39 protein-coding genes, 1 pseudogene and 1 other annotated feature (1 of these 41 running past the window's edge) are annotated in these 57,671 nt (G+C 31.5%); of the genes and pseudogenes, 6 read left to right on the top strand and 34 right to left on the bottom strand.

All coding sequences use genetic code 11. The features are described 5' to 3' along the window. The 15 genes from ACREVX_RS13560 to ACREVX_RS13490 form a co-directional block, all read right to left on the bottom strand. Window positions 1-815, bottom strand: partial view of an NAD-dependent epimerase/dehydratase family protein gene (locus ACREVX_RS13560; RefSeq protein ID WP_431544718.1) — the 5' portion only. It extends 172 nt beyond the left edge of the window; 815 of the gene's 987 nt are visible here — the first part of the coding sequence; its start codon is at window positions 813-815; its stop codon lies off the left edge, out of view. A 242-nt stretch (window positions 816-1,057) separates the two neighbouring features. Continuing rightward, entirely contained in the window at window positions 1,058-2,437 is a 1,380-nt protein-coding gene (locus ACREVX_RS13555; protein WP_431544717.1) for an MATE family efflux transporter, read from the bottom strand. A gap of 37 nt (window positions 2,438-2,474) precedes the next feature. After that, window positions 2,475-3,524, bottom strand: coding sequence for an alcohol dehydrogenase catalytic domain-containing protein (locus ACREVX_RS13550; RefSeq protein ID WP_431544716.1), 1,050 nt, complete (start codon window positions 3,522-3,524; stop codon window positions 2,475-2,477). Then, window positions 3,524-4,237, bottom strand: a complete 714-nt coding sequence (ispD, locus tag ACREVX_RS13545; RefSeq protein WP_431544715.1) for a 2-C-methyl-D-erythritol 4-phosphate cytidylyltransferase — start codon at window positions 4,235-4,237, stop codon at window positions 3,524-3,526. Before ispD ends, ACREVX_RS13550 begins: the two co-directional genes overlap by 1 nt. Window positions 4,238-4,250: 13 nt before the next feature. Further along, window positions 4,251-5,330: a CDP-glycerol glycerophosphotransferase family protein gene (locus ACREVX_RS13540; RefSeq protein ID WP_431544714.1), complete on the bottom strand. Its 1,080-nt coding sequence runs from the start codon at window positions 5,328-5,330 to the stop codon at window positions 4,251-4,253. Window positions 5,331-5,348: 18 nt separating this feature from the next. After that, entirely contained in the window at window positions 5,349-6,698 is a 1,350-nt protein-coding gene (locus ACREVX_RS13535; RefSeq protein ID WP_431544713.1) for an O-antigen ligase family protein, read from the bottom strand. A 121-nt stretch (window positions 6,699-6,819) separates the two neighbouring features. Then, on the bottom strand, window positions 6,820-7,419 hold the full coding sequence (locus ACREVX_RS13530; RefSeq protein WP_431544712.1) for a DapH/DapD/GlmU-related protein: 600 nt from the start codon (window positions 7,417-7,419) through the stop codon (window positions 6,820-6,822). A 93-nt stretch (window positions 7,420-7,512) separates the two neighbouring features. Continuing rightward, a complete protein-coding gene (locus ACREVX_RS13525; RefSeq protein ID WP_431544711.1) occupies window positions 7,513-8,568 on the bottom strand; it encodes a mannose-1-phosphate guanylyltransferase in 1,056 nt (351 codons plus the stop codon). A gap of 35 nt (window positions 8,569-8,603) precedes the next feature. Further along, on the bottom strand, window positions 8,604-9,758 hold the full coding sequence (locus ACREVX_RS13520; protein ID WP_431544710.1) for a glycosyltransferase family 4 protein: 1,155 nt from the start codon (window positions 9,756-9,758) through the stop codon (window positions 8,604-8,606). 49 nt (window positions 9,759-9,807) lie between these two features. Continuing rightward, entirely contained in the window at window positions 9,808-10,857 is a 1,050-nt protein-coding gene (locus tag ACREVX_RS13515; RefSeq protein WP_431544709.1) for a WaaS/CpsH family glycosyltransferase, read from the bottom strand. 15 nt (window positions 10,858-10,872) lie between these two features. Then, window positions 10,873-12,033 carry an NAD-dependent epimerase/dehydratase family protein gene (locus tag ACREVX_RS13510; RefSeq protein ID WP_431544708.1) on the bottom strand — a complete coding sequence of 387 codons (1,161 nt, stop codon included), beginning with the start codon at window positions 12,031-12,033 and terminating at the stop codon, window positions 10,873-10,875. Window positions 12,034-12,075: 42 nt separating this feature from the next. Next, window positions 12,076-12,918 (bottom strand): NAD-dependent epimerase/dehydratase family protein, encoded by an 843-nt coding sequence (locus ACREVX_RS13505; protein WP_431544707.1) that lies wholly within the window; start codon window positions 12,916-12,918, stop codon window positions 12,076-12,078. A gap of 74 nt (window positions 12,919-12,992) precedes the next feature. After that, on the bottom strand, window positions 12,993-13,592 hold the full coding sequence (locus tag ACREVX_RS13500) for a sugar transferase (protein WP_431544706.1): 600 nt from the start codon (window positions 13,590-13,592) through the stop codon (window positions 12,993-12,995). A 22-nt stretch (window positions 13,593-13,614) separates the two neighbouring features. Then, a complete protein-coding gene (locus ACREVX_RS13495) occupies window positions 13,615-15,486 on the bottom strand; it encodes a polysaccharide biosynthesis protein (protein ID WP_431544705.1) in 1,872 nt (623 codons plus the stop codon). A 567-nt stretch (window positions 15,487-16,053) separates the two neighbouring features. Beyond that, window positions 16,054-16,890, bottom strand: coding sequence for a YihY/virulence factor BrkB family protein (locus tag ACREVX_RS13490; protein ID WP_431544704.1), 837 nt, complete (start codon window positions 16,888-16,890; stop codon window positions 16,054-16,056). A gap of 259 nt (window positions 16,891-17,149) precedes the next feature. Between ACREVX_RS13490 and ACREVX_RS13485 the strand changes: the two genes are divergently transcribed. Continuing rightward, window positions 17,150-18,007 (top strand): nitrilase-related carbon-nitrogen hydrolase, encoded by an 858-nt coding sequence (locus ACREVX_RS13485; protein ID WP_431544703.1) that lies wholly within the window; start codon window positions 17,150-17,152, stop codon window positions 18,005-18,007. Window positions 18,008-18,236: 229 nt separating this feature from the next. Here ACREVX_RS13485 and ACREVX_RS13480 read toward each other — a convergent pair whose 3' ends face one another. Together ACREVX_RS13480 and ACREVX_RS13475 are read right to left on the bottom strand one after the other, a co-directional pair. Continuing rightward, the gene (locus ACREVX_RS13480) at window positions 18,237-18,617 is read right to left on the bottom strand and encodes a hypothetical protein (protein ID WP_431544702.1); all 381 of its coding nucleotides are present in this window, start codon (window positions 18,615-18,617) and stop codon (window positions 18,237-18,239) included. A gap of 88 nt (window positions 18,618-18,705) precedes the next feature. Next, window positions 18,706-18,975, bottom strand: coding sequence for a DUF1294 domain-containing protein (locus ACREVX_RS13475; RefSeq protein ID WP_431544701.1), 270 nt, complete (start codon window positions 18,973-18,975; stop codon window positions 18,706-18,708). 273 nt (window positions 18,976-19,248) lie between these two features. On the opposite strand from ACREVX_RS13475, the gene ACREVX_RS13470 reads away from it, so the two are divergent. Beyond that, the gene (locus tag ACREVX_RS13470; RefSeq protein ID WP_431544700.1) at window positions 19,249-20,337 is read left to right on the top strand and encodes a diguanylate cyclase; all 1,089 of its coding nucleotides are present in this window, start codon (window positions 19,249-19,251) and stop codon (window positions 20,335-20,337) included. A gap of 104 nt (window positions 20,338-20,441) precedes the next feature. On the opposite strand, the gene srtD is transcribed toward ACREVX_RS13470, so the two are convergent. From srtD to ACREVX_RS13430, 8 genes are all read right to left on the bottom strand, one after another. Beyond that, entirely contained in the window at window positions 20,442-21,101 is a 660-nt protein-coding gene (gene srtD / locus ACREVX_RS13465) for a class D sortase, LPxTATN-specific (protein WP_431544699.1), read from the bottom strand. After that, window positions 21,094-22,455 (bottom strand): hypothetical protein, encoded by a 1,362-nt coding sequence (locus tag ACREVX_RS13460; RefSeq protein ID WP_431544698.1) that lies wholly within the window; start codon window positions 22,453-22,455, stop codon window positions 21,094-21,096. Before ACREVX_RS13460 ends, srtD begins: the two co-directional genes overlap by 8 nt. 193 nt (window positions 22,456-22,648) lie before the next feature. Next, the gene (locus ACREVX_RS13455) at window positions 22,649-24,349 is read right to left on the bottom strand and encodes an ATP-binding protein (protein ID WP_431544697.1); all 1,701 of its coding nucleotides are present in this window, start codon (window positions 24,347-24,349) and stop codon (window positions 22,649-22,651) included. Window positions 24,350-24,721: 372 nt separating this feature from the next. Then, window positions 24,722-28,321 (bottom strand): AAA family ATPase, encoded by a 3,600-nt coding sequence (locus ACREVX_RS13450; RefSeq protein WP_431544696.1) that lies wholly within the window; start codon window positions 28,319-28,321, stop codon window positions 24,722-24,724. Continuing rightward, window positions 28,302-29,561 (bottom strand): metallophosphoesterase family protein, encoded by a 1,260-nt coding sequence (locus ACREVX_RS13445; protein WP_431544695.1) that lies wholly within the window; start codon window positions 29,559-29,561, stop codon window positions 28,302-28,304. The genes ACREVX_RS13450 and ACREVX_RS13445 overlap by 20 nt, the downstream gene beginning before the upstream one ends. Before the next feature lie 387 nt (window positions 29,562-29,948). After that, window positions 29,949-34,283 carry a UvrD-helicase domain-containing protein gene (locus ACREVX_RS13440; protein WP_431544760.1) on the bottom strand — a complete coding sequence of 1,445 codons (4,335 nt, stop codon included), beginning with the start codon at window positions 34,281-34,283 and terminating at the stop codon, window positions 29,949-29,951. 10 nt (window positions 34,284-34,293) lie between these two features. Continuing rightward, the gene (locus tag ACREVX_RS13435; RefSeq protein WP_431544694.1) at window positions 34,294-38,109 is read right to left on the bottom strand and encodes a helicase-exonuclease subunit AddB family protein; all 3,816 of its coding nucleotides are present in this window, start codon (window positions 38,107-38,109) and stop codon (window positions 34,294-34,296) included. 62 nt (window positions 38,110-38,171) lie between these two features. Beyond that, a complete protein-coding gene (locus tag ACREVX_RS13430) occupies window positions 38,172-39,305 on the bottom strand; it encodes a GNAT family N-acetyltransferase (RefSeq protein ID WP_431544693.1) in 1,134 nt (377 codons plus the stop codon). A 288-nt stretch (window positions 39,306-39,593) separates the two neighbouring features. Between ACREVX_RS13430 and ACREVX_RS13425 the strand changes: the two genes are divergently transcribed. Then, window positions 39,594-39,863, top strand: coding sequence for a late competence development ComFB family protein (locus tag ACREVX_RS13425; protein ID WP_431544692.1), 270 nt, complete (start codon window positions 39,594-39,596; stop codon window positions 39,861-39,863). 116 nt (window positions 39,864-39,979) lie between these two features. Here the strand turns inward: ACREVX_RS13425 and ACREVX_RS13420 are convergent, their stop codons facing one another. Beyond that, window positions 39,980-41,707, bottom strand: coding sequence for a phospho-sugar mutase (locus tag ACREVX_RS13420; protein WP_431544691.1), 1,728 nt, complete (start codon window positions 41,705-41,707; stop codon window positions 39,980-39,982). Window positions 41,708-42,387: 680 nt separating this feature from the next. Then, on the bottom strand, window positions 42,388-43,335 hold the full coding sequence (locus ACREVX_RS13415) for a serine hydrolase (protein WP_431544690.1): 948 nt from the start codon (window positions 43,333-43,335) through the stop codon (window positions 42,388-42,390). 601 nt (window positions 43,336-43,936) lie between these two features. On the opposite strand from ACREVX_RS13415, the gene ACREVX_RS13410 reads away from it, so the two are divergent. Next, window positions 43,937-44,848, top strand: a complete 912-nt coding sequence (locus ACREVX_RS13410) for a transposase (RefSeq protein WP_431544689.1) — start codon at window positions 43,937-43,939, stop codon at window positions 44,846-44,848. Window positions 44,849-45,330: 482 nt separating this feature from the next. Here ACREVX_RS13410 and ACREVX_RS13405 read toward each other — a convergent pair whose 3' ends face one another. From ACREVX_RS13405 to ACREVX_RS13395, 3 genes are all read right to left on the bottom strand, one after another. Then, window positions 45,331-46,707 carry a sensor histidine kinase gene (locus ACREVX_RS13405; protein WP_431544688.1) on the bottom strand — a complete coding sequence of 459 codons (1,377 nt, stop codon included), beginning with the start codon at window positions 46,705-46,707 and terminating at the stop codon, window positions 45,331-45,333. A gap of 3 nt (window positions 46,708-46,710) precedes the next feature. Then, window positions 46,711-47,391 carry a response regulator transcription factor gene (locus tag ACREVX_RS13400; RefSeq protein WP_431544687.1) on the bottom strand — a complete coding sequence of 227 codons (681 nt, stop codon included), beginning with the start codon at window positions 47,389-47,391 and terminating at the stop codon, window positions 46,711-46,713. Window positions 47,392-48,072: 681 nt separating this feature from the next. Further along, window positions 48,073-50,175 carry a sensor domain-containing protein gene (locus ACREVX_RS13395; RefSeq protein WP_431544686.1) on the bottom strand — a complete coding sequence of 701 codons (2,103 nt, stop codon included), beginning with the start codon at window positions 50,173-50,175 and terminating at the stop codon, window positions 48,073-48,075. Between the two features lie 225 nt (window positions 50,176-50,400). Next, window positions 50,401-50,604: a binding site (T-box leader), on the top strand. A gap of 177 nt (window positions 50,605-50,781) precedes the next feature. Here ACREVX_RS13395 and thrS point away from each other — a divergent pair. Further along, window positions 50,782-52,719, top strand: coding sequence for a threonine--tRNA ligase (thrS, locus tag ACREVX_RS13390; protein ID WP_431544685.1), 1,938 nt, complete (start codon window positions 50,782-50,784; stop codon window positions 52,717-52,719). Window positions 52,720-52,771: 52 nt separating this feature from the next. On the opposite strand, the gene ACREVX_RS13385 is transcribed toward thrS, so the two are convergent. The 4 genes and pseudogenes from ACREVX_RS13385 to ACREVX_RS13370 all read right to left on the bottom strand — a co-directional run. After that, on the bottom strand, window positions 52,772-53,341 hold the full coding sequence (locus ACREVX_RS13385; protein ID WP_431544684.1) for a hypothetical protein: 570 nt from the start codon (window positions 53,339-53,341) through the stop codon (window positions 52,772-52,774). 403 nt (window positions 53,342-53,744) lie between these two features. Further along, entirely contained in the window at window positions 53,745-55,403 is a 1,659-nt protein-coding gene (locus tag ACREVX_RS13380; RefSeq protein WP_431544683.1) for a glutamine--tRNA ligase/YqeY domain fusion protein, read from the bottom strand. A 213-nt stretch (window positions 55,404-55,616) separates the two neighbouring features. Continuing rightward, window positions 55,617-56,669, bottom strand: coding sequence for a Gfo/Idh/MocA family protein (locus tag ACREVX_RS13375; protein WP_431544682.1), 1,053 nt, complete (start codon window positions 56,667-56,669; stop codon window positions 55,617-55,619). A 58-nt stretch (window positions 56,670-56,727) separates the two neighbouring features. Beyond that, window positions 56,728-56,916 (bottom strand): annotated as a pseudogene (locus ACREVX_RS13370) (HAD hydrolase family protein); the annotation flags it as partial. A 315-nt stretch (window positions 56,917-57,231) separates the two neighbouring features. Here ACREVX_RS13370 and ACREVX_RS13365 point away from each other — a divergent pair. Then, window positions 57,232-57,495 (top strand): HPr family phosphocarrier protein, encoded by a 264-nt coding sequence (locus ACREVX_RS13365; protein ID WP_431544681.1) that lies wholly within the window; start codon window positions 57,232-57,234, stop codon window positions 57,493-57,495. The last annotated feature ends 176 nt before the right edge of the window (window positions 57,496-57,671 follow it).

Genomic DNA, 57,671 nt, shown 5'->3' with positions numbered 1-57,671 from the left:
TTTTCTTTATAACTAGACATGTTCTGATCATAAACAAAATCTCCAAATACCTTCTTAACTGTGCCTGCCTTTAAGCCAATAAGCCGTAATATAGGATTAAACGCCTTAGTTAGTAAAATTTTCTTTCCATGAACCTTTGCAATTAGCCTCACCATCTCTGAAGTCTTAACATACTCACCATTTTGTGGGAAAAACAATCCAGTCTCTTCGTTTTTTATCATTAATCTTATAAATTCACATAGATTATCTATATTAAGCATGCTTCGCTTGTTTTCAAAGTTAGGAAATACAGGCAATTTACATGCGATTTTTGCAAGTCTTGGATAGTTTCCTTTAGATCCCTTTCCGTAAATCATAGGAGGTCTAAGAATTACTATTTTAAAATCATCAGATTCTAAGGCTTTTATCCCCTCTTCTGCTTGAAGTTTACTGTTACCATAAAAATTACTTGGTTTTGGGCTAGTATTTTTATCTATACCTTTTTTAACATTTGCATTGCCGCTATCACCATAAACAATAATGCTACTCATGAAAATAAACTGCTTAACACCCTCCTCTTTTGCTTTCTTTGCAGCTTCTATTGTTAAATCACGATTAACTTTATAATATAACTCTTCCATATTAGGATCTGACGATACATGTGCAATACCCGCAACATGAAAAACCACATCATACTTTGTAAAATCTTTTGCCTTCCATAAGTCATCCCGCATGCTGAATTCATCTATCGAATATTCCTCTGAGTATTTATGTAGCCAATTTAAAAGCGAACCTCCTATATAGCTATTAACTCCCGTTATAAGTATATTTTTCATTTTAATTTCATCCCCTTTTTACCTTAATTTATTTACATTAATTTATTTATCTTAAAGTTTTTCATTATCCTTATATTTTCATTATTGACAGTATAAACAATAATATACGTTTATACTGTTTTTTCATGATCATCATGTTATATTAAATCTATGTACAAATAACCTATAACGCAAAAAAGACTAGCTAAATGCATTTGCGCATTTAGCTAGTCTTCTTATTTTTATTACTTTTTTAATCTCTTCTATTCTTTACTTTGATTTTTTCGATTCTTAACCATTTGGATAATCTCTTTGAAATCAGAATTAAACAATATATATTCTGATAATACCATGCAAATTAAAAACACAAGTGCTTTAATTAGTGATGGCAAAGGAATTATTTTAACTAATTGATAAGACACAAGGTACACTATAAAATGAATTATCTCATTTGTATGTATTTCAAGACCCTTAAAGTCAAATGAAGAATACACATACCATACAACTAATGTAATAAGTGTTGCATATGCAACCATTACAGAATCGTTTAATACAAAAGCTGCAAATACATTTAATATAAATGCTAGTACAACCATTTTAGCAGCTACAATTAAATACTCTTTGCCTCTTTTCCCAACCTTATAAAGATTTGCATATAGAACATTTGTTAAACAAATAAATGGTATTCCAATTATTAATATTCCTAGCACTTCTAAAGATGGTATATATTTGTCAAGAATATTGTTTACTATAAACTCAAGCACAAAATAACCTGCAGGTGCAAAGCTGCATATTAGTATTATATATTTCTTAACTTTTGATACAACCTTTTCATCTCCCTTATTTTTTGCTAAATAAGGATAAAACAAAACTGTTACTGAATTAACTAAGACTAGAAATAAGCTTAACATTGATGTGGCAAAAGAATAAAATGCAAAATCATTAACCGTAAATTTAAACTTAACAAACCACCTATCCATAGTAACAAATAGAAGGCTTACAGTGTTTGCTATCATTATAGTAAAACCCATACTTGTTATGGATTTTATTTCCGGATATTTTATTTTTTCTGCTTTTTTAGCCGCATTCATAATTAACAGTGTACTAATTATCGCCATAACTACATTCCCAACAACATGAATCTGCATATATAAAATTGGTGACCTTACAATAAATATAACTGCAAGAACAGATGATAGCATCACTATATTTTGTGCCACTCTTATTACTACATACTTATTAAATTCACCTGTAGCTCTATATAATAAAGAAATAAATAGAACAACCTGAAAAGGTAATATATAAAGTACAAAATATCTAAATGCCATATCTTTCATAAAAAATATTGATACAAATAGTAGCACAACTACAAGGCTTACTACTATCTTAAGCATCACATAAAAATAGCCTTTTATTTTCTCTTTTTTTATGTCTTCTATATCTTTACCACCTAATATTAAATACATTCCATCTGAAAATCCAAAATGCATCATTCCTGCAAATGATACATATAGTGTAAATGTCTTTAAATAACCATATGCTCCCACTTCAAAAACCTTTGGCACAACAAGTGCACTCAATATACCAATTAATATTCCTAAAAATTCTACAAATATTACTCTAAGTGATTTATTTATATTCATTTAATTTCCTCTAATTTCATTTAATTTTATCTATTGCCTAAAATTTGAAAGTCATAATATGTTTTCCAAGCGCTCTGCTTTCTGCTTCTGCCTCAAACACCTTGTAATAATCTTTGATCCCATAGATAGATGTTTCATCTATTATTAATTTTGAGATATCATGGTTAAAATCTAGTCTTTTAAGTAACTCTGCGCTGGCTTTAAAATCATCTACATTACTTCTCGTAACCCCATAAATTTCAAGACCTTTTTCCAGTATTTTGCGAGTATTAATTTTTATAGGGTTTTCAGCTACTCCTGAAAATACTATTTTAGACCCAGTGAGACAAACGTTCATAATTTCATCAATTCCACCCTCAGATGCAACTCCACCAATACATTCAAATGCAACGTTAATATTTTCATTTTTAATTTCTGGATCATTTGAAAGATGTTTTTGTACTCCTTCAAACATATCTAATTTTTCTGTGCTATGTCCTACAATTACAATTGGTCCTTTATGAACTTGTTTAAGCACGCAGCATAATATATACCCAAGTATACCATCACCCCAAATGCCTATAACATCATCATCCTTTAATATTATTCTACGAATTGCTGCATTTGCCACAGAAATGAGTTCTGAAAACACAGCAATGTTCGAATCTATATTATCATCAATCTTTACAAGGTTAGTTGCAGGATATGCTATATAATCCTTAGAAAATCCATTATAACTACTTGATGCAAATAATGCTTTAGCAGAATAATTTTCTCCTAGTCTAGGGTCATTAGATAAAGCAATATCGAAATCATCTTGTTTATCTTTTGGAATCATTAAATTTGGAACTAGTGCAACCTTATCTCCCTTTTCAAAGGAATTTGTAGGATCTTTAACTACAGTTCCTATAGCCTCATGAACAAGGTTTATTGGATATTTAAGATTTAATGTACGTGCATCACGGCTTCCAAGGTAATATCTTAAATCAGCTTTGCAAATAGCTGCTGTTTCAATTTTTACAACGGCGCTTCCTTGTAGCACTTCTAACTCTTCTATATATACTTCAAATCTTTTAGACTGAACTATTTTGAACCCTCTAATTAACATTATATAGTCTCCAATTTGCTCATTTTGATTACAGATTTTAGAAGTAGCAAATCTTCCATTGTAGTAATTTTAAAATTTAGTTTGTCTCCCTCTACTAAATGAACTTTTTTACCATAATCCAGGACCAACCTACAATCATCAGTTGAATTTTGTACTTCCTGCGATGCAGCTGCTTTCTTATGAGCGTCGTAGATAGTTGAATATACAAAACTTTGAGGAGTCTGGCCTATGTATAGTTCTTTTCTCACTGGAATAGATGATATAGTGTCGTCGTCTAAACTTTTAATTATAGTATCTGATGCTGTAATAACAGTATCTACTGCTCCAAACTCTTTGGCTCCTTCAATATTATTAACTATAATTCTATGGGAAATTAGAGGCCTTGCAGCATCATGAATAACTATAATATCATCACAACTTGCGTCAGCTTCAATAGCTTTTAGACCATTGAATACGGATTCCTGCCTTGTTTCTCCACCGTCAACTATCCATTTTATTTTGTTGAGTTCATATTTTCTAGTCCATATCTTTATATCCTCATGCCATTCTTTTAGGCAAACCACTGCTATTGCATCTATTTGTTCATGTATATCAAATGCCTCTATTGTGTGTACAACTATTGGTTTACCATATATATCAATAAATTGCTTAGGTTGATCAACAATACCCATTCTTGTACCTTTTCCACCGGCAAGTATAATAGCAATATTCATTAATATGTACCTCCTATTTTTTATCTACAAGATTTAATATTAAACCCCACACTCTTTGAGAGCTGTTTCCGTCCAAGTAATTATAGAAATTCTTTTGAGCTGCTTCTCTAATAGCTACATATTGGTCGTTATCGGATGAATCTTTCATATAATTCATTAAATCATTTATATTTTCAAGTTTAGGACCTGGTGTATCCTCCTCCTTAGTAAAATCTATAGCAAGACCTCTTCTTTCATTATACTGCACTTTATCATATGGCAGGAAGCAAATTGGTCTATTAAGTACTAAGTAATCCACATAAATAGAACTATAATCAGTAAGTAACATGTCAGATATTGCAAGTATGCTTTGAGTTGACATCTCTTCATCAAAATCCATTGTCAAAATATTTTTCATATTATCAAATATTTTGTCATCAACCAGTCTCTCTAAGTAGTGAGGACGGTAAATCATTTTCCAGTCATTCTCACCCATAAACTTATCAAACTTTATCCAGTCTTCTTGGTTAATTGGGAAAGCTTTTTCTATTTCATAACCTCTCCACGTTGGACAAAATACTAAAATCTTTTTACCTTTAGTATCATGTTTTAGGTCAAATTTCTCTCTACCCATGCGAATATACTCTTTGTCAAATAACATATCATTCCTTGGTAATCCAAGTGGCATATAATTTGGCAGTGCTACCTTGTCAAGCTGCTCTGATCTTAAAAAGTATGTGCTATCTCTATCCGAAAGCGTTACAACATTTTTTATTCTAGTTCTAATACCCTTATAGATATCCATCATTTTCTCATTATCAAGTTCATTATTTCCTGGACTCTTTTTAGTTCCATAACCATGACTCATAAAAACACCATTTTGAGCTTTCCAGAAAACACTAGTTGTATAATCTGAAACAACAGCAGAATAATTTTTCATCATTTGACTTGCTCTTATAATGTAATGCATTAATTTAAAATTTTTATATTTATAGAAACTCGCATATTCAACTACAATATCTGGTCTATTTTCTTTTATATTTTTTATATAGTAATTATGTAAGGCTTTTATATTATCTTCGGTTTCAGATGTTAATAATATTCTCTTTTTCAAAATACTCTCTCCTTATTATCACTTTTGTGATGCATTTACCACTTTTTCTTTATCGTAGTAGTGATCAACCATTGCTGCAAACCCAAGTGTAAACCACATTAAGTATGTTGCATAGAAACTTAAAAGTATAAATGATTGCAACAAACTTATTAACGCTGCTGCAACAATAGGCATAATACAGCAAAATCTAAGCCTAATTGGTATATTTACTAATCTCTTTAATACATAATAACAAGTTGAACATAACCCTGCTACGTATAGTATTAATCCTACTAGTCCCCATCCCATCCAAGTCTCAAGTATGAAGTTATGTGCAGGCCGTTGCATTTTCGCTATCTCTTCAGCTTCCGCAACCGTGATAAGATCCGATGGAATTGCTTGCTTATATGCTACAGCAAATGTACCTGCTCCTATTACTGGATTCTTTTTAATTAAACTCCATGCCTCTGTCCAAAATATTTGTCGTATTTTATCACTAGCATCAGTAGTTGAGACAGGCTGCTCTTCACCCTCAGGTGCTGGCTCCTGTACTAGCCCTGGGATTCTCGTAACAATAGCTGAAAATGATCTGTATAAACTAGGACGTGCCTGCATAAAGTTTACAGATGCAGCTAGTATTATAACTAAACTACATGCCATTATAAACGTAAGGATTCTCTTCCAAGAATTCCATTTAACACCGAATATTAGTATAAATACTGATACAATTACAGCTCCCATAACCACCCAGCCTAATCGTCCTCCGGAAAGGAATGCAAAAACCAAACTCATGCCCACATTAGCATACGCAATAGGTGTTATCCATGAAGGCAATCTTTTTTCATTACTTTCTTTTATAGCCCATATCGCAAAAGTGATAAGCATGGTACTAACATATAAATATATATTAATATTACCTAAAAATAACAAATCTCGAATAGTATTGGATGTTAAACAATCAATTAATTCTCGTATATTTAACGCTGTAAAAATAAACATAGCTCCACATAATAGCTGGTTTACTTTTGGTTTAAATCTATCTATTATAAAGAAAATAGATGATCCAAGTACTAACCCTCTTATAGGCCAAATCGAATCCATGAAGGATAAATGCATCATCATACGTACTGCAAAAAGCGCAATGAAGTAAATTCCAAATGCAAACAATATCCAAAATACTCTTTTAGATAAGGGTGAAAATTTATAATCACGCTTATATATCCCATGGTAGATAAACATATTAAGAAATACTCCTATAGCAATTATTTCCGAAAATGCCAAAAACAAACCTACTGCCTTTATATTGAATACCATAGTAGTGCTAATTAATATCACGCAGATAAGCTCAATAACCCAAAAGCGTTTATGAAATGATAGAGTAGAATCCATTCTATAATTCTCCTTTATTTGCTATTTATTTCGTTTAAAATACTGGTTATGAATATAATTTAGTATAACATAATATATTAAAAAAGTTTTATTAATTTGTTTTATTTACAAAAAACTAATATTACATTTTCACCCATTGATCTAACTCAGAATCATATTTTTTAATAATCTTTGCTGGCATGCCCACAGCTATACAATTACTGGGAATATCTCTATTAACCACCGAATTTGCTCCAATAATACAGCCATCTCCAATGTTAACTCCTAATAATATACAAACATTTTCTCCTATCCACACATTATTACCTATGGATACAGCTTTAGTGTGAAGTGGCCTGCTATCTGGAGCAGTATCTGGTGATGAAATATCGGTGCCTACGGAATAATTTCCATGACTACTATCACTAATAAATATCTTAGATGCCATTAGGCAGTTGTCCCCTATAGTTACACTTTCACCTGCTGAGATGTGAACGTAATCGCCGATCTTGCAATTTTTGCCTATTACAATCTTCTTTTCCTGGCATTCCAACGCATCAAACATTTCCAAGCGGCAACTATATCCTGTAGTAAACCCTTCACCATAACCCAAAAACTTTTTACCTCTAACGTATATAGGTATACGTATTAAACGTGCTCCCTTATAAAATATTTTAGTGTAAATAAGCGAAATACCATTCTTAAATATCTCCCCAAACCCATATCCATTTTTCATAATCATTTACAGCCCCTTAATTCTTCTTAACCCTATATTATTAACAAAAAGATACTCAAATACATAGCTATGCATTTGAGTATTTCCTTTCTAATGTGGTTAAATGCCTACTTTATCCCGTAATTCTTTTATATTATCTAACTCACTTTTTTTACAGAGCATTATAAAATCATCTGTTTCAACTACAAACATATCATCAAGTCCTACAGCTATAATAGGTTTATCCTTTGCTACTATAAGATTATTATTTGCATTTATATTTTTTACATTTCCTAAAAATACATTATTATGATCATCTTTTTTTCTATATCTCTCTATGGCATTCCAACTGCCAATATCATCCCATCCAAAATCACAAGGAATCACATATATTTCTTTAGCATTCTCCATAATGGCATAATCTACTGATACCGCTGGAATCTTACAATAATTAGTGGCTAATTTACATTCATACTCTTCACTTTTAGATATTGCTATTTCCTCTAATATTTCATAAGTATCTTTTAAGTATTTTTTTGTTAACTTAAGAATTGTTTTATCTTTCCAAATGAACATACCACCATTCCAAAGATAATTTCCTTCTTCTAAATAACCTATAGCCTTATCTAAATTAGGTTTTTCTACGAATCCATCAACTTTACAAATCCCTTGACTGGTAATTTTAAATTTTTTATCTTCAATTGCCTTTATGTATCCATATCCTGTTTCTGCCCTTGTCGGTTTCATTCCAAGGGTTACTATACCTTCTTCATTATCTTGTATAAAGTCATAAGCACTTTTTATAGTTGCCCTGAACTTTTTTTCATCTGTAATAAGATGATCTGAAGGTAATACCACCATTGTAGAATCCTTGTAGAATTTTTCTATGTGAAAAGCTGAAAGTGCTATACATGGCGCAGTATTTTTACCTACTGGCTCAACTATAATATTTCTTACAGGCAATCCTGGTAACTGCTCCTTTACTAAATCAACGTAATCTAAAGCGGTTACTACAAAAATTCTTTCTTCTGGAATAAGATCCTTTATTCTATTAATAGTCATCTGTATCATTGTTTCTTCACCTAAAAGTTTTACAAACTGTTTAGGTTTCTCATCAGTTGAAAGAGGCCAAAATCTTGTACCCTTACCTCCTGCCATAATTAGTGCACACAGCATATAACGCCCCTCCTTTACTCATAAATCTTATTATTTTATTTACCTAACGCAGTTTCTTCGAATAATTTCTTATACCTGGTTGCAGCATTCTCTACAGAGTATTTTTCAACCAATACTTCATTAATATCGTCTCTATAGATAAAACCCTTGTCTAAAGTTTCTTCAATCACTTTAGCTAATTCATCTGCATCAGTAGGGTTATTATAATAAATAACCTCACCCATAGTTACCTCTGGAAGAGATGTGCATTTTGTAGTTATAACTGGTATATTCCTATACATCGCTTCAACAGGTGGCATACCAAAACCTTCAAACAGAGATGGGCTCACAAATACACAAGCATTATTATATAACAAACTAAGTTCATCATCCGATACAAAACCTGGAATAACTACGCTATCCTCTATTTTATTCGTAGCTATTAATTTCACTAAATCATTAGTTGCTTTGTCTCTCATCCCCACAAGCACTAATTTAGTATTAGTATTACCACTTCTTTTTTTATAAATACTAAATGCATTTATTAATGTTGGAATATTTTTATGTGGTAATAAAGATGCAACTGAAAGCACATAATTATTAGTTTCAAGTCCAAGTTTTTCTGCAAAGCCATGAAAAGCAATGTTATCATTTTTTTCAAATTTTTTAAAATCTATAGGATTGTATATAACCTTTAAATCTTTAGGATTAATATTCTTAAAATTTTCTATTATATCTTGTTTCACAAAGTTTGATATACAAATATTTTTATCACTTTTCTTAAAACTTAGGGGATAGGTAAATGAAAATAATACCCTTTTAGAAAAAGAAAAATTTTCTTTAAAGTGTTTATATTGGATATCATGCACATTAGATATTGTTTTTATTTCCTTAAGATTTTGTATACATCTTACATAAGTTGGGAAGAACATTACATCTAGTTTATTATCTTTAATGATATTTGGTAATTTAGTACTTGTATATAACACCCTATTAAATCTTATTGTATTATCTAAATCACATATAACAATTTTAAAATTCTTATTATTAATATTAAAGCTTTCACAATTAGACTTAGTTGCAAATATGAAATACTCATTTTCATTATCCACAGATTGCAGCCCTTTTATTAAATTCATAAGGTAACTCCCGGTTCCTGCTATTTCTCCTGGGATAATATATAGCCCATCTATTCCTATTCTAATTCCCAACCTTATCACATCCTATTTATATATTTATAATATAATAATCCTATTTAAATTAATCTTCGTTAAAATAATTATTGCTTTCTTCATTTATAATTGTTTTTACCCATGAAAACACACTATATTTTTTATAAATATCCTCATTAATAGGTACATATTTATTATTAATAAAATCTCCAATATCATCTAAATTACTATCATCCATTACAAATATATTATTTTCATCATAAAAATCATATTTCTTAATATTTGTATTTGTAGTTACCATCTTTCTTCTAGCGCCTAATGTCTCAATAGTTCTCATTGTTAGTCCACTTTGCTTATTATGTTGCATATCAAACACAGTGTCTGATTTTCTAAGAATTTCTGAATTTTCCTTTTCAGATAGAGATTTAAATTTAAACTCCCTACGCATTGCACCTTTGAATTCAGGTACATAAATCCTATTGTACCAGTACTGTAATTTATTCAAAAACATAAAAGAAAATATTCGAATACCCTTTGACTCAAGTTTTGGAAAGAGTTCATGCATTGTTTTGTAACGATTAGGATGCGCTGTACAAACACTCATGATATCATATTCTCTTTTTGGAGATTTATTGGGAGTACTATCCTCACCTATTTCTTCATATGTTTTACTATAAAAAAGTGGAAGAAACTCTAGCTTATCCATTTTTTCACAATCATCTGTATCAAAAGAATACGCCTTATCGAACTGGGCTATTAATCCCTTTGCATTAGGATAAAGAGATAATGTGTCCCATGTATAGTATAAAAATCTTGCTTTACTTTGAGTATCCCTCAAACTTCTAATCATTTCATCCGTAAAGGCTTTACCATTTATAATAAAAACCACATCATACTGTTTATCTTTTGTCTCATTTAAAATGTTTTTAAAGTACCTTTTAATTAAGAGGTCCACTAAATTTCTTTTAATCTTTATAATTCCCTTTAGAAAACTATTTTCACTTGGCCTATCATTATAATAATCAACTACATAACCTAATGATTCAAGCTCACTAATAATATGTTTATAAAAGCCAAAAGTAGGAGAACAAATAAATAATATACGTTTTTCTGATTTGTTATTTATATCTAAGTCCATAATGCCATCAATCCTTTACTTTTGAATTAACATACCATTTGCTTTCATTTCTTCTAGTGAGTGTTCGAATTTACCATCCTCTAGCAGCAATTTGTTCCCACTGTTTTCTTTTAATACCCAGCTTGCAAATTCTTTCATACCTGTCTCAAAAGTATATACAGGATTAAATCCACATAACTTTTTAGCCTTACTTACATCCGCTATGTTATGTCTTATATCACCTTTTCTGAAATCACCAGAAATACTTATCTCTGATTTTGATGAATACAATTTCTTCAATGTTTCTGCTACTTGCACAACAGAAATGTTTTCTCCACTACCTACATTTATATGTTGATAGTTAGTAGACTCATTTTCAAGTGCGGTGCAAGTGGCCGCTGCTATATCACTTACATGAACAAAGTCTCTACTTTCTTTGCCATCCTCAAAAATATTAATGTTTTGGTTTTTGAGTAACAATTTAGAGAATATTGAAAGAATACCTGTATAAGGATTATTTAGAGATTGACCTGCACCATATACATTTTGATATCTATAAATGGTATATGGGATGTCCATTGTAGGACACATTACCTCTAGCATTTTTTCTTGTGCAAGTTTTGTATATGCATAAAAAGAGATAGGCGTTAATGGAGTCTCTTCTGTTGTATCCCGAAGTTCAACTTGTCCACCACATAAAGGACATTTAACTTCAAAATCTCCTGACTTCATATCATCGATTTCTCTTGACCTGGGAACAACTATTCCATGTTCTTTGCAAAAATACATACCTTCTCCATAAACAGAACGTGATGATGATAGTATTATTTTCTTTATATTAAATTTATTGTTTAATATAACTTGAAGTAAATTTGATGTGCCTTTGATATTGACATCAGTATATCTATTAATTTCATACATAGACTGACCTGTGCCTGTTTCAGCAGCAAGATGTATTATATAATCTACGCCGTCAAGCGCCTTCTCTAAATCTTCACTATTTCTAACATCACCTTTTATAATTTGAGCTTTATCTTTGATGTTTTTATAAAGATATGAATCTTCATAATTACTTCCATGAATTTGCTCAGAAAAATTATCAAGAACAACTATCTCATATTTTCCTTTTCTATATAAGTTATCGACTACAGAATTCCCTATAAATCCTGCCCCTCCGGTTATTAACACTTTACTCATCTTTTTTCTCCTCTCTACTAATAATGCAATACTTAATAACCACTATTTTTCAGGGGTTACTCCAAGTATGCTTTGTATCTTACTATTGTCTCCCCAAACTGCTGGCGAATCATATTTTCTATCAGGAAATGCACCATATTTTAATTTTATGTTAAAATTCTTTTCTTTAATAAATCCTTCAACCTTATCCGCAAGTGAAATTGGCTTTCCACAGCAACAATTAATTATACCTTTAATTTCTGTCTGCGTAGATGCAGCAACTATTTGTCTTGATAACTCTTCAACACTTATAAAATCATATTTATTTTTTCCGGTAGTAAATGGAAATTCTTCTTTACCTTCCATCTCCATTTTAGTTATTTTAGAAAATATAGAATTACTTCTTAAATCATCACCAATTATATAGTAACCTCTTAACCATTGAAGCACTACGCTATCATCCTTTGTCAACAGTTCAAGCGCTTGCCTTAAACTATTCTTAGCTATGCCATATAATGAAGAAGGATTAGTTGGTGAATTTTCATCTATTGCTCCTTGCCAATATCCAACCTCATGCATTGATCCCATAACAGATAAATGCTTAAGTCCTCCACTAATCATATTACCCAAAAATGTATAATGATTATATAAATCTTCAATATGAGTTTCGCTGTTGTGAACAAATCCGTTTCTCCACGCCATATGTATACATATATCTGGGTTTCCTAGTTTATCATATATATCATTTTCTCCATTAAATATTGGTGTATATATTTTATTAGCTCTTTCATCTATTCCGTCAAATCTAAAATCACAAGCATCTACATTATACCCACAATCTAGTAACGTTTTTACAATATGGTGTCCTATATATCCATTGGCACCTGTAACTAATACCTTTTTCATATATCATTACTCCCTCTATTTTATTTTAAATAACATATAAGTTCAGCTCCTTTTAGGAGCTGAAAGCTTGTACTTTATACTAGGGAATCATTAGATCTATTTTTTTTTTGTCCATCATCATTAACTCCCTCTGCTCTTAAAACCTTAAATACAGTACTAAATAATATTTTTACATCAAATATAAATGATTTATTTTTTAAATAATATAAGTCATGTTCTGTTTTCATGCGATCATCATTGTCATCACGTCCATTAATTTGAGCCCAACCAGTAACCCCTGGAAGTAATTTATGAACTCCTACCTTTGTTCTCATATCCTTAAGTGTCTTTTGATTATATAAAGCAGGTCTTGGTCCCACAAACGTCATATCTCCTTTAAGAGTATTAAGTAGTTGTGGAAGTTCGTCAATGCTAGTTTTTCTTAGTACTTTGCCAATGCTAGTTATATAACTCTTAGTATTATCTAGTTTATCAGTTGATACATTGGGAGTTCCAACTCGCATTGTCCTAAATTTGTAGAACTTAAAAAGTTCATTACCTTTACCTATTCTCATCTGAGTAAAAAGTACTGGACCTTTTGAGTTTAACTTTATTAATACTCCTACAATTAAAAGTATAGGTGATAACAAAACTAATATAACTAAACTAATTATAACATCTAAAAATCTTTGCATAATATCCTCCTACATTTATTAATTACTCAGTCGCTGCAGCCTCTTCAATATCTGCTACACTTCGGTTGTATGTTGGAACAATCTCTTCTATTTTTGTATACAATGATTCTAGATCGTCTTTTTTTATAATGCCTGCAAGTTCCTTCATTCGTTCTTTCATTACGCTTAAATCACTAAATGTTGGTTTGCCAATAAAAATCTTTTCATGTTTAGTATTTGTAAGCCCTTCTTCACTCATTAGAAGCTCCTCATAAAGTTTTTCACCTGGTCTTAATCCAGTGATTTCTATTTTTATTTCCTCATTTGGTTCAAACCCTGAAAGTCTAATTAAATCCCAAGCTAAATCATATATTTTAACAGGTTTTCCCATATCAAGCACAAAGATTTCTCCACCCTGTGCATATGCCCCTGCCTGCATAACTAATTGTGCGGCCTCAGGTATTGTCATAAAGAACCTAGTTATATATTTATTAGTAAGTGTAACTGGACCACCATGAGCTATTTGATTTTTAAATAGTGGTATAACGGACCCATTACTTCCTAATACATTCCCAAATCTAACTGCTACAAATCGAGTTTCACTTATCTTATCCATAGATTGTATAATCATTTCACACATTCTCTTAGTAGCGCCCATAACATTAGTTGGGTTAACTGCTTTATCTGTAGAAATCATTACGAATCTCTCTGCTTTATATTTATGGGCACAACTTGCAACATTAAAAGTTCCAAACACATTGTTTTTTATAGCTTCCATTGGACTCACTTCCATGAGCGGTACATGTTTGTGTGCAGCCGCATGGAAAATAATATCCGGTGAATATGTCTCAAAAACATCTTCAAGTCTTAGTATATCTCTAACAGACCCTATCAATACCTTTAAATCCAATTCTGGATACTTATATTGAATTTCCATTTGTAAATCATAAGCATTATTTTCGTATATATCAAAAACAATTAGTTGTTTTGGTCCAAATTTAATAATTTGACGACACAATTCAGAACCAATAGAACCACCACCACCTGTTACTAGTACGGTTTTATCATGAATATAACTTGCGATACCCTCGGTATCAAGCACTACCGCTTTACGCCCTAATAAGTCCTCAATATTAACTTCTCTAATTTGACTTAAAGGTGATTTTCCATTAATTATTTCATACATACCTGGAACAATCTCTATTTTGCAGTTTGTTTTTTTACATATTTCCAAAATCTGTGTTTTATTTTCATCGTCTATTGTGGGAATAGCTAAAAGTATAGTCCCTATATCCTTTTCTTTTGCTATGGCTGGTATATCTTTCCTACTTCCAAGAACCTTTACCCCCATAATATTATTTCCTTTTTTATAATCTTCATCATCAATTACAGCTACAGGTCTATATTTACTCTGATAACTACCCTTCATCTCTTTTATAACCATCGCTGCAGCCTCTCCAGCTCCAATAATCATTACTCTTTTTCTGTCATTTTTACTAGCATTCCAATTTATAATACTCTCAAATCTAGCAAAGATTCTAAATGACATTCTAAGTCCAAGTATAAAAATAATAATAAAAGCACAAGCTATTATACTTACCCCATATGCAAATCTATGTCCAATAATCCTAACAAAAATGATGGTTACAACATTCGAAGTAAGGCACGCTCCAATAACAAGCATAAATTCATCTATACTCGCATAACTCCAAAGTCTATCATACAACTTAAAGATAAAAAAACAAGATACGTATATAACCGTTACAATTAACGCCACCGTTTTATAATCATTTGCATAAAACATAAAATTTCTAAAATTATATCTATAAAAGAAACCCAGTATATATGCCACATTTATCACTGCTGCATCACTAATAATTAGTAACGGTTTTTTCCATTTTCCTAAATTCTTCATATTTATCCACCTTTTTTTAAATCTTTTTAAATTTTTTTCTGTATCTTTCAAACATATCTATATCTCTAAAAATATCAATTGCCATTTAATTTATTAAAATTCGTTTTCACTACGAATTAGTATACCATAATACCCTTAGATAAGTGTAAATCTTTTGTGAAACTTATATTGCTGGTCATATTTATTTTTTAACTTTTACATATTTGTTTCATTATAACTAAATATATCCTATTTTATTGTATTTTGTCTAGATGAAATTTTTACCATTACAGAAAATACTATTATATGTGATTTTCCCACGCAAAAAATCCAGAAGAACAACCTTCTGAATAGTCTTGCGCAATTAAAATTTCTTAACGTGCGCTCTCTAGCTCTTCCCGCAAGCCTGACAGGTTGCATAACAATTGATAATTGTTATGTCCCCCAGAGAGCGACCCAGAGGTCCAGGCTAGTGAACTGAGCCAGGACGGCGAATGTGAGCGCTAGAGATTTTTACATAAGCAAAAGTTAGAATTCTTTAATAGAATTTCCCGTTTCAATCCCGTTTGCAAGTCACGCAGGAAACTCTTAATACTTCTTCGACTTTGGTTTTGTTTTTCCTTGTTTTTCAAATGCCACTAATGCGTTAACCTCTCCACCAAACAAAATTATAACAGAGATTATATAAAGCCATAGCATTAACACTATTACTGCCCCTATTCCTCCATATATGCTAGAATACCTACCAAAACTATTAACATAATATGCAAAACCTAAAGAAGCAAGCAACCAACCTAAAGTACTAATTATAGCTCCAGGCAATACCTCTTTCCATGTAAGTCTTCTACAAGGAGTAAAATGATATAATGCCGCAAAAGTAAATGCCATTCCACCTACCGATACTAAATATCTTATAATATCCCAATTTACTATAAAATTGCTAGATAACCCTAGACGGCTACCAATAATCCTTCCTATCATTTGCCCAAATACCACAAGGGTTACTCCCATGATAATTGCAATTACAAGTCCTACCATGAACAATATTGATATAGTTATTATTTTCCAGAAAGGTCTTGTTTCCTCTTCATCATAAGCTTTGTTCAGCCCCTTAATTATAGCTCTGAACCCACTTGACCCTGACCAAAGCGCACCTATTATACTTAATGATAATAAATTTCCACTTGTTGAATCCACCACATTTACAACTGTAGTAGCAATTAAATCAAAAATAGTTTTAGGCATTATTTGCTGTAGATATACCAATACATCTGCACTTTCTAAGTTGCTATAACCTAACATGCTAATTAAAAGTAATAAAAAAGGAAAAAATGATAACAATAAATCATAGGCAAGCTGAGCTGCCAAAGCAGTAATATCATCATCCATAATTCTGCACAGAAGTTCCTTTGAAATTTTTAACATGTAGTCACCACCTTCTTTATTATACGCTTTACCTCTATAAATTTCTTTAATAGTGCACTTCAATTATCTCATTATATACCATCCATCTAAATCCTACATACTTTTCGGTTTATTCATTTTTCCATACACTTATATAATATGTATTATATGGCGATATTATTTATGAACAATTAGAATTGATGGTAATTATGATATAATATAGCTACAGATATCGGTGATAATTCTTGTGAAATTAATTAATAATAAGGAGGCCTTCATTATGAAATTAGCATTAGCTCAAATAGATATTACCTTTGAAGATAAATCTAAGACTAAAGAAACGGTTATGCAATTTATAGAGCAAGCCGCAACTCAAAATATAGATATTATTCTTTTCCCTGAAATGACTTTAACAGGTTTTTCTATGAACACTTCTCTTATAGGAGAAGATAATAATGAAACTATAGAATTTTTCAAGGAAAAGAGTTCGCAGTTCAACATTACTATAGGATTTGGATATGTAGAAGGCACATCGCACTCAAAAAATAGTTATTCTGTAGTGTCACCTCTCGAAATAACTCGAGGTGTGCCTCGAGAAGTGATTCGAGGTGTGCCTCTCGAAATAACTCGAGGTGTGCCCCAAGGTGTAGAACTTGTAAACTACAGTAAAATTCATCCCTTTTCCTTTGGATCAGAAAGCGAATTTTATGAAAGTGGGAATGAAATAAAACTGTTTGATGCCTTTGGTTTTACCATTGCCCCTTTTATCTGCTACGATTTACGTTTCCCAGAAATATTTCAAATAGCATCGAAAAATGCCACATTAATTACAGTTGCATCCAACTGGCCAATGAAACGACGCGAGCACTGGATCTGTCTTTTAAAAGCAAGAGCCATAGAAAACCAATGTTACATTGCTGGTATAAACAGGTGCGGAGAAGAAAACGGATTAATTTACAGCGGCGACTCAATGATTATAGACCCACTAGGTAATATAATAAGCAGTCTTTATATGGAGGAAGGACTAGTTATAGCTGACATCAATCAAGATGACGTAATCGCTATTAGAGAGAGGTTTAGACTTAAAGATGACAGGAAAGAAAGTCTTTATTATGAATTATATCTAAAGAATGAATGAAGGTTATTTTCATATTATTATAACTTTATCCACAAAATAAAGAAAGTTATCCACTAATTGAGGATAACTTTCATTTGTTGCACATTAATAAAACCATATTATGCTAACAATACAATATTTATACATGAATGTTTAATTTTATTATAAAGTTATCCACAAGTTGTTGATAACTTTTAAATTTATTGTATTAATTTTAACTTTTATATATAACTTCAATTATAATTTTCTACTATTTCAGCATCCTTAGACCGCTTTTCATTTCCTTAACATCCTTGGAAGTATCTTTTGTAGAAAGTTCTAATACACTAATCTTTTCGCCTATTCTTTCTACTATATAATCATGTGCCTTTTCATTCTGATTCATATATGATTTTTGCACTTCTGCAGTAGTTTCAACTTTACTTGTCAAATTTTCTAATAAAATAGTATTTTTATCAACTTTAACACCTAATGCTTTAACATCTTCTTTAACACTAATTAAATCTTCTTTAACACTAGTTAAATCTTCTTTAACACTAGTTAAATCCTGTTTCATTTCTTTAATGTCAGTTTTAAACGAAGAAAACTCAATGTACATTTTTTCCATTAATTTAAACATTTTATCGTCCACTTCATTACCACCTTTAGAATACTTTAGTACTATGCTGTCCCTTATTATAACCTCAAATAACTAAAATTTCAAGAGAAAATCTTTAAAATTATATCACCTTATAAATGTATTTTAAAAATATAAGTATTTGAACTATAAGGATGGCTGGTATGCCTATTACAAACTTGTTATGTTTAGTTTTATGCCTAAATAAACGCATGCCCATAAATATTCCTAGTGCACCATAAACAATTGCAATAGTAAATAAAGTGTTTTCTGGTGTCCTCCATTTTCCCTTTCGTGATTTCTTTTTATCTGAATACATCACAAAAATACCATATAAATTTATAATCAAAAAGTAATACAAAAATAATTTCATTTTCTTCCTCCAATCAATTCATGTGTGTTAATTATATAATAAATATAAGGTGAAAATCAACTAATAACGAAATCACACAAAGATTACATAAAAATTTGATATTTCTTATTTTTGCAATGTAAAAATATAACTAATAGTAATTCATTTTTGAATTAATGAATATACATTACTGCTTGTATATTCACATAAAAAAAGTGTAATATAATAATAGAATAAAATAAAAGTTAATGTGGATTATTTAACTAAACATTAAAACAACTAGGGGGACTATTTTTGCTGAGGGATTTATTCATAAACATGTTGATTGAAATCAGTTTTATAAGTTTAGCAAGTCAATTAATTAAAAAATATGAGATTGGTAGTTCGTCTTCTGCCAAAATAAAAGTAATTATTGGTGTTGTAACTGGCATATTAGGAATAACTATAATGATGTTTGGTGTACATGTTGGTGAAAATACTTTACTGGATTTTAGAAATGTCGTTATAGCTCTTTCAGCTATATATGGTGGAACAATATCCGTAATTATTTGTGGATTACTAATTATATTGTTTCGAGTAGCTTATTTCGGTATTAATTCTGCCTCCATCACAGCAGTTATTATGGCTATAATTGTGGTTATTGGTTGTGCATCCATAACGAATCTAAAAATTAAAACTTCTCAAAAATGGATTTATTCAACGTTATATAACTTAGTTTTTTCAAGTGTTGCTTTTATAATATTATTAAAAGACAAAATGAATCTTGCAAACTTTTTGTTAATCTATTGGAGCACAACTTGTTTAGTCTCATTAGTTATAGCCCACTATTCCAACTATTGCCTTGCAACAAACGCATTATTTAGAAAGTTAAAAGTGGAATCTACAAAAGATTTTCTAACAGGTCTGAACAATGTTAGAAATTTTGATAGTCTATATAACTATGCAATTAAAAATGCAATGGATAAAAAAGAAAGTCTGTCGCTATTAATGATTGATATTGATTTTTTTAAAAAAGTTAATGATACATATGGGCATGCAGAGGGAGATATAGTTTTATATGAACTAGGAAAAATTTTAACTCATAACAGTAGGAGTTTTGATATAGTATCTAGGAATGGTGGAGAAGAATTTACCGTATTATTATTAGATTGTGCCAATGCACATGCAATTCGAATTGCTGAGCGTATTCGCAGTGGTGTTGAAACTCATACGTTTATTTTATCTACTGGAACCCAAATAAATATTACTGTGTCAATAGGAGTTGCTAGTTATCCAGAAAATATAAAGGAAATAGAAAAACTCTTAGAGATATCAGATATAGCATTATACGATGCAAAACATTCAGGTAGAAACAAGGTGTGTACGGGTGATGTGGCTTTATAATGTTCCTGCAGGTCCAATTACTATTAGTGAATGAATGCATTAATAAAGCTACATTCCTTTAAAATATTATATTTAAAGAAATGTAGCTTTATTATTTAAATAGTTTATTTACTTTTAATTAAATCTGCAAAGATGATATATCGGTCTGGAGCATTACCAATATAATCGAAGGGGTAACAGGTTGTTATCGTTAGAACTGCATGGTCTGTAGGTACGATAACTGTTTTATCGTCTGCATGGACGATTCGAGTTCCACTCACCTCGTAGGTGAATGTTCCAGCGGATGTTTGCACAATCAGTTGGTCCTTTATATTCAAATTTCCTATTTGCCTAAATACCGTATCACGATGTCCAGATAAAACACAATTATCTTTTTCCCCTGGAAGAACACTTTGGTTGAAGTGACCTACCCCTTTTTTTAACTCCCTTGAGCCCGTCCCCTGTAAAATAGGCAATTTGCGTTTTAAAGCCGGAATCGTCAAACTTCCAATATTGTCACCTTCCGATGGATATACCGCATAAATAGCTTTATGAGATGTGGCAACAGCAAGCGAAGTATCCAATTTCGCTTTTGGGGTGTTTTCTGCATCTAACTTACTTACCTTTGCAGCAATAGGTTTAGGAGTGATATTCTCGGCATAATTAGATTGTTTCCATATATTAACCCCCGCCCAAGAAATACAGCCTATACCCAAGACTATAATTCCCAGGGATAAATCCCTAATGATGGACCCCTTGCCCCTTGATAGTTTTATTTTATTCATATCGTTTTCTGCTTGTCCAGCCCCAGCCTATTGCCCCAACCAGTGATAAAACAACTCCGATAAGAAGTATGTCATATAAATGTGTGGACGTATTGGGTAGCTTCCCACCTTTAACAGTATGTGCTACAATTTGCGCTTTTGGTATATCATTTAATTCCTTGATATCTGTTATAATTTCAGGTAGTGGTTCGTCATTTAAATCCTGAATATTAAACGAATTTTCAGAAGTAATTGTTGGCATATCAATGTTTACTTTTCCATTAATATTGCTGTTATTTACCTCAAAATGCATACCAACTGTATATATACCTTTTGGAATACTCTCACTTGCTGTTGCGGCTGCACTTTCACCAAATGCTTTATCCAGCATTGCCATATCTGCAACAAATTCCATATCTCCTTTTGTACTTATAACATATCCATTTTCATCTAATGTATAAGTAATATCAATTCCATTATCTCCAAGTATCTTTACATCTTGAAGCTTGTCCATCATTTGATTAAACTTGTCTAAAAATTCTTGTGATTCAAGTGTAGTAAACATCTGATTCATATCAACTTTTGTACTATTAATTTCTTCAGTCGATGCACCACTATTTTTCATCTCTGTAATGATTAAATCTAATATAAGATTTTGATTTTCTTTATTTTTTGCAGTTAAGTTAACTACTTTTCTAATAATATCTTTAAATTGCGCATCATCAATTTTAACTTTATATACATTTCCATTATTAGATACCAAACTATAATCTAACCCTAGTTGTGATGAATATTTTTCAAAAATAGTTAAAATCAACTGTTGTAGTTCCTTGTTTTCACTCATCATTTTGCCAAAATCCATACTACCTAATTCAGTTTGCATTTCCGGCATTTTCTTTATCTGCTCAAAATCAAGAAGCATATATTTATTCATATATTCAGGTGGCAACATCATTTCAAATATCTGTGGCGATTTTACAATTCCTTTAACTATAGGGGTTTTACCTGTAAGGTTTATATCACTCCATAATTCTCCGCTATAAGGACTCCCAGCTACATTTATTGACATTTTAGCATATTGCCTTGAAATCGTTCCTTCATTATTTCCAGACAATTTCGTATTAAAATCTACTTGTAAGTTGTCTAACATTTCACCTATAAAAGCAAATTGTTCTTGATCTTGTTCTGAAAGTCCTTTAGCTTTAAAAGCCAGGCTAAACTTTCCATTACTTTCCACAGATGTTGCCTTACTTGTCTTTAATATTGCCGCTGTGAGTGTTTTCGTTTGTGCATTAACTAAAGAAATCGGTATTATAACCCCCACCATAACTACAGCAACTATAAAAGAGCAAAACCTTGAGTTGAATCTTGACATGTCATCTACCCCCATATGATATTTTTTTACATTTTATTAAACTATATCATAATGTTAATAAACTGTAAATAAGTTATATATGGTATTTTTATTATTTTTATCCATGTATCTTGGGAAGGGGTTAGCTTCCCGTTCCCTACTGGTTTAAGATATATTATTGTGAGAGTAATTGTGGTTTAGATCATTAATAAAATTACTTATAAACATCCGAAAGTTCGACTCGTATACTTTGATTTATACTTGGCACTTTGCTACTATATATCATATTTTCTTTAAGTACCTTTCTAGAAGGAATCTTAACTGTAAACTTGCTTCCTTTCCCAAATTTACTTTCAACAGATATGCTACCACCATGTAATTCTACAATGGATTTAACAAAACTCAAGCCGATACCTGTACCTTCTGTATTTCTTGATAACGATTTTTCTACTTGCTTAAATCTATCAAATATCATATCCAAGTCCTTTTCTTCAATACCAATGCCATTATCTTTCACTGATATTTCAACAAATTCATTTTTATCTTTAACAGCTACAAATATTTCATCGCCGGCATCTGAAAATTTTATAGCATTTGATATAAGGTTTAATACTATTCTCTCTGTTTTTTCTGTATCGCAAGCAATAATTTTTTCTTCTACATCCGTATCAAAAATAATATTTAATCCTTTACTGTCAGTAAAAGTTGTCACAGACGTCACTATTTCTTCTACAACTTCGACTATATTGTTATTTGATAAATTCAGTTTAAAAAATCCTGCTTCAATTTTAGATAAATCAACTATGTTATTAATAATTTTAGATAATCTATATGAATTTTGATTAATTGATTCTATATATTTAATAATTGTATCCTTCTTCTCATCGAGTGATCCACTAGTGCAATACATATTAAATAACTGAGCTGTTGCACATATAACATTTAGTGGTGTTTTAAGTTCATGGGATATGTTAACAATGAATTCTCCCTGTAATTTTAATGCTTTTTCCATGCCTATAGTAGACTTTATTTCAGGAGTAACATCTATTATTAAAATTAATATTTCCTGTACTTCTCCATCGCCTTCAAACAATGGTTCAAAAATAATATTACAATATACCTCTTCTTCATTTACCCAATGCTTTTTTTTATTCAAACGCTTAGTTTTCTTTTCTTTTAACACCTCTCTAATACACTGGTAATAATCACTTGTTTTGAATGCTTTAAATATATCTTCAATTTTTTTATCTTTAATGTGCTCGATTGATTTAAAATTACCACTCAATAATTTAATGATATCAAATGCCTTTTTATTAATATCCTTTATCTTTAAGTCTGGACATGATAATGTAGCAACAGGTAAACTAAACGTATCTATGACTCTGTTCAACATTTCATATCGTCTTCTTATAGCTTCTTCTTGTTTTAGGTATTTCGTCATAGCCCTATTACAAATTTCTTCAGTCTTTCTAGATTGCTTTATTGTTTCCGTAACATCATGAAAATACGATACTACCATAGTTAAATCTCCACTTGCATTATAAATCGGGATTGAACTAGCTTCCAGAAAACACTCTTTATTAGGATGTCTTATGGAAATCTTAGCGTTTTTTACTCTTTCACCTCTTAGCGCTCTAATTTGAGAAAAGTTTTCATATGGTATCTCATTGCCTCTCAAGTCAAATGCCCTACTTTTTTTATGATCATCACCTATATCAATTACTTTGTCACATTGATAAATCAACTTTTTTGCTTGTGGATTTACCATTATAAATATCCCTTTATCGTCCGCAAGAATTACTCCCTCAGACAAATTTTCAATTATACTAATTAGCTGTGTATTTTGTTGCTCTAACTGTTGATTTTTTTTATTTTGTTTATCTAAATTAAAGTTTTCAAAAATCCTTTCTTTCATAGTAACCGCCCCTTGAGCTCATATTAGTATATGCCAATTCCTTAATATCTATTATTATATCTCATAAACCTAATCAATTTCAAGCTAAATGTAAATCAGTTATATTAAAGTAAAACATCTATATATTGTAAATAATTGCATTTTTCCTGTGTTATGTATTTATTTTATTGCTGGTTACAGTATATGTTGGTTATGTGTGTTGGTTATGGATGAAAAAAATAATGCATCAACCATAAATATATGATTGATGCACAATATAGAGAATTTCAGATTTTCAAAAGATTAGAATTTATTAATCAAATTTCACGTTGCAAACTCTAATTACAAGACGCACAAGAGAAATTTCACGCCCCCATCTGCATGCGATTTCCCCTAAGTGTACTCTAGCTTTACCTTGCTTCCTCCCTGTCCCTGCTCTGCTGGTGATACTATTAGTTTTATTGGCACCCTATTTTTAAGCTCTTCCACATGACTTATTATTCCCACAGACAATGTAGCTGAATGAAGTTTTTCAAGTGAGTTCATAACTATATCAAGTAAATCCGTATCTAGCGTTCCAAACCCTTCATCCAAAAAGAAGAACTCCAGTGGCGCACTGCCCTTTAATTGAATCTGTGATGAAAGCGCAAGCGCAAGGCATAGAGATGTTAAAAAGGTTTCTCCACCTGATAATGTATTAGTCTCACGTCTTGTCCCTCCATTAAAATCATCCCTCATTACAAATGCGCCATCAGCATCGAGCTCCAATGCATAACGTCCTCTTGTTATATCCTTCAAACGTTTTGAGGCTTCCATAGAAATATATTTCAGCTGCTTCATAGCCACATATTCTACAAATTTATTCCCTTGGATTAAATTATCAAGTTCTTTTAAAAGACCAAGCTTATGTTCTACTTTTTTTCTTGTTATTAATAGCGATTTAACCTCTTCTAGTTTTCTTTCCATTTCCTTTAGGGCTCCATACTGAGCTCCTATCTCTTTTGTTTTTTCTTCTAAAAGAACACCAATAGCTTCTCTTTTCACTTTTAGTTCTTCAAAGATAACTAAATCTATTACTTTTCCATTAAGAATATTTTCTAACCTTTGTAAATTATAAGTGATGTTATGTTTAAGTTCTTCGTATTGTTTTATCTCTTTTTCTAAAAGCATCAAAACTTCTCTTGGAACTAAATAAGACGTCGCCATGATTTGAGTTTCAAAACCATTTTCTTTAAGAGATAAATCTAATCTATCTTGTCCCTCTAATAACATCTTTAGAAGCATTTCTTTTCTGTCTTCTTCACTTGTTTTTTGAGTTAGCACTCTTTGTTTTTCTATGTTTTCTTTTTCTAAAACTTCTTTCAAAGTGGTCTCTTTTAATGTGATATCTTTTATTTCATTTCTTACTTTTTCTATTTCAATTTTTGGCGTTTGCCCTAGTGAAGGAGTAAATCCACATAATTCAACTATTTGGATATTCAAACGATCGATTTCAGCCTTTTTCTCTTTACCACTAGTTTCTATTTCTGTTTTTGAGGTAGTTAACTCTCTTAGCTCCTTATCAATACCCGCCTTCTGCTTTTCTAATTCCACTAGCTCTAATCTCAGTTTTCGAGTCATAGCCGTTAATTTTATTACTTCGTTATCTATTGTCTTAATCTTCTGTATCTTTTGTTTTATGGTCATTGATGTTGCTATATCATCCTTATTTTGCTTACTTAAGGACTCCTCACGCTGTAAGTCCTCAGTTAGAATTTTGTGTTTTTCTTGTAATAGTTCTAACGCCTTTTGCGAAACAGATGACTCTTCCCTTAGCGTTATTAAGGTTTCATTTTTCTGCCTTAAACCTTCGCCAATTTTTGCTTCTTCCATATCTACTTTACTTTTCTCATCCCGTAATTTAACAAGTTCCACATCTAATCCTGTTTTTTCTTTATTGTATATTTCAATTTTTTCTTTAAACTCTAATAACAATGTCTCACTTGCCTTACTGTGGGTTTCTAGTTCTTTTATGTTTATGCCTTCTAGTTTTTGTTTAACTATTTCTAGTTGATTACTTAGGTACTGCAAGTCTTTCAAAACTTCTGCAAGTTTTATTTGCTCCTTTTGAAAACTCTTTGATAGTTTTTCAAGATTTAACTCAAGACTTTTCTTTAACTCTTTCTTAGCTTCTAAATTAGTATCCACTACGAGCTCTGCTAATTTTGGATGATGCTGGGATCCACATACAGGGCACATATTTCCATCCTCTAAATCAGAAGCTAACATTGCTGCAAGTCTTACTTGTTCTATTAACTTTATTTCGACTTCTACAGCTTTAACCTGCATTTTCACATTTTCTATAGTTTCTTCTGATATTTTTATATTTAACTTAATCTTTTCACTTTCAACGCTGGTTTTATCATATTTCCCCTCGAAATCGACCTTTATTTTTTGGTTTTCATTTGCTTTTTCTAAGTCAACTCGCAACCCGTTGTAGGCTTCCTGTTTTTCTAACAACAAATTATTATCTCCCGGGAAATTATTCGCTATTTCCACGCCTTTTCTCTCTAAAAATACTAATTTATTTTGTTTATTTTCCTGCTCCGTTATAACTTTTTTATGAAATACATCCGCATCATACAAGGCTTTTTTTAATATTTCGCCCTTATTTTTAAGTTCTTCTACATTTTTTTGTGCTGAGGTTACTTCAAGCTCACTATTATAAGTGTTGTACAACTTTTCCCTATATTCGGGCAATATTTCTATTTCGTTTAGTTTCTCCTCAGAAAGTTTTAACTGTTTATCTATTTTTGCTTTACCTTCATCAAGCATAATCACATTTAAACTTTTTTCTTTTATATTCCGGGTAAGTTCGTTATGTTTTCGTAAAAGAATATCCTTCTGGTCAGCTAGCTCAACTTTTTTTTCTTCAATATAAGTAGCTTGTTTTAAACCTACTTCTTTTTCAATAAGCTTTGGCAATTTAACATTCTTGTTTTTTAAGGCTTCATCATAAGAAATTTTTGTAATATTCAATTTTTCATTTATAACTAAAAAATCACTGCTCAGTTTTTCCATTCTAATTTTATTTATTTCTAAACTTTTTTGAGTTTCAGCTACATTATCAATAAAGGGTTTCACATTTAAAGCTAACCCTCCCTTAGTGAATTTTTCTTTTTTATTTTCAATTTCTTCTGATTGCTCTTTTAACTGAGCTTCCTTTATAATATATTGATCTTTTTCCTTTTGTAATTCCCATGTAGTTTTGTACTCTTCATACTCTTTGTCTAAACTGTTTTTCTGCTTTTTAGTTTCTTTTTCTTCTTCTTTTAGGGCATCTAACGCTAATTTTATCTGAGTATGAGCTTCTTCCCCTACATTCTCATAACCCTTCATTTCTCCCTCAATCACATTTATAGCCTTTAAATTTTCATTTCTAACTGTTCTTATCTTTTCATAAAGTTTGGTCCCATATTTTTCTAAAGCAAATATTCTCTCAAGCATATTTCTTCTTTCTTTTCCCGTAAGCTTTAAAAATTCATTGAACTTCCCCTGGGGCAACACCACTGACCTTGTAAAATCCTCAACTTTAAGACCTATAATCGATATAATATTCTCTTCTACCTCTTTAGGTCCCTCTGCAAGCACCTGGCTATCTTCAGGGTTTTCTTTATTTAATTCTATAAGTCTTGCATATGCCGTTTTAAAGTTCCCTGTCTTTAATCTTTTTATACTCCGCTCTGCTCTATACGCCTTTCGAGTTTTGCCCAGACCAATTTCAAAATCAAAACTCACCTCTACCACATTTGTTTCTGTATTTACAAACTCTTTGGTATCTCTAGATACTTTTCCATAAAGAGCTATAGTTATCCCATCTAAAATAGTTGATTTACCACTAGCTGTTGGGCCAAAAATCCCGAAAAGTCCTTTTTCTGTAAGCTTTGAAAATTCAATAATTTGTTGCTCCACAAAAGAATTTAACCCTTTTATCTTAAGATTTACTGGTTTCATTTTTCGGTTCTCCCTCCTCGCCATATGCTATACTCAAAAATAAGTCCATAAGCTCACTTGATGGTTCAAGTCCTCCACGTGCCTTTGTAAAATATTCTTTAAACATTTCCTCCATAGATTTTTCTCTAAGGCTTTCTATTAATTCTTCTTCGCTCTCAAAGTCCTCTATTATTGGCTGTACTGAAACTATATCTGCTCTAAGCCTTTTCATTTCCTTTATATTCTCTGTGCTTATTATTTCCTTTGTCTTTATCTCAAGGTATACCCAAATATTTTTTTCACCCTCAAGTTGACATTTTTCTAATGCTTCTTCAACGCTTTCACACTTCCATACCTCTATAGGTTTGTAGTTTCTAAACATAACTTGTGAAATATGGGCATCCTGGCCGGCTTTAACATCTACAATGTACGCTCCCTTGCTATAGTTTATTTCGCTTTTACTATATTGAATAGGTGAACCGGAATATCTTATCTTGCCTTTAGTTCCTGGCACCTTTTGTGGTCTATGAAGATGACCAAGAGCCGTATATTGCGCTTTATCTGGGAACTTATTTGGAGAAACCGAGAGACTTCCCCCTAGTTGTATACTTCTCTCTGATCCACTTTCCTCTCCGCCCATAGCGTAAAGGTGGGATACTACTAGGTTTATGGTGTCATCTCTATATTTTGGTGATAATTTTTCCAGAAGCTCTCCAATTCTATCAGAATAGCTTTTCTGCCTTTCCTCATCTCCAAGTCCTGTTGATAACACTTCATTTAACCTTTTTTCACTTGGATAAGGAAGTGTTATAATTACTGCTTTTTCGCCTCTTATGCTAACTTCTAAAAAACCTTCACCACTCTCTATTATTTCAAAATCGTACTTATTATCAGTATTAAAATCACCAAATACGCCTTCTCTTGCTATACTCTTTGGTTCACCTAATAGTACAACCCCATGTTCATAAGCAAGTGGACTCGCAGCAACTAGCCTCTCTGGGTTATCATGATTACCCGCAACAATAAGCACTGCAGTTTTCCCGCTTTTAGTTATCTCATTAAGCGTACTATAAAACATCTTTTCTGCTCTTGCCGGTGGATTCCCATTATCATAGATATCTCCAGCAATAAGAACTAAATCTATATCATTATTCTTAACTATATAGGTAAACTCTTCTAGAAATTCTTCCTGCTCATCTAGCCTACTGTATTGCTCTAAAGTTTTACCTAAATGCCAATCTGATGTGTGAAGTATTCTCATTTTAGTCGCTCCTTTCTTCTTTTTAGGTGGGGACGGTTATCAACTTTTGCTCATCCTTGGGGTCAACCTTGGGGGACGGTTATCAACTTTGGCTGTTCCTTTAGCTAACCTCGAGGGACGGTTATCAACTTTAGTGCATCTTTCAACCAACCTCGAGGGACAGTCATTAACTTTTGCTCTTCCTTGGGCTAACCATGGGGGACGGTTATCAACTTTAGTGCATCTTCGAACCAACCTCGAGGGACAGTCATTAACTTTTGCTCTTCCTTGGGCTAACCTTGGGGGACGGTTATCAACTTTGGCTGTTCCTTGGGGTCAACCTTGGGGGACGGTTATTAACTTTTGCTCTTCCTTGGGCTAACCTTGGGGGACGGTTATCAACTTTAGCTATTTAACCTCTACCGCTTCATCGCTGCTAAATAAGTATAGATAACTTTCACTAACTTGTTTTTCAAGTGTGACCTGGAGTGCTCTTTTATAATAATCTAGTTGCGACCTATACTTATCCACTAAGAGGCTGACCCCTCCATTCTTAACCGAGTCTGTTTTATAATCAACTAAAATTATTTGACCATCTTCCTCAAAATAACAATCAATTATTCCTTGAAGTATTATTTTCTCATCTGCATATATTTGCTCATCAAGACTTTTATCTATCTCCGTACTATTAATCTCCATATGGAATGGCACTTCTCTTTTTAACAGATTTAGCTTAAATGCCTTTATCATCCTTTGGCCAAGCTCTGTTTTAAATAGTTTAACTAATTTACCTGCGCGAATCCCTTTAGCCTCTTCCTTTGAAATCAACATTTTTTCTACTAATATATCAATTTGTCTTTCTATGTCACTTAATGTTGCAACGTTAGATAAATCTAGCCTTTGAACAACTGCATGCATGGCCGTTCCTCTCTCAGCTGGCGTTAGCCCCTTTGCTTCATCCAAAAACTTCGGTTTATTTATAAGTCTTGGAGCAAACATATTGCTAGAATCACCATCAGTTAGTTCTGCATTAAATTTTCTTTTAAGCTCTGTTACTGTAAGTACTGTAGGCATTTTTGTAGCCGCCTCATATTTATAAACATATCCTAACCTTTTTTCTATCTCTTTTATAGCTCTATCCTTTATAATTATATCTTTTATAACATCATCGCTAACATTATTATCGTTAAGCTTATTATCTATGTCTTCATTATCTATAGACTTATCCTGCTTAGTTTTTTCATAAAGTTTTGATAACCTTTCCTCGGCGCTTTCAATTAATTCTTCATCCATCGCATCAATTTTCTTCACGTTATCCCTGTTCCAAAACCTTACGGAAAAACTTGCTGGATGATCTATTAGGTTGCCAGTATTATCCTCTATTTCAATGCGATCACGTAACGGCTTTCCATCCACATGCCTTATCACTGCAGGTATTATCCAATCTAAATAACTTTTTCCTTTTAGAATTTCATATTCCCCAAGCTTTTCACTATTTTCTTCTAAACTAGAACTCATTCTAGATAAATTTTTCTCTATATTCCTCACTGACCCAGTTATTATTAATTTTTCCTTAGCCCTTGTTAAAGCCACATATAAAACTCTCATTTCCTCTGCAAGACTTTCTATTTTTATTGTCTTTTTTAGAGCTTGCTTTAATACCGTTGGGTAAGAAATTCTTCTTATTGGATCTACATAATCAGGTCCATAACCCAAATCATGATGAAATAATATGCTTTTATTTATATCCATTAAATTAAAGTTTTTTCCCATTCCACTTAAAAATACAACAGGGAATTCTAGACCTTTACTCTTATGAATACTCATTATCCTAACCACATCTTCATTTTCACCTAAGGTTTTAGCACTACCCATGTCTCCACTGCTTATTTTTAGCTTGTTTATAAAGTTTATAAAATTAAATAATCCCTTATAGCTAGTCTCCTCATATTGTCTTGCCCTTTGGAAAAGCACTTTTAGGTTGGCTTGCCTTTGAGATCCTCCAGGCATAGCTCCAATATAACCGTAATACCCTGTTTGGGTATACAAATGCCAGATAAATTCGTCAATTGGCATATAGGTATTAATTTCCCTAAAGTGATCTAATTTTTTGAGAAACTTAATTAGCTTAACTTTGGTTAAATCTTTTTCATTTGTAGACGATTCATAAGTCATGTTATCTTTATCCACAGGATTTACTTTTTCATCCACAGAATTGCTTTGCTTATCCGCATCTACCCCTGCTTTATCCACAAAATCTCTTTCTTTATCATCATTTCTAGTTTCATTAATACCTGAATAATTAACCATCGCCTCATAAAAAGTCATTTCCCTTTGACCTATTCTTATATCAACTAATTCCTCCGAGGTAAAACCACCAATTGGGGATCGAAGCACTGCAAGCATTGGAATATCCTGTCTTGGGTTATCTATAATTTGAAGAAGACTCATGATTATTTGAATTTCAATAGTACTGAAATAGCCTGTACCCGTATCTGCATAAACTGGTATATTCTCAAGATTTAATTGTTCTAAAAAAGGTGGCGCCCAAGCAGATGTGGCGCGAAGTAATATTACGATATCCTTATACTGGACGTCCCTATATTCTTTAATATTTTTATCATAAACTTTAAAAGGCTCAATTTCATTACCCTGGTCATCATTATGTGACATTAATTCTTTTATTCTTTTAGCCACAATTCTGGCTTCTATTTCAATATTAGTTGGAGTTTCTTCATCATTAGTTTTGCCCTGTCCCTCACTTTCAGTCTCATCCTCAGTTTCATTTGTTTTGCCCCGTCCCCCACTTTCCTCGTCATTTTCTGCGTTGTCTTCACCAGGGTCTTTAATTTCTTTTTCAATTAGATGTATCTCAACTGGTCCACCTACTACTCCATCACCTTCAAGTTCGTCAAAGTGAGCGCCTAGATTTAACGCTTCTTCGTCTGTATAATCAAGATCTCCAATGTTTTTACACATTATTTGCTTGAATATATAATTCACAGCATTAATTACCGCCTCGCGGCTTCTGAAGTTTTTGTATAAGGTTATTTTTCTTGTTTTTGCGCCTTCATCCTTAGAGTATCTATTATACTTTTCTAAAAACAGTTCTGGTCGTGCCTGCCTAAACCTATAAATACTCTGTTTTACGTCTCCTACCATGAACACATTTGGAGCACCTATCTTTTCTCTTGAAATTATATTTAATAGAGTTTCTTGTACCATGTTGCTGTCTTGATATTCATCTATCAAAATCTCTTCGTATTTGTTTCTTAGCCCTATTGCCACTGCGGAAGGTTCTGGTTTACCGTCGCCTCCAATAATAACCTCTCCATCCTCATTTTTTTCCATCAAAATATCAAGGCAGTAATGTTCAAAATCATTGAAATCTATAATTGAACGTTCCTTTTTCTTTTCTCTATACTTTTCCTGTAAATCTATAACAAGCCCAGACAATTCCTTCATAAGAGGATACAATTCTTTTATATCTGCAAGTGAACTCTCGCTGCTTGCATTCATCATTTGCTCTTGTAGCTCCTGTAATTGTTTTTTTACTTTATTTCTTATTTCTTGAACTTGTTTTTGTTTTTCCTTATTCTTGCAAGCCTTTATTGTAGTAAGTTTTACAAAAGCTAATCCTTCAAAAGCCGTTGCCAAACTTTCAAACGAGTTGTTTGCTGCACTTACTAGATCTGCAATTAACGCTAAATCCGACTTAAACACTTCATAATATAAGGTTATTGCTTCGTTATTTTCTATAATTTTTAATGCCTTATTCATTACTTTTTCAATACCTAGTAGCTCTATATTAACATCTTCCATTAAAACCTTTGCCCAAGGCGTATCACTAAAGCTATACCCATCTTTAATGTTAAACTCCTCTGCTGAGTCTATTAGCCATTCAGCTGGATTCGTTGAACTCATGGCAAAATTATAAAGACTCAAAACTATACCTTGAAGGCCTAAATCTTCTTTATTATTGCTATATGCTTCAACTAGATTTATAAAGCTAGGGGTGTCCCCTAGGTTTTTGCTAGGGGTGTCCCCTTGGGTTTCGCTAGGGGTGTCCCCAAGGTTTTCGAATAAAAGGTTAGGGGTGTCCCCTAGGTTTTTGCTAGGGGTGTCCCCTTGGGTTTCGCTAGGGGTGTCCCCTTGGGTTTCGCTAGGGGTGTCTCCAAGGTTTTCGTTAGGACCGTCCCCAAGGTTTTTAACACTATTCTCGTTTTCCTGATTTTCATTAAGAGAAATATATCTATCCTCAAAGAGTTCCTCTAGAGCTTCTTGTTTTAAAAGAACCGCTTCTGTTGCGTCTGCTATTCTGAAATTCGGATCCAAATCTACCACATGAAAATTGTTACGTATAACCTCAAGGCAGAAGGAGTGTATAGTTGTAATACTTGATTTATTAAGTAACGTTAACTGCCTTTGCAGTAATGTGCTATGAGGATTGTTATGAAGTTCTTTTGAAATTGCCGCAGCTATTCTTTCCCTCATCTCAGATGCTGCAGCATTTGTAAATGTAACTACTAAGAGCTTGTCTATATCTGTAGGTCTTGTCTCATCTGTTACTATTTTTATTATTCTCTCAACGAGTACTGCAGTTTTTCCTGAACCCGCAGCTGCAGCTACTAGAATATTGCAGTCCCTAGTGTAAATTGCCTTTTGCTGATCATCTGTCCAGGAGACCCCTACTTCTGCTTGCAAATTTTCATCTTGCTTAACTTCATCTTCTTTTTTTATCATTACTTGTTTTTTAAACATTCTCCTTTTCATCTCCTATCCGCTCTGCATTCTCAATGCTTTTCTCCGTAATTTCACTGGAATCATTAGATTCATTAGTTAAGAGCTCCCAAATTTCCTTGTCCCTCTTATCTTTTATTATTTTGTACGTATTTCCCTTTAATGTAGGATCAAATTGACAAACAGCTGTAAACTCACAATAGCTACATGGTGTAATATCCTTTTTCTTATAAGGCTTTATATCTATTTCCCCGCTTAACATTCCCTCACAAGTTTTCATTAGGTTTTCTTTTACGTGATTTAGTAGCATATCAAACTGATCTGCCGTTGCAACTGAAGACCTTGAACCTAAGTCTCCATTTTTTTTGATAGATGCTGGAACAACTAGAGATGCACCTTCAATATTTCTATCCATTTCTCTAATTATCTTAGTATCTGCTAGAAGTAGCCCCTTCATTTTTAGTGCCTTCATTATAGCTTTTTCCAGTTCTTCTTCGCCTAAATTATTTTTAGCTTTTATAACTGGGTCATCTATTTTAAAATACAAAATTCCTGCTGGGAAAATCGGCTCCTTGGAAACTTCGCTTTCTTTAGAAAGCGCTCTTTCATTTCTAAGCATGGCATCCAAATAGGTAAGTAGCTGTATTTGAAGTCCATAATATACGTCTGATAATTTAAAGTCCTTATTTCCTGATTTGTAATCTATTATTCTATAAAATTCTTCACCCTGCGTAATTAGCTTATCGACCCTATCTATCCTACCAACAAGGTTTACAATTTCACCTGTGGATAGTTCTACTTTTATTGGTGGATAATCTCCCTCTTCAAATCCAAAACATACTTCATAACCAAAAGGCTCAAATCCACTGTTTTTCATTTGCTCAACTATAACATAGATAGTTTTCTTAAGAACCCGCTTTAATCTCTCTGTAAAGTACTTGTACCTTGGGGTGCTGTTTAATATGTAGCCACTAGTACCCTCTGATGCTTCCTTTTCTACAATGTTTGCGATATTTTTCTCGCACCATACTTTATCTAGATTCGCCCATTTTAGCTCACTTTTATCCACAAGTTTCGAGAAATCATCAAGCACGCTGTGCATAAAACTACCTAAGTCTGGTGATGAGAATGTAAAAGTTTTTCTATCCTTCGCTTTTAATCCATATTGCACAAAATAGGCAAAGGGACACTCTTCATATTTTTCTATCCTTGATACGCTGAAATAGTTTTTATCCCCGTAAAGTCGTTTGACTTTTTCTTTACTTAGCATTTTAACTTCATTTTTATAGTCAAATCCCTGAAATATAATGTTAGACTTTTCTTTCCATATTGGATCTTTTTGATACCATGCATAAACCTCAACCCAAAGCGGTGATATAATTCCGTCTTCTAAATATTTTCTCAGTGCAAATATTAATTCATTAAAAGTTGGAATTTTAGCGTTTACCTGCTGCATATCATGAGATAATCGAGTACTATTTAATCCGTCAACATTACCACGTCCATTAATATCCTGCAAGCCTTCACTTGCATGTCCCTGCAAGCCTTCACTTGCACGTCCCTGCAATTCTTCGCTGGAAAGCGTTATATTACTTTCTTCTTTAAGTCCTTTAAATAAAGCTTTAAACCTAGATATTATAATAGATGGACGCATGGTTTTTCCTTCATAATCAGCTATTGGATAACTTATATTTAAATATTTACTTGGGATGGTAATGGTTGCATAAATTAAATATTGCTCATTAAACACTTCAGTTTTTGTGTCATTAGCTAGTTCTACATCATTCTCTTTTAAAATTATTCTATCATTATCTGTGAATATACCCTCTTCCTTGCTCGCCCTTGGGAACACTCCATCATTTACTCCTACAATATATAAAGCCTTTATATTGTGACTTTTTATACGTTCCACACTACTAATCGTCACTCCATCAAGTGCTGGCGGAATAATCCCCATTTGATGTTTACTAAATCCCATAGACAGAACTTTCACAAAATCCTCGAGAGGTAAAATTTCAGTTCCAAGTACCTCCACCATCTGATCAAGTAGTTCCATAACTAAGTTCCATATTTTGCTGTACTCTGTAACCAGGTCCTGAGCACCCTCATTTTTGAAATTTGCTATCCAAAGTTCAATAGTTTTGTATACATTTATTGTTTCTAGAAATTCAAATAGAGCTGTACATATTTTAGTAGTTGTCTTTTCGCCCTTTAATTTCTCTTTAAATTCAATTAGTGGCGTTATAATTGCGGCTCTTGTATCATTTAAAATTTTAATTGTTGCTTCTATTTTTAAGGCTTCCACTTCATCTCTAGCTAAGGCTGGATTTTCATTTTGGCCTAAAGCCTCGTTTTCGCTTTTTCCCGAAACTTCACTTTTATTATTATGTAATTCATCCTCTTTACCCAAATCTTCTTTATCCATTTTTTTATTATCATAGTAATCCCTAAAATAATATTCTATTTTCTCCTGCCATAAATCAGGCTGCGTCCATTTCCTCTTGCCCTTTATTCCTGATGCGATAACGAAGTTTTCCAAAATATCTATATGCTCTTTATCTATATCCAAAAGGCCTGTTTTAAGATACCTAAACATCGCTTCATAGCTAAAGTTCTTAGTGAAAATCTCCACAACTCCGGTTATGAGCACTATTAACGGATTGCTTGTTATATCCTTTTTCTTATCTATAAATAATGGAATATTATATTCTGTAAATACGGCTTTGATAAGTTTCTCATAGGCTGGTAAATCTCTAGTTACTACTGCTATTTTATTAAATCTTATGTTCTCATCACGACAAATCCTTAAGATATCCTTTGCCACATGTTCTACTTCGCTGTAAGCGTTAAGCGCTTTAAACACCTTTATATTTTGACATTTATTAACCGATGGCACATATGGAAAGGCAAAATAATTTTTCTCAAGGAACGAAATTTCACTATTATCTTTGAATTTATGTTCCTTATTCATTTCAAGTTCTATAGCTTTTTCTATGCTTGTACCAATAACCTGCGCCAAATTTAATATCTTATCTTCTGTAAACTTTATAGAATAAAAAGCATCAGATGCTTCCATTAATTTTGAATGCGCAGGACTCTTAAGAGGCATGGTTATATTAATTCTCTTAGCCTTTAAAAAAAGCTTTTCTAATACCCCGTATTGTTGCGGCGTAAACCCTGTAAATTCATCAAGCCAGAACTCTGCGCCATCAAAAATATTGCAATGGTCTAAAGCATCAATTAGGCGAGTCAAATCATCATCCGGGTCCACATAATTTAAGTTTAGAATATTATCAAACTCGCCATATATAAGTGATAAATCCGTTATTTTATCTATTAATAAAGGGTTTTCCCGTAAATTTTCTTTTGCTTTATTCAAATTCTCAATTGAAACTTTATATTTTTTAAACTCTGTAATAACTCCAGCTACATTGTCCACAAATCCCTTTTTCTTAGCAGCACCCTTAAATATCTTAAAATTATCCACATTTTTTTGCATTATGCTGTTAATAAGCATAACCTTTCCAGATGTATCCATAGGTCTTTTGGTTATTCCGCCAACTTCACTAAATACTTTGTATGCTAATCTATTAAAACTAAGTACTTGGACGTTTTTTATTCCTGTGGCTCCAACTACTTGTATAAGATTTTTTTCAGCTTGAAAGGAGAATTGTTCTGGAACTAAAAGTACTAATGGTTTTTCACTTTCTTCTAAACTTCGTTTTTCTATATCTTCTAAGCAGAAAGTACTTTTGCCTTTTCCAGCTCCTCCATATATAAATCTTAAACTCACAAAAACACGTCCCTTCTTTATTACTTCATTGTTCATTTCTTATTTTTCACTATTTATATCTTACTATTATCTCTTATTATATTTCTTAAAAGATTAGATTACACATTATCTATTTCTGGATAGCAAAATGGTAAAGGAAACCAAGATTTTATAATATTATTATGACCTACTTCCTCATATTTTAGCGTCCTGATCTGCGAACATAAAAAATTCATAGCTTCTAAATGTGAAAGCTTAATATCTGGTTGCCCCTGCGAATCTTCCACAGTTATATCATTTCCTACACTAATAATAATCTTTTCTCTACCTAATATTTCAATTACTAATTGTCCTTTTTCTAATGTTTCATAACTATTCTTCAAACTTAAGAATGCTTTGATAAAATTCTTGTAATTAAATATGTTAAGACAAGTACTTGGCTGTATTTTATACGATTCGCATATACCCACCAAACAAGAAATAAGTTCATGTCTATGTATTGGTACAACTATATCAATCTTTTCTTTATCAAAATCTTTTATTATATTAGATAAAAGTTTCCCCAAAATTTCATAATCTTCAAGATATATCTCCAGCACTCTATCTAAGCTTTCTGATAAAATAACATAACCTACGATCCTCTCTTCGTAATATACCGCTAGAGGTTTACTATTCCAACTTTTACACACATCAATAAAACTAGATAAATCTCTAGAAGCATGCACACTCTGTTTACTAAACAAAATATAAATAGTCTTTAGGTCATCTTCTGATAACTCGTCAAAGATCTTTAAGCATATTTTATTATCATACCACAATTTTTTATGCTTAAGGTTTACTCCATTTACTTCAAATATAATTTTACCTCCAGTAGGAGTAAATTCAAAATATTCATATCGTTGCCTTTGTCCACTTAATATAGCAAAATCTATAGATTCTTCTTTCATTTCTCTAATTGTTTTGTTCATAAGTTGTATCATATATCCCTTATCACGTGCGTATGGATGAACAGATACAGTACCAATTCCTTTAACCTTTAGATTTATATCCATCACATTATGTTCTAAAGGAAAACACCCTACCATAGCTTTGATTTTGTCATTATCTTTCACCATAAAATGATAATTAGATGTGTCTATTTTCCCATTATATAACTTTGGTAATAACTTTTTAAAATCTATACCAAAGACATAGTTTCCAAAATCTATAATGTCCTCAAAATCTTCTATTGATCCCTTAACATAACTTACCATAGTAACCTCCAGTTTAATTTGTTAGTGTTAGTATATTTAGTATTCGAGATTTACATGGCATTACCTTCTTATGATTTTCTAAAACGGTATGCTGTAACAACAAAAATATGAGTAAATAAAACTACTAGCATCTTTAAAAAAATCGCAGGAAGTATTTCATTATAGTGAAATTATCTCATGCGGAGCTGAAATATCGTTAAAGTAATTAAAGTTTCTTACTATTTGTGTTATAATTTACACATAATTCATATACGTATAATTTAATAAATAGATATTAGGAGGATTATAATGTATAAGCTTATAAACTTTTCTGAGATTGAAGTAACCAAGCGAATGGACGCTATATTAAAAAGATATGATAATATTTGCAAATGCGAAAAATGTAAATTAGATATTATGGCATTGTCATTAAACTCTTTGTCTACAAAATATATTGTTTCTGAGCAAGGAGAGATATATACAAGTTCACTCGCCGAAGTTAATAAACAGGAAATAATTGATGTTACTACTGCTATTATAAAAGCTATAGAAATAGTATCTGCTAATCCAAAACATTAAATAATAATATAGATATTTAGGGATTCATATAATGCCGTGGAATACAACCTGGCATTACATGAATCCCTTTAATACATGTTTTAACTTTATATCTTTTTTATACGTTTTTTACATGTTTATTTTGTGGTTTGAAGTTTCGCTATAATTACATCTTTCATTTCTACCAATTTTTCTTCCCCGGCTTTTAAAGTTTTCCCCTTAGAATACATGTATATTTTAATTTTAGGTTCAGTGCCTGAAGGTCTTACAGCATACCAGCTCTCATCATCAAAATAGAATTTAAGTACATTAGACTTTTCTATTCCACTAGGTTCCTCTTTACCACTCACTATATCATAAGATTTTTCTGCTTCATAATCTATAATCTTTGTAAGTTTTGCAGTTCCTATTGATTTTAGATAATCTTTTCTGTATTCTACCATCATTCTAGAAATTCTTTCTTGTCCTTCTATTCCCTCTAGAACTAGAGATACTAGGTCTTCTCTATAATATCCAAACTCTTCGTATATCTCATCTAATATATTTATTAAAGTTTTTCCTTTTGATTTATAATAAGCCGCTGCTTCACATAAAAGCATAGAAGCTATTACTGCATCTTTATCACGGACGAAAGTTCCTGCAACATAACCAATGCTCTCCTCATATCCAAAGATAAATTCATAACTATTATTGTCTCTCTTAAAATCATTGATCTTTTCGCAAATGTTTTTAAATCCTGTTAGTACTTCGAAAGTTTTTACACCATATTTTTTAGCTATAGCTCTTCCTAAATCTCCTGTTACTAGTGATTTTACTATAGCCGCATTGCTAGGAAGTGTTCCTTTTTCCTTCATTCCTTCAATAACATATTTTATAAGAATAGCTCCTGTTTGATTACCATTAAAGGCAACATATTCACCATTATCTCCCTTAACCATTATTGCAAGCCTATCACAATCTGGATCTGTAGCTATTAATAATTCTGCATCTTCCTTTTTCCCAAGCTCTCGTGCATATTTAAATGCTTTTACATCTTCTGGATTCGGATATCCAACTGTTGTAAAGTCTGGATCTGGGTTTTCTTGCTCTGGTACTACAATTATATTACTAAAACCTCTTTCCCTTAAAACTCTTCTTACAGGCATATTTCCTGTCCCATTTAGAGGAGTGTATACAATTTTTATATCCTTATCTATGTCTTCTCTTATCGCTAGTCCCAATACCTTTTGCGTATATTCATCATCCATAGCTTTCCCAAGCATTACTATTAAGCCTTTTTCCTTAGCTACATCCATATCCATAACTTCTATAGTACTAAAGTCCGTAATACTCTTTATTTTATTGGTTATTCCCTTTGCTACTGATGATAATATCTGGGCACCATCCTCCCAATATACCTTGTATCCGTTGTATTCACGAGGGTTATGACTAGCAGTTACAACTATACCAGATGCCGTGTGTAATGTCCTTACGGCATAAGACAATTCTGGTGTAGGTCTTAATTCTTCAAATAAATAAGCCTTTATACCATTCGCAGCTAGTACTTGTGCTGCTCTATCTGCAAATTCTTTTGAAAAATGTCTGCAGTCATAAGCTATTGCCACTCCTCTATCCATATATTCCTTGCCATAATCCTTAATATAATCTGCAAGTCCTTGAGTTGCTCTTGAAATAATGTATAAATTCATTCTATTAAGTCCCGCACCAAGTTTACCTCTTAGTCCTGCAGTTCCAAACTCTAAATCCATATAAAATCTATCTTCAATTTCCTTCGTGTCATTTGATATCGATCTCAATTCTTCTCTAGTTGCTTGATCAAAAAATTCGTTATTTAACCATTCTTCGTATTTTTTTATATAATTCATCCTAAAATCACACCTTTCCATATAATTATGATTCAATTACATTATACATTATTTAAGTATTAAATTAAATATCTATTGGCTTTTTTTAGAATAATTTTACAATTTTTCAAATAAACTAAAAATACTTGTAACAACTTCCTATTTCAGGCATAAAATATATTGAGATCATTAATGATACTTCAGAAGGAAATTCCTCCTTAATACAATTATGTTGATGATTATTTTTTATGGCTGTTAAGTAACCATTACTTATATATCCTTCTGAAGTCATTAATGTAACTCTTTATTGATTTACCCTGTTCCCCGCTGCTTAGTTTTTTATTTTATTTTACCTTTTATTTTATTTTATTTTATTTTTAACTAAATAAAGACTTTTGCTTTAACAAATTTGTTAAAACAAAAGTCTTTATTATTTGCAAGAGAAAGTTAGGGAAAGTTGGGGACGGTTAACAATCTTTGATTAATAATATTTTGATTAATTTTTAACTGTCTCTTTGGTTTTCTGTCCCTTTAGTTCTTCTAAAAATTCTAAAAATTGTTAGGGACGTTTAATAACTTTTGATTGGTCTTTCTCGTTAGTTTTTAACTGTCCCTTTAGTTTTGTCTATAAAAATTTGTAGGGACGGTTAGTAACTTTTAATTATTTTTCTAGTTAGTTTTTAACTATCCCTTTAGTTTTGTTACTTCTGCGCGTCATATACTATCTTAGAAACTTGTCCAATAACTTCATTAGCCTCTAAAATTTCGTCTGTGAAAACAACAAGAATATAAGGATTATCTTTATATACAATCGCTGTATCGTTTACAGTTTCATTAAAATTTCCCATCTTATGAGCTACAATTTCTTGAGGAATGTACTTATCTATCCTATTATGGCACTCCGTTTTTTTCATAATTTCAATCATAGACGTATAATATGTATTATTCTCAGGATTTGAATATAATCTTTCTAAGATTTTAACATAATCCTTAGCTGTAATATTGTTTCCTTCATGAACTATAGGATGACCCACGATCTTTTCAATATAATTGAACCTTCTTTCTTCGCCCACTCTTCTTAGTATCATATTTATGGCTATATTATCAGAATATATTATTGAAAAATCGCTTAAGGTTTTTATTGCAATAGCTTTACTTAAATCCATTCCTTGAAGTATTCCTGCACCTTCCTCAAACTCGACCTTTTCAAATTTTAATTTTTCATTTATGTCAATTTCCCCGTCCTGAACCATATCATACATAAGCATATTTATAGGTACCTTTACAGTGCTGGCAGCTTCAAATTGCTTGTCCGCATTTATTGCAATGGTTTTCTTAGAATTTATGTCATAGTAGACCATACCAAATTTATTAATATCGTCACTTACAAATGCTCTAATCTTTCTTTCTAAAGCATCTAATTGGACTTGTTGCTTAAGATTTTCAGTTGCTTTAGTTTGGATGTACTCTAGTGATTTTTCACCTTCAGATGTGACTTGAGATATTCCATAATTATTACTTTTATCATTTGTAGGTACATAGTTAAACGTTGGTATATTTCCACTAGCTGCTACCTGCTGTTTACTTACATTCACTGTTGCAAAAAATGCCGTTATTGCTAGTACAATGATAACATTATTACTTTTCATCTATCCACCTCCCCTATTTTTCTCTATAATAACTGATATTCTCAGATTTCCTACTGTTGCATATCCCTTTTATTGCTAATGATATCGTTTTTAGTGTATTATTTTTATAAATTCCACTTGTAATTTGTAAATATTTCTTCTTATTTACATTATACCTTATATTTCTCTAAATTTGTATTTTTTCTAACGTATTAATTAATGAACATTTAAAAATCATTTGATTCATTAATATAACAATATATAGCAATAATATAGCAATAATATAGCAATAATAAAGTTAGGTTAAGTTAGGGACGGTTAATAATAATGTTTATTTAATGCTTGGGGACTGTCGATATTATGTGGCTTATCATGTGGCTTAATGCAATAAACATTAATTTTAAAAAATAGAAAAACAGGGCCAATTGTAACAATTGTAATAGTAGGTAATAGTAGGGACAGTTAATAATAAAACAATAATAAAACAATAAGAAAAAAGAAAGAATAAGAAAAGGAAATAAGAAGAATAAGAAAAGGAAATAAGAAGAAGAGGAAGTATGAATATCATTTTAAACCTTAGGCAATAATCCTAATAAAAGCTTATGAGGAAGGGTGATTTTCTATGGCAAGAACATTTAGATTAAAAAGTGACGAGTCTATTTATCATATTATGTGCAAAAGTGTCACCGAGGTAGATTTATTCAAGGATGACCAGGATAAAGAAAGGTATTTATCTTATATTAAGAAATATAAAATTCTTTATGAATTTAAGCTTTATGGGTACTGTCTTATGGATAACCATCTACATTTGATAATCGATGCTAACGGATCAGATATTTCTAAGGTGATGCACGGGATAAATTTTTCCTATGCAATGTATTTTAATAGAAGACATAAGAGACATGGTCATCTTTTTAGAGATAGATTTAAGAGCAAAATAGTTGCTAATGAAACATATTTAAAGACTTTATCATTATATGTACATAACAATCCTACAGCCATAGGTAAATTTAAAAATTGCCCTGAGGAATATGCATTTTCTAGTTTATCAATCGTTTTGGGACAGAGACCTGACCATTCTAAGTTAGTTGATTCTGGATTCATTATGAGTCTATTTGGAAATAACGTTAAAATTGCAAGAAAGGATTATTATGCCCTTATTTTCAAATCTAATGAAGAGAAGTTGAATGAAGAAATTGAGTTTGAAGATGAAAAAACCGATTATAATGGAGGAAGAAAAATACTTGTAAGAGATTTCAAAGCGGAGGATATAATAGAATTCATAGCGTCAAAAATGAATATATCGAAGCTTCATATTTTTATGAAGTACAGTAGAAAACTTGTACATGCAAAAGCATTAACTGTTGTCTTAATGAGAAGCTTATGCAATTTTAAATCAAGCGATATATCTACTGCACTTGGTAACATAACGCAGGCTAGGATATCAAAGCTCAGCACTATTGGAATAGGCTTGATTTTAGCAGAAGAAAAATATGGAAATATCATTGGCGATTTTATTAAATCTTATACTTAGTGAAAGTTAATATTAAAGCATTCATATTAATGAATGCAACACTTAACTTAAGGTTGTACATTAAAAATGATTGAATATGGTTGATTAATTAAATTCGAGATAAAATTGAAATTCGTTTTCATTATGTTGAAACTGGACAAGCCCTAAATGAATTGTGTTTTTTAATTGTTTGTTAACCGTCCCCAATCAAGCAATTGTTTGTTAACCGTCCCCAATCACTTAAAAAGTCTTTTGTGGATAATGGATAAACTCATTTTGAGTAATCACTCTCGTGGCAATACCCCCCCTAACCCCAAGAAAAAGCAGTTAACAATTGATAATTATTAACTACTCTTTCTTATTTAGCTATTCCCCCATTTGTTACTTGTTTGTTAACCGTCCCTGCTAATTCCTGCCTGTCCCAGCTGGCCCCCTAATGGTTTTCCCTAGTTTTAAATTGTACCATCTTTAATCCCACTCAATTTGTTTATTGAGTATAACGATCATGGCAATCGCAAAACCTTATTAAATTTCACAATTACAACGCATCCTCTGCCCTTTTCACTCTTCACTTCTATGCCTGCCTTATGAAGTTTTAATATATTCTGCACAATGGTTAGACCTATACCGGAACCCTCTATTTCATGTCTACTTTTATCTCCTCTATAGAGTCTCTCGAATATATAAGGTAAATCTTCCTCACTTATGCCAATTCCTGTATCTTCTATTTTCAAAAAGATTTTTTCCCTAATTTCTTTTAATGTAATATTAATTTCCCCTTGCTCCGGAGTAAATTTAACTGCATTTGAGAGTAAATTAATAATTACTTGTTTTATTTTGTCCCTGTCACCTAAAATATTATATTGTTTACTCTCGCTGCATTCTAGTGTCATGTTTATATTTTTATTTTCTGCAATTAGTTTAAACTCTTTTACAACTGGATAAAGGACTTCATTTAATGAAATTTGTTCAATATTTAACTTCATTTTTTCGCCTTCAACCTCTTTTAAAACATTAAAATTGTCAATTAGCTTTCCAAATCTAATAACCTCTTCGTTAAGATATGTTAATCTCTCATTGTCTACTGGAAAAACACCATCAATCATGGCCTCAAAGTTGTTCTGAAGAATATTGAGCGGTGTTCTAACTTCATGAGATATATCCGATATTAACCTCTTTCTAAGCAAATCCTGATGCTCAAGCTTTTCTCCAAGTGTATTTATACTATTTCTTAGATCCTCGATTTCTAGAATACTGCTCTCGCCATGAGACCTTTCCTTATAGTTCCCATTTGAAAGGTAAACTGAAACCTTCGAAACCTCCTTAAGAGGATAAGAAAATTGTTTTGAAATAAATATACTAATTAATATTGTTATTAAAATAGAAAGTACAACACTTATAATAATGCTATTATTTATTGATATTTTAAAATTTACATCTTCTTCAGATAGTAGCACTGGGGCATATTGACCTATATCTATAAATCCTACAATTTTGCCACTCGCCACTATTTCAAAAGTTCTTGACGTATAAACTCCTCCATTTTTAACATTCATTACAGTATCGTTATTATTAAGTATGTCATTAGCATTCATTCCCCAAACAACTTTTTTATTTTTATCCTTAAGCGTAAGGCAATAGCTGCTCATATAGGCTTCATGAGTAATTTCTATTCCTGAAGTTCCTGACCAGGTATCATTTTTCTTATATACATCTTCTAAATATGTGACTATCCTAGTATTTCTTCTATCTTGTATCTCCACCAAATACTTGTTAAAAGTTTTTGATATAGCTATATTCACTAAAACTGTGGACAAGAAAAGCGCCAATATAGCAGTACAAACCAAAATAATACTTAATCTCTTTCTTATGCTTTGCATGGATTAATCACCACCAAATTTATAACCAATTCTGGTTACGGTTATTATATATTTAGGATTTCTACTATCTTCTTCCATTTTTTTACGTATATTTTTAATGTGCACATCTATTGTTCTATCAAACCCTTGAAAATCTATTCCCATAATTCTCTCAATAAGCTGTTCTCTTGTAAATACTTTTCCCCTGCTGGCTGATAAAATATGTACTATATCAAATTCATTTGGCGTTAGACTTATTTCTACTCCACGTATCTTAACTGTTCTTTTATCAAAATTAATCTCTAAATCACCATTACTATAAACTTTTGATTCAAATTTATTTATATTAATTCTTCTAAATAAAGCATTTACTCTTGCAGTTAACTCTCGTGGACTAAAAGGCTTAACCAAATATTCATCTGCTCCAAGGTTTAGACCCTCTATTCTATCCTCTAAGGTACTTTTAGCTGTGAGCATGAAGATATGTACCTCAGAAATATTCCTTAGCACGGTGCACACTTCTTCACCAGATATATCCGGTAGCATTAGGTCCAATATAACTAAACTAAAGTTATTTTTGTCAAAAAGTTTAATTCCATCTAGTCCCTTTGTAGTGCAATACACGCTATAACCTTCTTTTTCAAGATATGCTTTCAGTATTTCAGATACCTTTTCTTCATCCTCAATTATTAATATATTATCCATGCTTATACCACCTTCTTAAAAGTTGATAGTTACTTAATGTGTTCTATTTCTATTTTAGTTTCCCAAAAATCTTCTTCTTTATGAAAGCTGACTAAATAAATATTTATTTTTAACTGTCATTCACTATTTTCATTTAAGCGAAAGCTAAAAGTTTGTTAACCGTCCCCAGCTTTTGCGGGGCTGCTTGGTGTTTTTAGTTGATAAAATTAAATCCCCCACTACCTACATTTTATTAGCTATAAAATCAGTGAACAATTCCTATCACAACCTATGATAGCTGAAAATCATCCAAATATAAATAACTGTATCAAAAACTTATGTAATTCTTATGAAGATTATCCATTTGTAAATTTCTCATGATATTTTAAAACGGTTAACAATTATCTTATTAATTGTTAACCGTCCCCACCATTTTGGCCCCACTTGTAATCTTAGTCGATCATTAGTTGTTAACCGTCCCCCAAGGGGTTTGGCAAAATCTAATCATTAGTTGTTAACCGTCCCCAATGTTTCTCTCTTTTAGCCAAATATATAACCATTAGTTGAACGATTAGTTGTTAACTGTCCCTCAAGGCTTACCTCAAGGTTTAAGGTTTAAATAAATAAAGGTTTATAACCGTCCCTCAAGGTTTAAGGTTTCCCGCTCCCAATGTTTACCAAGGGTTCCCACTCATTACCCATCTAGTTATAAGGTTGAATCCAATTTGTTTTTAAGAATTTCTCCTCTATTTCATAAGCTGGAAGTGGTTTGCTGAAATAATACCCTTGTATTTGATTACATCCCATTTTTTGGAGTATATTGATTTGTTCCTTTGTTTCTGCACCCTCCGCAACAACATTTAAATCAATCTTTTGTGCAAGATTGATTATTCCATCTAAAATAGCTCTTTCTCTCTCATTTGTAACAATATTATCTATAAATGACTTATCTATTTTTAATGTGTTTATAGGCAACTGTTTTAAATAACTAAGCGAAGAATATCCTGTTCCAAAATCATCTAAAGCAATGTTTATTCCTAATTCTCTAATTCCCGTAAGCAGTTTAACATTTTTATCAAAATCCTTCATTAAAACGCTTTCTGTAATCTCAAGTTCCATAAATTTAGGATCAATTTTCGACTCTATTATAAGATTTTTTAAATTATCTTCAAATTTTTGATTTTCAAGCTGAATCGAAGATAAATTTATTGCAATAGTATCATATACATACCCCTTGCTTTTCCATATATTATTTTGATGACATACTGTCTTAATAATCCAGTCACCCATAGCAATTAAAAGTCCACTTTTCTCTGCAACAGGTATAAATTCCATTGGAGATATTGAGCCAAGCATTGGACTATCCCATCTTAAAAGCGCTTCAAAACCTTTTATTTTGTTATTTATAATATCTATTTGCGGTTGATAATGGATTTCTAGTTCATTATTTTTCAAAGCATTCCTTAATCCTTTTTCTATTCCAGCGCGTCTTACCACTACATCGCTCATACTCTTATTAAAAAAAGAACACCTACCTTTACCATTACATTTTGCGCTATACATTGCTGTATCGGCATTTTTTAATAATACACTTGTTTGATCACCATCAATAGGGAATACCGTGATGCCTATACTTGCTGAAGTATATACATACTTATCGTCTATTCTTATTTCACTTTTTAACATACTTTGCAGCTTTTCGCAACAGGCGCTTATCTCTGAATATTCATCAATATTTCTCATTAAAATAAAAAACTCATCCCCACCTACTCTAGATACAAGATCCCCTTGTCTAATAGAATCTTTAAACAATATTGCAACATTTTTTAATAATTCGTCTCCATATTCATGACCAATAGAGTCATTAATTTCTTTAAAGTTATCTAAATCAATAAATAATACAGCATGTTTAATTTTTGTATCCTTCGACTTAATGATCTCATTTCTCAATGTATTAATAAAAAAATGCCTATTCGGTATATCAGTTAATATATCATAATACTTTAATCTATTAATTTTTTCTTCAAAATCCATTTGTCTCGATATATCTGTAATGGAGCCTGACATTTTAGTTGCAACCCCATCTTTATTTCTTAGACATTTACCTCTTACTAAAACCCACTTTTCTCCTCCACCATTAACCTTAATTCTTAGGCTACTTCGATAATGCAATATCTTCCCACTAATGTAATTATTAAAATTATCTAGTGCAATTTCTCTATGCTCCTGGGTAATTAAATTTATTAAATATTCTGATGAAGATATATCCTTTATATCGTATCCTGTAATATCCTTAAATTTATCTGAGGAAAAAAATTCTTTGCTTTTAAGATCAATTTCCCAAATAGCATCATTTGCTCCCTCTAAAGCCAATTTATACCGATCTTCACCTTTTTCAATCATTATTTGTTTTTCATTTAGTTTGTCATACTGCGCTCTTAACTCTTCTTCTACATCTATTAATTGCATGTAAGTCGATTGTATTTCTTGATAATTTTCTTTTAATTTATGAGACCACATCTTACTTTTTTTACTAAGTTCACTAATTAAAAAATATATTATAAAAGATGATATAAGTACAAAACCAAATCCTTTAATTGTTTGTATCTTAACCATTAGTGATTTACTTTCAACTAGCATATTTAAAACCCTATCTGAAAACATCACCCAAAGCCCGCCAATTATAGCATATACCATAGTTACTTTAATCGGTAACCTTTTAAGTTCAACATCATCTCGTAATAATGTATCCGTATTTAATGTTTCAATTCTATTTGTTAATTTTTTTCTCATGGTCTTATTCATATATTTTTATCCTCACCCACACGTAGAATCCCCCTATCGCATTTATAAATCAAATGTTTAACATTAGTATCGTACTCTTACTTATCGTACATTTTTTGTTTTTATTAATAGTTTTTAAGAATATACATTTATTTCTTTCCAACTATTTTACATTTTTTATATATATTAAATTACAAACTTGACATTTTTATTTTCACAGTGCTATAATTAATGTTAACATAATAAATTAATACTATGAAGAGGAAAGTAAGCCATGAAACATTTACAGAGAAGGAATACCTTAGCTGGAAGTATTCTTAAGTGTTCATATCCGAAGACCACCTCCGAGTGATTCTAATAAAGTCCGGTAATTCCGTTATAATTATTAAGTGGTTTATTTTAATAAACAATTTGGGTGGAACCGCGGGAATTTATAATCTCGTCCCTTTTCTATAGCTAGAATTGGGACGGGATTTTTTTAGTTTATAAAATAAAATTTTATAAACTAAAGTTTAGAATAGCTTATAATTTCAAAAATCCACAATACTTTGTGAATAATATTTTCAAACTTATTAATTTTATAAATTCAAATTTAAATAGTCCAGATTAACGAAAGGAGTAATTCACATGATTAATATTAAATTAAAAGATGGTTCAATTAAGTGCTATGAATCAGAAATGACTGTATTTGAAATTGCTAAAGATATTAGCGAGGGACTTGCAAGAGTTGCTTGTGCTGGAACAGTTAATGGTAAAGTCCAAGATTTACGATACGTTGTAAATGAGGACTGCGATGTTAGTATATTAACTTTTGACAGCGAAGAAGGTAAAAAAGCCTTTAGGCATACAGCTTGTCATATTTTAGCTCAAGCAGTAAAAAGATTATTTCCTGCTGCAAAACTTGCCATTGGACCAGCAATCGACGATGGTTTCTATTATGATTTTGATAAGCAGGATTCTTTCTCAGCCGATGACATTAAACTAATTGAAGCGGAGATGAAGAAAATTGTTAAAGAAAATTTACCAATAGAAAGATTTGAGCTCTCAAGAGCTGAAGCCATTGCTTTTATGGGAGAACGGGATGAAAATTTCAAAGTTCAATTAATTGAAGATTTGCCAAATGACACATCTTTATCGTTCTACAAACATGGTGAATTTACAGACCTTTGCGCAGGCCCACATTTAATGTCTACAAAATATGTGAAAGCATTTAAACTTACTCAAGTTGCTGGAGCTTACTGGAGAGGTAATGAGAAAAACAAAATGCTCAGCCGTATATATGGAACTGCCTTCACTAAAAAATCAGATTTAGATGCTCATATCGAGAAAATGGAAGATGCTAAGAAGAGAGATCATAACAAACTTGGACGTGAGCTCAAGTTCTTTACTACATCAGAAATGATAGGTCAAGGATTACCTCTTCTTATGCCGAATGGTGCAAAGGTAATTCAGTTATTACAACGTTTTGTTGAAGATGAGGAAGAAAAAAGAGGATATGTCTTAACTAAAACTCCACTAATGGCTAAAAGCGAGCTATATAAAGTATCTGGTCATTGGGATCATTATAAAGATGGAATGTTTGTCCTTGGAGATGAATCTAAGGGCGAGGACATTATGGCACTTAGACCTATGACATGTCCATTCCAATTTACAATTTATAATGCAGATCAAAAAAGTTACCGCGATCTTCCAATTAGATATGCAGAAACTTCAACATTATTTAGAAATGAGTCCTCTGGTGAAATGCATGGCCTTACAAGAGTACGTCAGTTCACTATTTCGGAGGGTCATTTGGTTGTAACTGCTGAGCAATTAGAAGACGAATTCAAAGGTGTTGTTGATTTAATTCACTTTATGCTGAAAACATTTGGAATTGAAGATGATATCAGTTTCAGATTTTCTAAATGGGACCCTAATAATAGGGAAAAATATATTGATAACCCAGAAGCTTGGGCACTAACTGAATCTAAAATGAAAGTTATACTAGATGATCTTAAAATAGACTATAAAGAAGCTATTGGCGAAGCTGCTTTCTACGGCCCTAAGCTTGACCTACAGTTCAAAAATGTTTACGGTAAAGAAGATACTATAATTACAGTGCAAATTGACTTCCAATTACCAGATAGATTTAACATGAGTTATATTGATAAAGACGGAGTTAAAAAACGTCCTTATGTTATCCATAGAACTTCTATTGGTTGTTATGAAAGAACACTTGCAATGCTTATAGAAAAATATGCTGGTGCTTTCCCAACTTGGCTTGCACCACTACAAGTTAAAGTATTACCTATTTCCGAAAAATATCATGACTATGCACAAGAGGTAGTAGCTAAATTAAAAGAGTCAAAAATTAGAGTAGAGGCTGACTTTAGGGCAGAAAAAATTGGATATAAAATTCGTGAAGCTCGCAATCAAAGAGCTCCTTTCCTACTAATAGTTGGTGAAAAAGAAGCAGCACTAGGTGAAGTTTCTGTTAGAAGCCGTAGAAATGATGATGAAGGTGCCATTGCCCTAGAATCATTTATTACAAGAATCAATGAAGAAATCGAAACTAAATTATTATAAGAAAACATTTTTAAGGGAAGCTCAAAATTTGAGCTTCCCTTAATTTATATTTTTATAAACTTTCCGCGTTTTGTGAACTATCTGAAATATTTTTAAGGAATAAATATAAAAACCATATACAAATAAATGCAAATATACAAAATGCGATTATCATTAATATACTATTAGAAGAGGTCCTTTGCATTGTAATAACGGTTAAACAGATAATATTCACATTGGTTAATATCGTAAAAACTAGCATCATTGGTGCAAGAATATACCCCAGTGTTTTCTTTTTAAACACCATGACAGAAGAAATAAACATTAATGGCAAGTAAAAAGAAAAGTCCAAAACCTGAACCGGACTTGTAAATAAATTGTCCTTTATTATGTTCTCTGGTGCTGTATTAGTTAAAGCTGCGGGAAGGGAACCCGCGAGCCACATAGCAGTGAACATGGAAGCTACTATGAATAAAAAAATCCCAATTGTTTTAGTTGGTGTTTTTTGCGTAAACCAATTTTTAAAGTCTACATTAATGTTTTTAACAAAAAAAATAAGTGCCGAAAAAATAGATAATGTTTTATTTCCTTTTGAAGCATAGAAAACAGAAACTAGAAGAAAATCGTTTAAATTCTCTTTCAAGCATAGTATCCACTCTGTTAGCCACTATGAAAATCATTCCAAATAAATATTGCCTATCACTCATCTTCTCAACCTTACTCATAATTAACTTCCTTCCTCTATACTTATAATATACTTCACATATAAGTAACACGTTACCTATAAAGATAATATATTACCTTCGTATTTATTTGTCAACATTTTTTATTAATATTATCAAATAATTATTTTTCATAAAATTCATATTATATACTTTGTAACGAATATATATTATATTATATAACATAAAAAGAAGACTTACCAAAATAAGTCTTAAATTATGTTCTGTATCCTTAAATTCGTTATTCAATATTATACATAATCCATAGTTTACCAACTAAAAATAGCGTATTAATTATATATAATTAATACGCTATTATCTTTTTTATTTTTTGATTTTAAATGAACTTTTTAATGATACTATTCTATTAAACACTAATTTATCATTTGTTGCGTATTTAGAATCTACATTAAAATATCCATGTCTGAAAAATTGGAAACTATCACCAGATTTTGATTCTTTCATATTAGGCTCAACAAACCCTTGCAAAATCTCAATTGAATCTGGGTTTATTTGATCTAAAAAAGTTTTTCCCTCTTCTTGTTTTTCGTCCAAAATTAATGGTTCATATAATCTAAACTCTGCTGGCAATGCATTTACTGCATCTACAAAATGAATTGTACCTTTAACTTTTCTACCTGTAAATCCACTGCCACTCTTAGTCTCTTTATCATAAGTACAATGAATTTCGCATACATTTCCATCTTCATCTTTAATCATTTCATTACATTTTATAAAGTATGCGCCCTTGAGCCTTACTTCATTTCCTACAAACAACCTGAAATATTTCTTTGGAGGGTTTTCCATGAAATCTTCTTGTTCTATATATATCTCTCTTGAGAATGAAACTTGACGAGTTCCCATTGATGGGTCGTCTTGATTATTCTCAATTTCAAGCATTTCCACTTGAGTTTCTGGATAATTTGTAATAACTACTTTGAGTGGCCTTATAACTGCCATAGTTCTAAGCGTTTTAGGGCTTAGATCTTCTCTTATAAAATGCTCGAGTAGCTGAGCATCTACTGTACTACTAGATTTTGCAACTCCAATTTCTCTGCAAAAATTGCGTATAGATTCTGGAGTATAACCTCTCCTGCGAAGTCCCGCTACAGTTGGCATACGTGGATCATCCCAACCATCAACGATTTCATCATCTACTAATTGCTTAAGATTCCTTTTACTCATTACAGTATTTGTTATATTAAGTCTTGCGAACTCTATTTGTCTTGGTATGCTTTCCATTTCACAGTTTTCTACAACCCAATCATATAGTGGCCGATGATCCTCAAATTCTAGAGTACATATTGAATGAGTTATCCCTTCAATTGCATCTTCTAATGGATGAGCATAATCATACATAGGATAAATACACCATTTATCTCCTGTATTATGATGCACAGCGTGAGATATACGATAAATTATTGGATCTCTCATATTCATATTAGGAGAATTCATATCAATTTTAGCTCTTAAAACTTTTTCGCCATCTTTGAACTCACCTTTTCTCATACGATCAAATAAGTCTAAGTTTTCTTGGGCAGTTCTATTTATGTATGGACTAACTTTGCCAGGCTCTCTTAAAGTACCTCTGTACTCCTTCATCTCTTCAGCTGTTAAATCACAGACATAAGCTTTACCTTTTCTAATTAATAATTCTGCGCGCTTATACATCTCATCGAAATAGTTTGATGCAAAATATAAATTATCCCATTCGTACCCTAGCCATCTAACGTCTTCTTCTATGGAAGCCACAAATTCTTTGTCTTCTTTTGCTGGATTAGTGTCATCAAAACGCAGATTTGTCTTACCTCCAAATTGATCCGCTAATTCAAAGTTTAAAATAATTGATTTTGCATGTCCAATATGCAAATATCCGTTTGGCTCAGGTGGAAACCTTGTTATAATTTTTTTATGTTTTCCACTCTCTATATCTTCTGTAACAATATTTTTTATAAAGTTTGATGAATTGGTTATATTTTCCATATTTGCTACCTTCCTTTTAATCTAGCTTATTTGTAAGTTTTCCCTATATTCTAATAAATATATCACAAAAACAGATTTTTTCCTAGGATTTTTAATTCTATCGTAGTATTAAATGATAATCTGTTTAAGCGTAGCCAAGTATTCTAGGAAATTTTTATATAGCATTTATGTAAATTAAATCGTGGAACACTTGCCCTCTTTTTTCATTTCATATTACCTCTTATACACTTTATCAATTATTCTCTGACATTTTAGTGCATCCTCAAAATCTGCCTCACTACCCTCTGTGCATTCATTAGAATCTTTCTTGTTAAAAATCTTATTTGCAAAATTTATAATAGATGATGTATGGCAATTTTGGAAAAAACCTAATGAGTTTCTTTTATCAGCATAATATTTTAATAATTCATCCCCTGCTGGTACATTTTTTATCATAGTTGAATTTGTTTTGTAATCATATATTTCAATTTCATAAGGATTATTGAAATTAATTTTTATGCTACCACCGCTGCCATAAACTACGTAATCGTCTGTTTGTTCCCTCTCAGTGAAAACTCTTGAAACCTCAAGGCTTCCACGGACTCCATCTTTTAAAATGAAATCACAACTAGCAATTTCATCAACTTCTGATCTATCTTCAAAATAAATCCTAGTTTTTGCCTCTACCTCCTCTATATCACCCATAGTAAATTGTATCATGTCAATTAAGTGAACCCCTAAATCAAGTAGTGCTCCCCCTCCAGAATTTTTTCTGGTCCTCCAAGTGTCCTTTTTCTTCTCATTTAAATAACTGTCATGATAAGTTCTCACCTTAAAATCTATAACTTTTCCTATACCCCCGCTAGCAAGTTCCCATTTTAATAAGGCAAGTGCTGGCATAAATCTATAAACTAAAGCTACAGAATTCATTATATTATTTTCCTTAACTAAATTAACCATCGTCGTAGCGTCTTTAACATTCGCCGCCAGTGGTTTTTCACAATAGATCGCTTTACCATATTTCACTGCTTTTTTTACAATATCAAAATGAGAATCATTTGGAGTACATATATCTATAAAATCAATTTCTTCATCCTTAAGCACTTCGTAAATGTCAGTAACATTTTTTACACCGCTTACAGGAAATTTAGCCGGTTTTCTAGTTACTATATATTTTAAATTTAATTCATATCCAAGTGAAAATTTTAAGTTAGCATCATAAACTCCCAATGCATGAGTTCTCGCTATACCACCATAACCTACTATTGCAAAATTTATTTTTTTCATATTATCATCCTTCCTTAGTAATATATAATAACCCTAAAAATATTTTTTTTCAAGCTAACTACTCTCCCAATATAAACTTATTTATAACGCACGCAACTCCATTCTCTTCATTTGTTAAAGTTACGTAATCAGTAATCTCCTTGATTTCTGGAAATGCATTTCCCATAGCAAACCCAAGTCCTGCATATTCGATCATTTGCTTATCGTTTCCTGAATCTCCTATACAAATAATTTCATTTTGTTTTAATTATATAGTAAAGTAAAACAATAAATAATGATAGTAAACAATAAAATTTTAATAGCTTATAATAAATATACTTAAAATAATTAAAAATAATCAAGTTAATTATAAATAAATCACAATTAAATGAGATGAATTTATGTTATACTATTTAAGTAATATAAATTTAAATATTGTAAAAGGTTTACATCTTGTTCCTTTTAAACTAAATTATTACAGTTATAACAATTGTCATTAAAATTAGGTATTTTTAGGTGTTTTAAGGATATCATAAAGGCTATAAGAACTAATTAAATATCTAAATTCTAGGAGGTTTTATCAATGGAGAATATCGTTAAAATATTGAATGAACAAGGATTACATGCAAGACCAGCTTCAATTTTTGTAAAAACTGCAAGTAAATTTAAAGCTAATGTTAGTATCGTTCATGGTAGCGGAACCGCAAATGCAAAATCTATAATAAACATAATGAGTTTAGGACTTAAAAAAGGTGAAGAAATTAAAATTATTACAGAAGGCGTAGATGAAAAAGAAGCTATGGATGCATTATTACTAATCGTAGCTAATAAATTTGGTGAAGAATAAAGTTAACTCTTTATTGAAATATAAAAAAGTAGCGTATAACTCTATAGAGTTTTATAATGGTACCTATAGGAAGGACACTTGAAAAAAAAGTGTTTGGATTATAGGTGCTTTTTTTGTATAATTTATATATAGATTGGATGGTGGCAAATGAGTAAAATATTATTTACCGAAAAAGA

The organism is Clostridium sp. (genome assembly GCF_050717545.1).
Classification (GTDB): domain Bacteria; phylum Bacillota; class Clostridia; order Clostridiales; family Clostridiaceae; genus Clostridium_AD.
Note: the sequence above shows the minus strand (reverse complement) of the source record. Positions and strands in the feature narration are given on the sequence as shown.

Coding starts and splice junctions, on each gene's coding strand:
- ACREVX_RS13435 (WP_431544694.1), bottom strand. CDS start 38,109: ATGAACAATGAAGTAATAAAGAAGGGACGTGTTTTTGTGAGTTTAAGA.
- ACREVX_RS13400 (WP_431544687.1), bottom strand. CDS start 47,391: ATGGATAATATATTAATAATTGAGGATGAAGAAAAGGTATCTGAAATA.
- ACREVX_RS13555 (WP_431544717.1), bottom strand. CDS start 2,437: ATGAATATAAATAAATCACTTAGAGTAATATTTGTAGAATTTTTAGGA.
- ACREVX_RS13525 (WP_431544711.1), bottom strand. CDS start 8,568: ATGCTGTGTGCACTAATTATGGCAGGAGGTAAGGGTACAAGATTTTGG.
- ACREVX_RS13530 (WP_431544712.1), bottom strand. CDS start 7,419: ATGATTATGAAAAATGGATATGGGTTTGGGGAGATATTTAAGAATGGT.
- ACREVX_RS13515 (WP_431544709.1), bottom strand. CDS start 10,857: ATGGACTTAGATATAAATAACAAATCAGAAAAACGTATATTATTTATT.
- thrS (WP_431544685.1), top strand. CDS start 50,782: ATGATTAATATTAAATTAAAAGATGGTTCAATTAAGTGCTATGAATCA.
- ACREVX_RS13420 (WP_431544691.1), bottom strand. CDS start 41,707: ATGAATTATATAAAAAAATACGAAGAATGGTTAAATAACGAATTTTTT.
- ACREVX_RS13490 (WP_431544704.1), bottom strand. CDS start 16,890: ATGTTAAAAATTTCAAAGGAACTTCTGTGCAGAATTATGGATGATGAT.
- ACREVX_RS13365 (WP_431544681.1), top strand. CDS start 57,232: ATGGAGAATATCGTTAAAATATTGAATGAACAAGGATTACATGCAAGA.
- ACREVX_RS13455 (WP_431544697.1), bottom strand. CDS start 24,349: ATGAAAGAAAGGATTTTTGAAAACTTTAATTTAGATAAACAAAATAAA.
- ACREVX_RS13445 (WP_431544695.1), bottom strand. CDS start 29,561: ATGAGAATACTTCACACATCAGATTGGCATTTAGGTAAAACTTTAGAG.
- ACREVX_RS13430 (WP_431544693.1), bottom strand. CDS start 39,305: ATGGTAAGTTATGTTAAGGGATCAATAGAAGATTTTGAGGACATTATA.
- ACREVX_RS13440 (WP_431544760.1), bottom strand. CDS start 34,283: ATGATAAAAAAAGAAGATGAAGTTAAGCAAGATGAAAATTTGCAAGCA.
- ACREVX_RS13475 (WP_431544701.1), bottom strand. CDS start 18,975: ATGAAATTATTTTTGTATTACTTTTTGATTATAAATTTATATGGTATT.
- srtD (WP_431544699.1), bottom strand. CDS start 21,101: ATGAATAAAATAAAACTATCAAGGGGCAAGGGGTCCATCATTAGGGAT.
- ACREVX_RS13405 (WP_431544688.1), bottom strand. CDS start 46,707: ATGCAAAGCATAAGAAAGAGATTAAGTATTATTTTGGTTTGTACTGCT.
- ACREVX_RS13495 (WP_431544705.1), bottom strand. CDS start 15,486: ATGAAGAATTTAGGAAAATGGAAAAAACCGTTACTAATTATTAGTGAT.
- ispD (WP_431544715.1), bottom strand. CDS start 4,237: ATGAATATTGCTATTATACTTGCCGGTGGAAAAGGTACAAGAATGGGT.
- ACREVX_RS13425 (WP_431544692.1), top strand. CDS start 39,594: ATGTATAAGCTTATAAACTTTTCTGAGATTGAAGTAACCAAGCGAATG.
- ACREVX_RS13450 (WP_431544696.1), bottom strand. CDS start 28,321: ATGAAACCAGTAAATCTTAAGATAAAAGGGTTAAATTCTTTTGTGGAG.
- ACREVX_RS13535 (WP_431544713.1), bottom strand. CDS start 6,698: ATGGATTCTACTCTATCATTTCATAAACGCTTTTGGGTTATTGAGCTT.
- ACREVX_RS13395 (WP_431544686.1), bottom strand. CDS start 50,175: ATGAATAAGACCATGAGAAAAAAATTAACAAATAGAATTGAAACATTA.
- ACREVX_RS13510 (WP_431544708.1), bottom strand. CDS start 12,033: ATGAGTAAAGTGTTAATAACCGGAGGGGCAGGATTTATAGGGAATTCT.
- ACREVX_RS13500 (WP_431544706.1), bottom strand. CDS start 13,592: ATGCAAAGATTTTTAGATGTTATAATTAGTTTAGTTATATTAGTTTTG.
- ACREVX_RS13375 (WP_431544682.1), bottom strand. CDS start 56,669: ATGAAAAAAATAAATTTTGCAATAGTAGGTTATGGTGGTATAGCGAGA.
- ACREVX_RS13380 (WP_431544683.1), bottom strand. CDS start 55,403: ATGGAAAATATAACCAATTCATCAAACTTTATAAAAAATATTGTTACA.
- ACREVX_RS13485 (WP_431544703.1), top strand. CDS start 17,150: ATGAAATTAGCATTAGCTCAAATAGATATTACCTTTGAAGATAAATCT.
- ACREVX_RS13550 (WP_431544716.1), bottom strand. CDS start 3,524: ATGTTAATTAGAGGGTTCAAAATAGTTCAGTCTAAAAGATTTGAAGTA.
- ACREVX_RS13415 (WP_431544690.1), bottom strand. CDS start 43,335: ATGAAAAGTAATAATGTTATCATTGTACTAGCAATAACGGCATTTTTT.
- ACREVX_RS13460 (WP_431544698.1), bottom strand. CDS start 22,455: ATGTCAAGATTCAACTCAAGGTTTTGCTCTTTTATAGTTGCTGTAGTT.
- ACREVX_RS13505 (WP_431544707.1), bottom strand. CDS start 12,918: ATGAAAAAGGTATTAGTTACAGGTGCCAATGGATATATAGGACACCAT.
- ACREVX_RS13410 (WP_431544689.1), top strand. CDS start 43,937: ATGGCAAGAACATTTAGATTAAAAAGTGACGAGTCTATTTATCATATT.